General features: G+C 65.2%; 38 protein-coding genes, 2 tRNA genes and 1 riboswitch (1 of these 41 running past the window's edge). Of the genes, 25 read left to right on the forward strand and 15 right to left on the reverse strand.

Annotated elements, in window-relative coordinates:
- Positions 1-15 carry the 5' end (the start) of a pyridoxal phosphate-dependent aminotransferase gene (locus tag I7X43_RS15260; protein WP_198101815.1) on the reverse strand. Its footprint begins 1,221 nt before the window's first position, so 15 of the gene's 1,236 nt are visible here — the first part of the coding sequence; the start codon lies at positions 13-15; its stop codon lies beyond the left edge, outside the window.
- 125 nt (positions 16-140) lie between these two features.
- On the opposite strand from I7X43_RS15260, the gene I7X43_RS15265 reads away from it, so the two are divergent.
- The 3 genes from I7X43_RS15265 to I7X43_RS15275 all read left to right on the forward strand — a co-directional run bounded on the left by I7X43_RS15265 (position 141) and on the right by I7X43_RS15275 (position 2,947).
- On the forward strand, positions 141-512 hold the full coding sequence (locus tag I7X43_RS15265) for an Mth938-like domain-containing protein (protein WP_198101816.1): 372 nt from the start codon (positions 141-143) through the stop codon (positions 510-512).
- A 152-nt stretch (positions 513-664) separates the two neighbouring features.
- The gene (locus I7X43_RS15270; RefSeq protein ID WP_198101817.1) at positions 665-1,153 is read left to right on the forward strand and encodes a peroxiredoxin; all 489 of its coding nucleotides are present in this window, start codon (positions 665-667) and stop codon (positions 1,151-1,153) included.
- Between the two features lie 135 nt (positions 1,154-1,288).
- Positions 1,289-2,947, forward strand: a complete 1,659-nt coding sequence (locus I7X43_RS15275) for a PhoH family protein (RefSeq protein ID WP_198101818.1) — start codon at positions 1,289-1,291, stop codon at positions 2,945-2,947.
- A gap of 37 nt (positions 2,948-2,984) precedes the next feature.
- Here the strand turns inward: I7X43_RS15275 and I7X43_RS15280 are convergent, their stop codons facing one another.
- A complete protein-coding gene (locus I7X43_RS15280) occupies positions 2,985-4,886 on the reverse strand; it encodes a propionate--CoA ligase (protein ID WP_198101819.1) in 1,902 nt (633 codons plus the stop codon).
- A 178-nt stretch (positions 4,887-5,064) separates the two neighbouring features.
- On the opposite strand from I7X43_RS15280, the gene I7X43_RS15285 reads away from it, so the two are divergent.
- The 3 genes from I7X43_RS15285 (at position 5,065) to mobA (ending at position 7,470) form a co-directional block, all read left to right on the forward strand.
- Positions 5,065-5,709 (forward strand): C40 family peptidase, encoded by a 645-nt coding sequence (locus I7X43_RS15285; protein ID WP_198101820.1) that lies wholly within the window; start codon positions 5,065-5,067, stop codon positions 5,707-5,709.
- A gap of 65 nt (positions 5,710-5,774) precedes the next feature.
- The gene (moaA, locus tag I7X43_RS15290; RefSeq protein WP_198101821.1) at positions 5,775-6,866 is read left to right on the forward strand and encodes a GTP 3',8-cyclase MoaA; all 1,092 of its coding nucleotides are present in this window, start codon (positions 5,775-5,777) and stop codon (positions 6,864-6,866) included.
- A complete protein-coding gene (gene mobA / locus I7X43_RS15295; protein WP_310737585.1) occupies positions 6,859-7,470 on the forward strand; it encodes a molybdenum cofactor guanylyltransferase MobA in 612 nt (203 codons plus the stop codon). The genes moaA and mobA overlap by 8 nt, the downstream gene beginning before the upstream one ends.
- A gap of 9 nt (positions 7,471-7,479) precedes the next feature.
- Here mobA and I7X43_RS15300 read toward each other — a convergent pair whose 3' ends face one another.
- The gene (locus I7X43_RS15300) at positions 7,480-8,397 is read right to left on the reverse strand and encodes a patatin-like phospholipase family protein (RefSeq protein ID WP_198101822.1); all 918 of its coding nucleotides are present in this window, start codon (positions 8,395-8,397) and stop codon (positions 7,480-7,482) included.
- Positions 8,398-8,526: 129 nt separating this feature from the next.
- On the opposite strand from I7X43_RS15300, the gene I7X43_RS15305 reads away from it, so the two are divergent.
- The 13 genes from I7X43_RS15305 (at position 8,527) to I7X43_RS15365 (ending at position 19,408) form a co-directional block, all read left to right on the forward strand.
- Complete coding sequence (locus I7X43_RS15305) at positions 8,527-10,260, forward strand: nitrite/sulfite reductase (protein ID WP_198101823.1); 1,734 nt, start codon at positions 8,527-8,529, stop codon at positions 10,258-10,260.
- Positions 10,257-10,742 carry a DUF934 domain-containing protein gene (locus tag I7X43_RS15310; RefSeq protein WP_198101824.1) on the forward strand — a complete coding sequence of 162 codons (486 nt, stop codon included), beginning with the start codon at positions 10,257-10,259 and terminating at the stop codon, positions 10,740-10,742. Before I7X43_RS15305 ends, I7X43_RS15310 begins: the two co-directional genes overlap by 4 nt.
- Before the next feature lie 29 nt (positions 10,743-10,771).
- A complete protein-coding gene (locus I7X43_RS15315) occupies positions 10,772-11,140 on the forward strand; it encodes a nuclear transport factor 2 family protein (protein WP_198101825.1) in 369 nt (122 codons plus the stop codon).
- 10 nt (positions 11,141-11,150) lie between these two features.
- The gene (locus I7X43_RS15320) at positions 11,151-11,900 is read left to right on the forward strand and encodes a phosphoadenylyl-sulfate reductase (RefSeq protein ID WP_198101826.1); all 750 of its coding nucleotides are present in this window, start codon (positions 11,151-11,153) and stop codon (positions 11,898-11,900) included.
- Positions 11,897-12,862 (forward strand): sulfate adenylyltransferase subunit CysD, encoded by a 966-nt coding sequence (cysD, locus tag I7X43_RS15325; RefSeq protein WP_198101827.1) that lies wholly within the window; start codon positions 11,897-11,899, stop codon positions 12,860-12,862. The genes I7X43_RS15320 and cysD overlap by 4 nt, the downstream gene beginning before the upstream one ends.
- 2 nt (positions 12,863-12,864) lie before the next feature.
- Positions 12,865-14,154 (forward strand): sulfate adenylyltransferase subunit 1, encoded by a 1,290-nt coding sequence (locus I7X43_RS15330; protein WP_198101828.1) that lies wholly within the window; start codon positions 12,865-12,867, stop codon positions 14,152-14,154.
- Entirely contained in the window at positions 14,154-14,912 is a 759-nt protein-coding gene (gene cobA, locus I7X43_RS15335; RefSeq protein WP_198101829.1) for a uroporphyrinogen-III C-methyltransferase, read from the forward strand. The genes I7X43_RS15330 and cobA overlap by 1 nt, the downstream gene beginning before the upstream one ends.
- A gap of 40 nt (positions 14,913-14,952) precedes the next feature.
- A complete protein-coding gene (gene fdxA, locus I7X43_RS15340; protein WP_198101830.1) occupies positions 14,953-15,276 on the forward strand; it encodes a ferredoxin FdxA in 324 nt (107 codons plus the stop codon).
- Positions 15,276-16,364 (forward strand): NAD(P)/FAD-dependent oxidoreductase, encoded by a 1,089-nt coding sequence (locus tag I7X43_RS15345; RefSeq protein WP_198101831.1) that lies wholly within the window; start codon positions 15,276-15,278, stop codon positions 16,362-16,364. The genes fdxA and I7X43_RS15345 overlap by 1 nt, the downstream gene beginning before the upstream one ends.
- An 86-nt stretch (positions 16,365-16,450) precedes the next feature.
- Positions 16,451-16,557: riboswitch (TPP riboswitch) on the forward strand.
- Positions 16,558-16,611: 54 nt separating this feature from the next.
- Positions 16,612-18,717, forward strand: a complete 2,106-nt coding sequence (locus tag I7X43_RS15350) for a TonB-dependent siderophore receptor (RefSeq protein WP_198101832.1) — start codon at positions 16,612-16,614, stop codon at positions 18,715-18,717.
- A gap of 49 nt (positions 18,718-18,766) precedes the next feature.
- A tRNA-Asn gene (locus I7X43_RS15355) sits at positions 18,767-18,842 on the forward strand.
- A gap of 90 nt (positions 18,843-18,932) precedes the next feature.
- Positions 18,933-19,008 (forward strand) — tRNA-Asn (locus I7X43_RS15360).
- A 61-nt stretch (positions 19,009-19,069) separates the two neighbouring features.
- On the forward strand, positions 19,070-19,408 hold the full coding sequence (locus tag I7X43_RS15365) for a zinc ribbon domain-containing protein YjdM (RefSeq protein ID WP_198101833.1): 339 nt from the start codon (positions 19,070-19,072) through the stop codon (positions 19,406-19,408).
- A 12-nt stretch (positions 19,409-19,420) separates the two neighbouring features.
- On the opposite strand, the gene I7X43_RS15370 is transcribed toward I7X43_RS15365, so the two are convergent.
- Positions 19,421-20,392 (reverse strand): alpha/beta hydrolase family protein, encoded by a 972-nt coding sequence (locus tag I7X43_RS15370; protein ID WP_198101834.1) that lies wholly within the window; start codon positions 20,390-20,392, stop codon positions 19,421-19,423.
- Positions 20,393-20,476: 84 nt separating this feature from the next.
- Between I7X43_RS15370 and I7X43_RS15375 the strand changes: the two genes are divergently transcribed.
- Complete coding sequence (locus I7X43_RS15375; protein ID WP_198101835.1) at positions 20,477-21,466, forward strand: LysR family transcriptional regulator; 990 nt, start codon at positions 20,477-20,479, stop codon at positions 21,464-21,466.
- A gap of 454 nt (positions 21,467-21,920) precedes the next feature.
- Here the strand turns inward: I7X43_RS15375 and I7X43_RS15380 are convergent, their stop codons facing one another.
- The 4 genes from I7X43_RS15380 to minC form a co-directional block, all read right to left on the reverse strand.
- The gene (locus tag I7X43_RS15380) at positions 21,921-22,925 is read right to left on the reverse strand and encodes a tRNA dihydrouridine synthase (RefSeq protein WP_198101855.1); all 1,005 of its coding nucleotides are present in this window, start codon (positions 22,923-22,925) and stop codon (positions 21,921-21,923) included.
- Between the two features lie 159 nt (positions 22,926-23,084).
- Positions 23,085-23,345 carry a cell division topological specificity factor MinE gene (minE, locus tag I7X43_RS15385; protein WP_198101836.1) on the reverse strand — a complete coding sequence of 87 codons (261 nt, stop codon included), beginning with the start codon at positions 23,343-23,345 and terminating at the stop codon, positions 23,085-23,087.
- Positions 23,346-23,362: 17 nt separating this feature from the next.
- On the reverse strand, positions 23,363-24,175 hold the full coding sequence (gene minD, locus I7X43_RS15390; protein WP_198101837.1) for a septum site-determining protein MinD: 813 nt from the start codon (positions 24,173-24,175) through the stop codon (positions 23,363-23,365).
- Positions 24,176-24,219: 44 nt separating this feature from the next.
- Positions 24,220-24,954 carry a septum site-determining protein MinC gene (minC, locus tag I7X43_RS15395; protein ID WP_198101838.1) on the reverse strand — a complete coding sequence of 245 codons (735 nt, stop codon included), beginning with the start codon at positions 24,952-24,954 and terminating at the stop codon, positions 24,220-24,222.
- Positions 24,955-25,599: 645 nt separating this feature from the next.
- Between minC and I7X43_RS15400 the strand changes: the two genes are divergently transcribed.
- Positions 25,600-26,253, forward strand: coding sequence for a DUF2238 domain-containing protein (locus tag I7X43_RS15400; RefSeq protein WP_198101839.1), 654 nt, complete (start codon positions 25,600-25,602; stop codon positions 26,251-26,253).
- 7 nt (positions 26,254-26,260) lie between these two features.
- Here I7X43_RS15400 and I7X43_RS15405 read toward each other — a convergent pair whose 3' ends face one another.
- Together I7X43_RS15405 and ilvB are read right to left on the reverse strand one after the other, a co-directional pair.
- A complete protein-coding gene (locus tag I7X43_RS15405; protein ID WP_198101840.1) occupies positions 26,261-27,088 on the reverse strand; it encodes a M90 family metallopeptidase in 828 nt (275 codons plus the stop codon).
- A gap of 30 nt (positions 27,089-27,118) precedes the next feature.
- Positions 27,119-28,891: a biosynthetic-type acetolactate synthase large subunit gene (gene ilvB / locus I7X43_RS15410; RefSeq protein ID WP_198101841.1), complete on the reverse strand. Its 1,773-nt coding sequence runs from the start codon at positions 28,889-28,891 to the stop codon at positions 27,119-27,121.
- 100 nt (positions 28,892-28,991) lie between these two features.
- Here ilvB and I7X43_RS15415 point away from each other — a divergent pair, with 100 nt between their 5' ends.
- The 3 genes from I7X43_RS15415 to I7X43_RS15425 all read left to right on the forward strand — a co-directional run bounded on the left by I7X43_RS15415 (position 28,992) and on the right by I7X43_RS15425 (position 35,948).
- Positions 28,992-29,462, forward strand: a complete 471-nt coding sequence (locus I7X43_RS15415) for an Lrp/AsnC family transcriptional regulator (RefSeq protein WP_198101842.1) — start codon at positions 28,992-28,994, stop codon at positions 29,460-29,462.
- A gap of 86 nt (positions 29,463-29,548) precedes the next feature.
- Entirely contained in the window at positions 29,549-30,850 is a 1,302-nt protein-coding gene (locus tag I7X43_RS15420; protein WP_198101843.1) for a hypothetical protein, read from the forward strand.
- A gap of 106 nt (positions 30,851-30,956) precedes the next feature.
- Positions 30,957-35,948 carry a diguanylate cyclase gene (locus I7X43_RS15425; RefSeq protein WP_198101844.1) on the forward strand — a complete coding sequence of 1,664 codons (4,992 nt, stop codon included), beginning with the start codon at positions 30,957-30,959 and terminating at the stop codon, positions 35,946-35,948.
- A 10-nt stretch (positions 35,949-35,958) separates the two neighbouring features.
- Here the strand turns inward: I7X43_RS15425 and I7X43_RS15430 are convergent, their stop codons facing one another.
- From I7X43_RS15430 to I7X43_RS15445, 4 genes are all read right to left on the reverse strand, one after another.
- A complete protein-coding gene (locus tag I7X43_RS15430; protein WP_198101845.1) occupies positions 35,959-36,912 on the reverse strand; it encodes an NAD(P)H-dependent flavin oxidoreductase in 954 nt (317 codons plus the stop codon).
- 2 nt (positions 36,913-36,914) lie between these two features.
- Positions 36,915-38,690, reverse strand: coding sequence for an acyl-CoA dehydrogenase (locus I7X43_RS15435; RefSeq protein WP_198101846.1), 1,776 nt, complete (start codon positions 38,688-38,690; stop codon positions 36,915-36,917).
- Between the two features lie 69 nt (positions 38,691-38,759).
- Entirely contained in the window at positions 38,760-39,689 is a 930-nt protein-coding gene (locus I7X43_RS15440) for an electron transfer flavoprotein subunit alpha/FixB family protein (protein ID WP_198101847.1), read from the reverse strand.
- A complete protein-coding gene (locus tag I7X43_RS15445; RefSeq protein ID WP_198101848.1) occupies positions 39,690-40,439 on the reverse strand; it encodes an electron transfer flavoprotein subunit beta/FixA family protein in 750 nt (249 codons plus the stop codon).
- Positions 40,440-40,563: 124 nt separating this feature from the next.
- Between I7X43_RS15445 and murI the strand changes: the two genes are divergently transcribed.
- Positions 40,564-41,349 (forward strand): glutamate racemase, encoded by a 786-nt coding sequence (murI, locus tag I7X43_RS15450; protein WP_310737586.1) that lies wholly within the window; start codon positions 40,564-40,566, stop codon positions 41,347-41,349.
- On the opposite strand, the gene I7X43_RS15455 is transcribed toward murI, so the two are convergent.
- Positions 41,346-42,082, reverse strand: a 737-nt coding sequence (locus tag I7X43_RS15455) for a response regulator (RefSeq protein WP_198101850.1), incomplete at its 5' end; no start/stop codon positions are given. The two genes, murI and I7X43_RS15455, sit on opposite strands and share 4 nt — an antisense overlap.

A 42,082-nucleotide genomic window follows, 5' to 3' on the forward strand; every position in this document is an offset into this window, starting at 1 on the left:
CTTCAAAGGATTCAAGGCCAGGACTCCAGGTGCGCCACTTGATAATGCTGCGGCGCACACAAAACAACGGGGGTTGATTTCAACACAGCGCACCCCGTCAGCATTCGCGAACCACGCAGGCTTTCTCGATTCCAACGGCCATGAAGTTTCAACTCGATCAGCCTGAGGGCGTCAACAACATCACGCGAATGGAACCCGGCCGGGTGTGGGTCGGGCCTGAGGCCCATGAACGCGCCGTCCTGGTGCCTTGGCAAGGCGCTGCGCAGGCGTGGGCCCCTGCAACATTCGAGCAGCTGTCACGGGAACACTTTGCACCCATGCTCGCCCTACGCCCCGAGTTGGTTATCTTGGGGACCGGGCCTCGCCACCGGTTCGCCCACCCCGCGCTCTATCGGGACCTGATCGAAGCCGGCATTGGCCTCGAAGCCATGGAGTTGCACGCCGCCTGCCGCACCTTCAACGTCTTGGCAGGGGAAGGCCGAAAAGTTCTCGCCGCCCTTCTCTTTGGGTAGGCTGACTTTGGTTATGGGCTTGCCAAGCCCTTTATAATCTCAGGCTGTGCCCGTTTTGTGCTGATTACAAGCCCCCTATTGGCTTGTGATTGCCTTCAATGGGGCTGACCCAGGGCACGTGGGTTGGCCCTCAGCCGCGAGACCCCGACCTCATGACGCCTGCGCTCAACAAAGCCCTTCCCGACATCGAGGCCCAAGCCACCGGCGGGCTCAAGTTCACGCAGCATAGCTATGCTGGCCGTTTCCTGGTGCTGTATTTCTACCCGAAAGACAACACGCCGGGCTGTACCACCGAAGCGATGCAGTTCCGTGATCATTACAAAGAATTCACACAACTGGGTGCTGTGGTGGTCGGCGTGTCGCGCGACAACCTGATTTCGCACAACAAATTCAAAGAAACATTGGGCCTGCCCTTTGACTTGGTCGCTGACACCGAGGAAAAGCTCTGCCACATGTTCGGCGTGGTCAAGAACAAGATCATGTACGGCAAAAAGGTCAAGGGTATTGAGCGCTCCACCTTCCTGATCGACCCCCGTGGCGTGCTGCGCGCCGAGTGGCGCGGCCTGAAAGTTGCCGGGCATGTCGAGGAAGTTCTGGAAGCCATCAAGGCCCTGCAACCCGAGACGCAACAGGCCGCCTGATCAGGGGTTTTCCCTCCACAAAGCCCGGTCCTGCCGGGCTTTGTGCTTTCTGCATAATGGGCTCATGCACTGCCCCTGCGCCGTAGCCCCCAAAGCCGCCCCTGTGAGGGCGGCTTTTTGCTTTTTGGAGTTTTGATGCCCCTGCCCAAGCCGCCGACCAAGAAAGCTGATCGCGTGACCCCCACCGCCCTGGCGCAAGACCTGAAGCCGGGTGCAGTCCCCAAAGCCAAGCCGACGCGCAAGCGGGGGGTTGTCGAGCCGACATCCACCGCCATGGCCGCCGCCAGTTCGCCAGCAGTGCCCATGGCAAGCCCCCCGTCCCGCCTCAGCCCCGTCGTCGCCGCGACCCCCACTCAGGCCCCCAAACGACGCCGCGGCCCGGTGCGCACGGGGGAGCCTCCCAAGCTTTTTGTGCTGGACACCAACGTGCTGATGCACGACCCCATGTCGCTGTTCCGCTTCGACGAACACGACATCTTCTTGCCCATGATGACGCTGGAAGAGCTCGACGGTCACAAAAAGGGCATGAGCGAGGTGGCGCGCAACGTCCGTCAGGTCAGCCGGGAATTAGATGCCCTCGCGGCCTCCATGAAGACCCAGTCACTGGAGGAAATGGCCAAAGGCCTGCCCCTGGATCACAGCGGGCACAAAGAGGCCGCCGGCCGCCTGTACTTTCAAACCGAAACACTGCAACCCGCCTTGCCCATGGCGCTGCCAGCCGGCAAGGCCGACAACCAGATCCTGGGGGTGGTGCAGGCACTCAAAGAGAAAGACCCGGCGCGCGACGTGGTCTTGGTGTCCAAGGACATCAACATGCGCATCAAGGCCCGCGCCCTGGGCCTGCCCGCCGAAGACTACCGCAACGACAAAGCACTCGAAGACAGCGACCTGCTGTACACCGGCGTTCAGGCGCTACCGTCGGACTTTTGGGACCGTCACGGCAAGACCATGGAGAGCTGGTCCTCAGGCGGCCAGACTTTTTACCGAATCAGCGGCCCATTGGTGCCATCGTTGCTCGTCAACGAAATGGTCTACCTGGAAGCCCCGGGACAAGCGCCCCTGCACGCGCGCGTGAGTGAAATCACGGGCAAACAGGCGGTTTTGCGCACGCTGAAAGATTTCACCAACCCCAAGCACGGGGTGTGGGGCATCACCGCCCGCAATCGAGAACAGAACTTCGCCCTCAATTTGCTGATGGACCCCGAGGTTGACTTGGTCACCCTCACCGGCACAGCCGGTACGGGCAAGACCTTGCTGGCCCTCGCCGCGGGGCTCACTCAAGTGTTGGACGAGCGACGCTACAGCGAAATCATCGTCACGCGCGTCACCGTTCCCGTGGGTGAGGACATTGGTTTCTTGCCCGGCACGGAAGAGGAAAAGATGAGCCCCTGGATGGGGGCCCTGGATGACAACCTGGAAGTGTTGACCCGTGGCGACGGCGCCGCCGGGGAATGGGGGCGTGCCGCGACGGCAGATTTGATGCGTTCCAAGGTGCGCATCAAGAGCCTGAACTTCATGCGCGGACGGACTTTCCTGAACAAGTTCGTCATCATCGACGAGGCTCAAAACCTGACGCCCAAGCAAATGAAAACCTTGCTGACCCGTGCCGGCCCGGGCACCAAGATGATTTGCCTGGGCAACTTGGCCCAGATCGACACGCCCTACCTCACGGAAGGGAGTTCGGGGTTGACGTTTTGCGTGGATCGTTTCAAGGGCTGGTCGCACAGCGGCCACATCACGCTGGCCCGGGGCGAGCGCTCGCGTTTGGCAGACTTCGCTTCCGAGGTCCTTTGAGGGCAAAGGCCCCGTCCACTTGGCGGGGCCTTTGCCCTCAAACGGGTCTCAACTTTTGCGCCAGGGCTTGCAGCGTTGTCGCATCCTCCAGCGTCGAGAGGTCCCCCAGTTCCCTGCCCTCGCACAGTGCCTGCATGGCGCGCCGCAGCAACTTGCCCGACCGGGTCTTCGGTAAAGCGGCCACGGCGTGGACCCGGGCCGGTCGCGCCACGGCACCCAGTTGCTCATTCACCTGCTGCCCCACCTGACGCGCCAATTCGTCTTCGCTCAGGTCTGCCTGCTTCGGAACGACAAAAGCCACCGCCACTTGGCCCTTGAGTTCATCCGCCACCCCCACCACGGCAACTTCGGCCACCGATGCCAAGCCTGCGATGCATTCCTCAATCTCGCGCGTCCCCAAGCGGTGGCCCGCCACGTTGATAACGTCGTCGCTGCGCCCCAGAATGAAGGTGTAGCCCTCGCTGTCACGCGTGGCCACGTCGAACGTGGAATACAACTGGCGGCCCGGAATGCTGGACCAATAGGTTTTCACATACCGTGCATCGTCCCGCCACACGGTCTGCAAGCACCCCGGTGGCAGTGGGTAATCTAAAGCCAGCACGCCTTTCTGGTTGGGCCCTTCCAGGGTGGCGCCGGTTTCCGGGTCCACGAGCACCGCGTTGTAGCCATACATGGGAACCCCAGGGCTACCCAAGCGCTCATTCATGGGGGCCACACCGCGGGCCAGCGTCAGGATGGGCCAGCCGGTTTCCGTCTGCCAGTAGTTATCGACCACGGGCTTGCCCAGGGCATCGCGAATCCAGCGCGCCGTGGGCTCATCCAGCGGCTCACCGGCAAGGAAAAGGGAGCGCAGCGAGCTCAAATCGCTCTGTGACAGGTACGCGGGGTCGGCCTTGCGCAAAACCCGCACGGCGGTCGGAGCGCTAAACATAACGGTGACTTGGTACTCCTGGACCAAGCGCCACCAAATGCCAGGATCCGGCCGAATGGGCAAGCCCTCCACCATCAAAGTGGCCATCCCGGCGATCAACGGACCATAGACGATGTAGCTGTGCCCGACCACCCAACCAATATCGCTGGTGGAAAAGAACGTCTCGCCAGGTCGGCCATCAAAGATGTGGCGAATACTGGCGGCCAGCGCGACGGCGTAGCCCCCGACATCTCGCTGTACCCCCTTGGGTTTACCGGTGGTGCCGCTGGTGTAGAGCGTGTAGCTGACCTCGTTGGATTCAAGCCACTCGCAGGGCACGCGCTCCTGCGCTACCGCTTCGCGTTCGGCGGCGTAATCCAAGTCCCGCCCAGGCTGACGCTCAATCGGAACCAGGCCGCGGTCGATCCACAGCACCCGATCCACCTTGTGGGCACTTAGACGCAGCGCCTCCTCCAGCAGCGGTTGATAGCCCTGCACTTTGCCGCCGCGACTGCCCGCATCACAACTGACCACCAGCTTGGGCGTGCAGTCTTCAATCCGGCCGGCCAAGCTGTGGCTGGCAAAACCACCGAACACCACAGAGTGAATGGCGCCGATCCGAGCGCACGCGAGCATGGCAAACACCGCTTCCGGCACCATCGGGCAATAGATCAAGACCCGATCCCCAGGTCCCACGCCGTGCCGGCGCAGGATGGCCGCGGTGGCCTCCACTTCGCGCTGCAGGGCGGCAAATGTCCACTCACGTCGTTGATCCACCTCGGTGGACACCCAAATCAACGCGCGTCGGTCGGGGTGCGTTGCCGCATGCCGGTCCACCGCGTTGTGGCACAAATTGGTGCGGCCGCCGACGAACCACCGGGCAAAGGGCGGATGCGTCGTATCCACCACCTGATCGAAGGGCCGCTCCCAATCAATCAGATCAGCCTGTTCGGCCCAAAAGGCCGCGGGGTCCGCCAATGACCGCGCATGAAACTCGGCATATCGGCACGTCGGATCGGCAGCACTCATCGAAAGCTCCTTTTGGTGTCCCTCAGCATCAGAGGGCCTGCGGCTGACAGGATGCTGACCCTCCCCCCTCGGGAAAGCCCGTAGCGCTCGCGTTAGCACACTTGACGGCACCCCAAAGCCGCCGGCACACTCCGAGCTTTTCGGATTTCGCCAACTCGTTGCGATTAAACAACAGCCCATGAACGTTCGCCGGACCTTTCGTCACCCAGCCGCAGCCCTCATCCTGGGCCTTTGCGTGGCATGGGGGGCTCAGGCCAACCCAGCGAATGGCCCACCCCACCCCGATGCACCCTCGGCGAGTGCCAGCAGCCCCGCGCCAAGCGGAGCGCAAGGGGCGGCCCAGCGCGGCGCGATCGAGCGGTTTTTGGCGGACAAGGGCTGGATGGGGCCCCCAGGTGAGGCCGACACCCCGACCTTGCTGGGTCAGGTCCGCGATGGCGCCACAACCATGGTGCGGGCGGCGATGGGCTTCTTGGGCGTTCCCTACCAACGCGGCGGCAACACCGCCGCGCAGGGCTTTGACTGCAGTGGTTTCACCCGCTATGTTTTTGAACACAGTTTGGGTTTGGTGCTGCCGCGCCGCGCAGACGAACAAGCCCGGCTGACCGATTTGCTGCCCATTGCGCGCGAAGAACTCAAACCCGGAGACTTGGTGTTTTTCAACACCATGCGGCGGACCTTTTCGCACGTGGGCATTTATGTGGGTGAAAACAAGTTCATCCACGCGCCCCGGGCGGGTGCGGTCGTGCGGGTCGAAGACATGCGCGACAGCTATTGGGAGCGCCGTTTTACGGGGGCCCGGCGTGCACCCATTGCGAATTGAGATCTCGCAAGCTCTGCTCAGGCTGAGGTTTTTGCACGCGGGCAATCCGCCACAATCGCGACGTCATGCAAGAGACGCGCATCCCCGTCAGCTTTCTACGCCGCCCTGACCTGCTCCAGCCCGGCGAGCGTCCATTGGACCGTCTCGGCCGCCCGCTGCGGGATTTGCGCATCTCGGTGACCGACCGCTGCAACTTCCGCTGCAGCTATTGCATGCCCAAAGAGGTGTTTGGCCCGGGCTACAAGTTCCTGCCCCAGGCTGAGTTGCTGAGCTTCGAAGAGATCACCCGAGCTGCAGCGGCGTTTGTGCAGTTGGGGGTGGAAAAGATCCGGCTGACCGGGGGCGAACCGCTGATGCGCCGTGACCTGCACCGCCTCGTGGCCCAACTCGCAGCCCTGCGCACGCCGGACGGCAAGCCGCTGGACCTGACGTTGACCACCAATGGCGCCCTGCTCGGCCGCCAAGCACAGGCCCTGCGGGACGCCGGGTTGCAGCGCGTTACCGTGAGCCTAGACGCCCTGGACGACGCGCTGTTCCGCCGCATCAATGATGTGAACTTCCCCGTCGCGGACGTGTTGGCGAGCATTGCCACCGCGCAGCGGCTGGGCTTTGCCCCGATCAAGATCAACATGGTGGTGCAGCGCGGCGTCAACGAGCACGAGGTGCTGCGGCTGGCCGAGCACTTCCGGGGCAGCGGCTTGATCCTGCGCTTCATCGAATTCATGGACGTGGGCTGCACCAATGGCTGGCGCATGGACCAGGTCGTTCCCAGCGGTGAGTTGGTCGACCTCATCTCCGCGCGCTGGCCTCTGGTGCCCCTGGAGGCCTGCAAGCCCGGAGAAACCGCCGAGCGCTGGGCTTATGCCGACGGCGCGGGTGAACTGGGCTTCATCTCCAGCGTCACGCGTGCCTTTTGCGCCGACTGCAACCGCGCCCGACTCTCCACCGACGGACGGGTGTTTCACTGCCTGTTCGCCCACCAGGGCTACAGCCTGCGCCACCTGCTGCGCGATGGCCACAGCAGCGATGCCGTGCTGGCGGGGGTGATCGGCGCCCACTGGCAAGGTCGGCAGGACCGCTATTCTGAGCTGCGCGCCCTCGCCAGCGAAGACGCGCCGGCACGCCCGCGCGTGGAAATGCATTTCATCGGTGGCTGACACGGGCCGCCTTGCCGCAGTGGTGCTGGCCGGCGGCGAAGGCCGGCGCATGGGCGGCCAGGACAAAGGCCTGCTGCTGTGGCAAGGCCAGCCCCTGGTGGATGCGGTGCTGGCACGCATCCGCGCCCAAGAGGCGATCCGCTTCAGCGCACTGGCCCTCAGCGCCAACCGACATTTGGACGTTTACGCCACGCGGGGTTTGCCGGTGCTGCCGGACGCCCCAGCCCATGTCGGATGCGGCCCGCTGGCCGGCCTGCGCGAAGCCCTGCGCTTTGCTCAAGCGCAGGGCTGCGAAGCGGTGTGGGTACTGCCCTGCGACGCCCCGCGCATGCCCCTCGACCTTGCCCGTCGCCTCCGCGCTGCGCTGGGCCCGGGCGCCTCAGCGGCGGTGCCCGTGCTGGAAGGCGAAGCGGGTGAACCGCGCTGGCAGCCCGCCCATGCCCTGCTGACCGTGGACACCCTGGCCGCGCTGGACGCGGCGCTCGCGCAAGGCGAGCGGCGGGTGATGGGCTGGCTGCGCAGCTTGGATCCCGTGGCCGTGCCTTACCCGCCTACAGCCGCCCCGGCCTTTGCCAACCTGAACCGGCCCGAAGACTTGATCTGACGCCCGCCCTCAGCGCGGTGCCACGGCTTTTCGCAGGCGCTCCAGGCCCGCCAGAGCCGCCGCCCGACCGGCCGCGATGGCCTGTTTTCGCGCGGTGAAGTCACTGGATGCCACGCCATTCAGTTCGGGCCGCAGCACCACCTCGGCCTCGCGCAGCTCCAGCGCGTTGATGGAACGCCCCATGATGGCCACGGTTTGCATCAGCATGCTGAAGGGGTCCGTCTTGAGTTGAGGGTTGGGCGGGCTGCTGATGTCAATCGCGATCACCACCTCGGCCCCCATTTGACGGGCGAAGCGCACCGGCACGGGCGCCACCAGACCACCATCGACGAACGCCTTGCCGTTGATCTCGACGGGCTGGAAGACCGCGGGGACCGCACTGCTGGCCCGGACCGCCAGGCCGGTATCGCCGGTGCGGAACATCACGCCCTGCCCGTCCGCCAACTGCGTGGCGACGATGCCAAGCGGCATCGGCAATTGCTCCAGATTGCGTCCACCGGTCTGGGCCCGCACGTAGCGGGCCAGCGCCTCGCCCTTGATCAAGCCCTTGAGCGGGAAGGACCAATCCGTGATGGCGCCCTCGTCCATCGTCTCGGCCAGACGTGCCAGTTCTGCCCCGCTCTTGCCGCTGGCGTACAGCGCGGCCACCAGGCTGCCGGCCGAGGTGCCGACGACCAGGTCCGGGCGAATGCCCGCTTCCTCCAGCACCTGGATCACCCCAATGTGCGCAAAGCCCCGCGCGGCCCCGCCCCCCAGCGCCAGCGCCACTTTGGGCGCTTTCAACACCCGAGGGGGGGGCTCTGGCGTCGGGGGGGGCGCAGGCGGGGTGACGGGGGCGGTGGAACACCCCGCCAACAGCGTCACCCCCAAAACCCAGGCCAAGAGGCCCTGCCGAGCCGTCCAAAACGCATGCAAGTCTCGTCTCATGGACCCATTGTCGGAGACCCCCGTTCCAGCCCCGTCCACACGCCGACCACCAATTAAAACCAATAGATATATTTTTCGAACAAAAAAGTCGTTTTAGAAATATGAGGAACTCCCTAGAGTCGCGCTGCCATGTATCGCTACACCGCTTTCGACCGCCACTTCGTCCACCAGCGCGCCGCGCAGTACCGCGACCAGCTGGAGCGCCACCTGAACGGGCAACTCAGCACGGACGAGTTCCGCCCGTTGCGCCTACAAAACGGCTGGTACGTCCAGCGGCACGCGCCCATGCTGCGCGTCGCCATCCCCTACGGCGAGTTGAGCAGCGTGCAGCTGCGGCAACTGGCCAAGATTGCCCGCGAGTACGACGTCGTGACCAGCGGGCCCTTCCAGGCCCATGGCGGCTACGGCCACTTCACGACGCGCCAGAACCTTCAGTACAACTGGATTCCGCTCCATCGCAGCGCCGAGGTAATGGAATTGCTGGCCGCCGTGGACATGCACGGCATCCAAACCAGCGGCAACTGCATCCGCAACATCACCAGCGATGTGACCGCGGGCATTGCGCCGGACGAGATCGTCGACCCCCGCCCCTATTGCGAAATCCTGCGTCAGTGGTCCACGCTGCACCCGGAATTCGCGCACCTGCCGCGCAAGTTCAAGATTGCGGTCAGCGGCGCACTCGAAGACCGTGCCGCCATCCTCTGGCATGACATCGGCCTGCAGCTGAAAAAGGACGCGAGCGGCGCCGTCGGCTTCCAGGTTTTCGTGGGTGGCGGCATGGGCCGCACCCCCATCATCGCCACCGAGGTCGCTGCCTTTGTGCCTTGGCAGCAAATTCTGGTGTTCCTGGAAGCGATCGTTCGGGTCTACAACTTGGCGGGCCGCCGTGACAACCTCTACAAGGCCCGCATCAAGATCCTGGTCAAGGCCGACGGCCAGAAGTTCATCGACGCGGTGAACGCCGAGTTCCAGGCCATCCTGGCAGGAGACCTGGGCGGCCATGAGCAGCTGATCCCCGAGGCTGAGTTGGCGCGGGTCCAGGCATATTTCGTCGACCCGGCCGACGTGAGCCCCACCCCGCCGCTGGACCCCGCCACGCTCTCCAGCGACCCAGCCTACCAGCGTTGGTTGACCCGCAATGTCCAAGGCCATCGGGTCGCTGGATTCCGTGCCGTCACCCTCAGCCTCAAGCGAGTGGGCATTCCACCGGGCGATACCAGCGCCGACATGATGGAGGCGGCTGCAGAGCTCGCCGACCGATTCAGCCAGGGCGAGTTGCGGGTGAGCCATCGGCAAAACCTGCTGCTGCCTTGGGTACGGGAGTCCGACTTGTGGGCGCTCTTTCAGGCCGCCCGCGCCGCCGGGTTCGCCACCGCCAACGCAACGCTGCTGACCGACCAAATCGCCTGCCCCGGCGGTGACTACTGCGCCCTGGCCAACGCCCGTTCGCTGCCCATCGCCGCCGCCATTGCCGAGCGCTATCAAGACCTGGATGAACTCGAAGACTTGGGCGCCATTGACCTGCACATCAGCGGCTGCATCAACAGCTGTGGCCACCACCACAGCGGCCACATCGGCATTCTGGGAGTCGACAAGGACGGCACGGAGTGGTACCAGCTGACGCTGGGCGGCAGCGACGGCAGCACCCTGTCGGGCGCCGCGATGCCCGGCAAGGTGATTGGTCCGAGCTTTGCCGCGGATGAGATTGCTGACGCCGTGGAAGCGGTGCTCGAAACCTACAAACAGCAGCGCCAAGAGGCCGAACGCTTCGTCGAGACCGTCAAACGTCTGGGCCTGGAGCCGTTCAAGAGCGCGGCCAACGCCGTGCGGGTGGTCACTGCGCGCACGGGAGTCCCCGCATGAAATTCATCGACCCCCACCAAGACGTTTGGCAACACGCCGTGGGTGAAGACGGCCCGAAGCCGGATCCCGATCCGGCGCCGAACCGCTTGCTCAGTCTGGAGCAATGGCATGCCGTGCGGGCGCACTGGCCGACCGCGCACCCGATTGCGCTGGAGTTCCCCAACGATGCGGATGTTGCGCTGCTGGCGCCCGACCTGGATCGCATCGCCCTGGTGGTGCTGGAGTTCCCCAAGTGGACCGATGGCCGCGCCTACAGCCAAGCCCGCTTGCTGCGCGCCCGCTATCGCTTTGCCGGCGCCATTCGGGCCCGGGGTGAAGTGTTGGTTGACATGCTGCAGCTGCTGACCCGTACGGGGTTTGACCAAGCCCAACTGCGCGGGGATCAGTCCCAGGCTGCCGCGCGCCGCGCCCTGGAGTTTTTTGCGCAGGGCTTTTACCAAGGGGACGTGCACGAGCCCCGCCCACTTTTCGCCCGCGCCTGAGCGCCCGCGCCCGTTCAGAAAGCAAGACCATGAGCCGCACGCCCGTCCAAACCATTCAGGCCCAAGTCGACGCCTACAACCGCAAGGACTTGGAGGCCTTCTTGGCCACCTATGCCGAAGATGCGGAGCAATACACGCTGCACGGCGAGTTGCTGGCCAAAGGGCGCGAAACCTTGCGCGGCCGCTACCTGGAGCGCTTCACCGAACCCGACCTGCATGCGCAGATTCTGAGCCGCAGCACCATTGGGCATGTGGTGGTGGACACCGAACTCGTGACCCGCAACTTCCCGGGCGAGGGCAAGGGCACGATCGAGATGATCTGCATCTACGAGGTCGTGGACGGCTTGGTGCGCAAAGCCTCCTTCGTGCTGGGTCAGAAGCGTCTGTTCAAGGATTGAGAGCGCCCGCATGAGTGCCGCCCTGAGCCCCCTCGCTGCCGCCCCCACGTCGTCCGCCATTGCGCTGTACGCGCGCTGGTCGCGCGAGCTCGACGGCAAGATTGGCGCCGCCGTGGAGCGCCTGCAAGACGCCGCCGTGGCCCATGGCGCCGGCCTGGTGCAGAGCAGCAGCCTCGGGGTGGAAGACCTGGTCATCACCGACCTGATCGCCCGCCATCGGCTGCCCATTGACATCGCCACGCTGGACACCGGCAAGCTGCACGCCGAAACCTTAGGCCTGATCCCGCGCATCGCCGAGCGCTACGGCCGCGAGGTCGCGGTGTTCCAGCCGGTCAACGAGCAGGTCATCCAGTTCGTGCGCCGCGAGGGCGAAGAGGCGATGTTCAAGAGCATCGAGCTGCGCAAGGCCTGCTGCGGTGTGCGCAAGCTCGAACCGCTGGCGCGCATGCTGAAGGGCCGCAGTGCTTGGATCACCGGCCTGCGCCGCGAGCAGAGCGGCGCGCGTGCCGAGGTCGCCTTTGACGAGGACGATGGCCAGGGACGCCGCAAGCTCAGCCCGATCGCCGACTGGACCTGGGCCGAGGTCTGGGCCTATGTCGAACGCTTCGAGGTGCCCACCAATCCGCTGCACGACCAGTTCATGCCCAGCATCGGCTGCGCGCCCTGCACCCGCGCCATTGCGGTGGGCGAGGACTTTCGCGCCGGCCGCTGGTGGTGGGAGGACAGTTCCAAGGAGTGCGGTCTGCACGTCAAACCATGAATGCCGCTGTGAAACCCGAACACCTGATCGCCGAAGTCGACAACGCCCATCTGGACGCGCTGGAAGAAGAAGCCATCTTCATCCTGCGCGAGGTAGCCGCCAGCTTCGAGCGCCCCGCCCTGCTGTTCAGCGGCGGCAAGGATTCCTGCGTGGTGCTGCGCCTGGCCGAGAAGGCCTTCAAGCTGAAGGACAAGACGCATCCCAGCGGCTTCAAGGGCAGCCTGCCTTTCCCGCTGGTGCACATCGACACCGGGCACAACTTCCCCGAGGTCATCCAGTTTCGCGACCAGCGCGTGGCCGACATGGGCGAGCGCCTGTTGGTGGGGCATCTGGAGGACAGCATCGCCAAGGGCACCATCCGCTTGGCCCACCCGCTTGAAAGCCGCAACGGCCACCAGACGGTGACCCTGCTGGAGACCATCGAGGAGCACCGTTTCGACGCCTTGATTGGCGGTGCGCGGCGCGACGAAGAGAAGGCGCGCGCCAAGGAACGCATTTTCAGCCACCGCGATTCCTTCGGCCAATGGCAGCCCAAGGAGCAGCGCCCTGAACTGTGGACGCTCTTTAACACTCGCATCCGCCCCGGCGAGCACTTCCGCTGCTTCCCCATCAGCAACTGGACCGAGCTGGATGTGTGGCTCTACATCGCCCGCGAGGGCATCCCGCTGCCACCGATGTACTACGCGCACGAGCGTCAGGTCATCCGCCGCAAGGGCCTGCTGGTGCCGCTGACGGGCGTGACCCCGCCCGAACCGGGTGAGACGGTCGAGACCGCCGAGGTGCGCTTCCGCACCGTGGGCGACATGACCTGCACCTGCCCGGTCGAGAGCCCGGCGCGCAACGCCAGCGAGGTGGTGGCCGAGACGCTGACCGTCACCATCAGCGAGCGCGGCGCTACGCGCATGGACGATCGCACCAGCGACGCTTCGATGGAGCGCCGCAAGAAGGAAGGGTATTTCTGATCATGCAAGCGCTTCGTTTTCTCACCGCCGGCTCGGTGGACGACGGCAAGTCCACGCTGATCGGCCGCCTGCTGTTCGACAGCAAGGCCATCCTGGCCGACCAGCTCGACACCCTGGAGCGCCGCGCGGCGGGTAGCCCCATTGATCTCAGCCTGCTAACCGACGGCCTGGAGGCTGAGCGCGAGCAGGGCATCACCATCGATGTGGCCTACCGCTACTTCGCCACCAAGCAGCGCAAGTTCATCATTGCCGACGCCCCCGGCCACGAGCAATACACCCGCAACATGGTGACGGCCGCGGCCGGCAGCGACGCGGCCGTGGTGCTGGTGGACATCACCAAGCTGGACCTGAGTCAGCCCGAGGTGACGCTGCTGGCGCAGACGCGCCGCCACTCCCTGCTGGCTCAGTTGCTGCGCGTGCCCAGCCTCGTGTTTGCCATCAACAAGATCGATGCCATCGAGCAGCCCGGCCCCGGCTTCGACAAGGTCAAGCGCGCGCTCGACGCCTTTGCTCAGGCCGCCGGCCTGAACGTGGTGGCCACGGTGCCGGTGAGCGCCCTGCGCGGCGACAACGTCACCCAGCCGCTGGATGCCCCCTGGTGGAACGGCCCCTCTCTGCTCCAAGTGCTGGAGGGCCTGCCCTGCGTGCAGGAGCGCGTGGACGCGCCCTTGAGCCTGCCGGTCCAGTACGTGCAGAAGGATGCCTATCAAAGCGAGGGTGCGGGCTTCCAGCCCCGCGTGCTCTGGGGCCGCATCGCCCACGGGGCCGTGAAGGTGGGCGACGAAATCGAGGTGCTGCCCAGCCGCCAGAAGGCCGTAGTGGCGGGCCTGCGCCGCGCGGCCGAGGACGTGCAGCGCGGCCAAGCGGGCGAGTCGGTCGGCGTGATCCTGGACCGTCAGCTCGATGTGAGCCGGGGCGACTGGTTGGCCGAACCGGCCAAGGCGCAGCTGCAGAACCGCTTCCCCGCCACCCTGGCCTGGCTGGACACTGAGCCCGCCAAGCCCGGCCGCAAGTACTGGGTGCGCCATGGCAACCGCTGGGTGCAGGCGCGCATCGCCGCCATCGACTCGGTGCTGGACATCCACAGCCTGGAAGCCCGCGACGCGCACGAGCTCGGCGTCAACGCCATCGGTCGCGTGCAGATGGAAGTGCAGCACGAGCTGCCGGTCGAGCCCTTCGAAACCAACCGCGTGGGCGGCGCCTTGATCGTCGTGGACCCCGCCAGCCACCGCACCAGCGGTGCTCTGCTGGTCGATCGGCCCACGGCTGAAGCAACCGAGGAGGCCTGGTGATGGGCAAGGTGGTGTTTGTGAGTGCCGGCCCCGGCGCGGCCGACCTGATCACCCTGCGAGGGGTGCAGCGCCTCGCCCAAGCCGAAGTCGTGCTGTTCGATGCCTTGACCGACCCGGAATTGCGCGCGTTTGCGCCCCATGCTCGCTGGATTGACGTCGGCAAGCGGGGCTTCGCCCACGCCGTCAAGCAAACCGAAATCAATGCCCTCCTCGTCCAGTGCGGGCGTGAGTTTGACCGGGTCGTGCGCCTCAAAGGCGGCGACGCCTCGGTGTTCGGTCGCTTGGAAGAGGAACTGGAGGCCCTGGCTGCCGCGGGCCTTGAATCCGAAGTGGTCCCGGGGGTGACGGCCGCGCTCGCGGCCGCGGCGCAAGCCCAGCGACCCCTGACCCGGCGCGGCGCGGGGCGTAGCGTTTCCCTCTCCACCGCCATGACGCAAACCGGGGAATTGATTGCCAGCAAGACCGCCGACACCGAGGTCTTCTACATGGCCGGCAAGCAGCTTGCGGCCCTGCAGCGCCGACTCTTGAGTGCCGGCTGGGGGCCCGAGACACCCGCCCTGGTGGTCAGCCGCGCAGGGTGTTCGGACGCCCTCACCAGCACCCACCGGCTACAGGATTTGGCCGCCGCAACCGTGCTCCACCGAGGCCGCCCAACGGTGGTCACCGTGGGGGTCGGAGCCGCCCCGCTATCAACCCATGTCGAGAAAACATGTGCCGCATCAAGCACGTTCCCCAGGAAAACCCCCGTACCGATCTAAAATCCAAAGCTTTGCCTCAACCGCGAAGCGCCTACCCATCATGACCCACGTTGTGACCGAAGCCTGCATCCGCTGCAAATACACCGACTGCGTTGATGTCTGCCCCGTTGATTGCTTCCGCGAAGGCCCCAATTTCCTCACCATTGACCCGGACGAATGCATCGACTGCGCGGTCTGCATTCCCGAGTGCCCGGTGAACGCCATCGTCCCTGAAGAGGACGTCCCCGGTGATCAGCAGCACATGATCAAGCTCAATGCCGATCTGGCCAAGAAGTGGCCCTCGATCACCAAGCGCAAGAGCCCGCTGCCTGACGCCGACGACTGGAAAGACAAGACCGGCAAACTGCCCGAGTTGATCAAGTGATGGACAAAGCCACTCCCCACGCCGGTGTCATCGAGACCGACGCCGTCATCGTCGGCGCCGGCCCGGTCGGCCTCTTTCAAATCTTTGAACTGGGCCTGCTCGAAGTCAAAGCCCACATCATTGACTCGCTCGCCTACCCGGGCGGCCAGTGCATCGAGCTCTATCCCGACAAGCCGATCTACGACATCCCGGCCCTGCCCGTCGTCACCGGCAAGGAATTGACCGACAACCTGCTCAAGCAGGTCGAACCCTTTGGGGCGACTTTCCACCTGGGTCAGGAAGTGACCACCGTCGAAAAGCAAGAAGACGGCCGCTTCTTTGTCGCCACGAGCAAGGGCACGCAGTTCCTGACCAAGACCATCTTCATCGCCGGCGGTGTGGGCTCGTTCCAGCCGCGCACGCTGAAGGTCGACGGCATCGACAAGCACGAGGGCTCGCAAGTCCACTACCGCGTGCGCAACCCCAGCCAATTCGCCGGCAAGAACCTACTGATCGTCGGCGGCGGGGATTCAGCGCTGGACTGGGCGCTGAACTTCTGCGCCGGCAACGCCGATGGCAACCCGCACAAGGCCGAGAGCGTCATCTTGGTGCACCGCCGCGACGGCTTCCGGGCCGCCCCGGCATCGGTCGCCAAGATGCGCGAACTCTGCGAGCAGTACGAGATGCAGTTCATCGTCGGCCAGGTCACGGACCTGGACGAGGGTGACGACGGCCAACTCAAGGGCGTCAAGGTCACCGGCGGCGACGGCGTGACCCGCGTCGTGCCCTGTGACGAAGTGCTGGTCTTCTTCGGCCTCTCGCCCAAGCTCGGCCCGATTGCCGAATGGGGCCTGGCGCTGGAGCGCAAGCAAATCGTCGTGGACACCGAGAAGTTCTCGACCAGCGTGCCCGGCATCTTTGCCGTGGGCGATGTGAACACCTACCCGGGCAAGAAGAAGCTGATCCTCTCGGGCTTCCACGAAGCCGCACTGGCCGCCTTCGGCGCCATGCCCTTCATCAACCCCGAGAAGCGTGTGCACCTGCAGTACACGACGACCAGCCCCAAGCTGCACAAGGTGCTGGGCGTCGAGACTCCGGTGTTCGACTGAGCGGCTCCGCGCCCCCCATCAAGGCCACCCTTCGCGGTGGCCTTTTTTATGGGAGGCCCCGTCTCCCCGATGCCCATCCGGGCATCGCTCCACGCTAGGGGTGCTGGCCGCAGTTTCACCGCGTCCGGCTGAGAAAAACCCTTGGAACCTGAATCGAGGTAATCCTCGCGCAGGGAAGCGTGGTCAAGGCTCCGCACGCCTCGTGCTGGGCCCTGCCCGCCGACCTGCCATCTCCTCACCGATGGCAATGAAACAGAAGTTCGCTTTTCCCCTCACCCTGCTCGCCCTGGCTGCCGCAGCCACCGCGCAAGAGCAACTCCCCACCGTCTCGCTGACCAGCCGCAACGCCCAAGCCCCCGTGGCCAGCAGTGGCTTTGGGGACACCCCCAATGCCCGGCTGCCCTTGCAGGCGCTGCGCATCGACGCCGAGCGCCTGAGCGAGTTGGGCCTGCAGGGCCTCACCGCCCTGCCGCTGCTCGACGCCTCCATCAGCGACAGCTACAACGCGGTGGGCTACATCCCGCAGTTCAAGGTGCGGGGCTTCGACCTGGACACCCGCTTCAACCTGCGCCGCGACGGCCTGCCCATCAACGGCGAGACCGTGCTGCCGTTGTTCAACAAAGCAGCGCTGGAGGTGCTCAAGGGCGCCAGCGGCCTGCAGGCCGGCACCAGCGCACCGGCGGGGCTCTTGAACCTGATCGTCAAGCGGCCGGATGCCCAGCGCCTGGATCTGAGCCTGGGGTGGGAGAGCGCCAACAACCGCTTCGCCGGCCTGGACTGGGCCCAGCGTTTTGGTGCCGACCAAGCTTTTGGTGTGCGCATGAATGCGCAGGCCGCGCAGTTGGACCCCTGGGTGCACGACAGCACCGGCCGCAGCCGGGGCGCTGCCCTGGCGGCGGATTGGCGCCTGAGTCGCGACACGCTGCTGGAAGCCGAAGTCGAAACCCACGCCCAGCGCCAGCCCACGCAGCCGGGCTTCAGTCTGTTGGGCTCGCGCCTGCCCGACCCCAAGTCGGTGGACCTGCGCCGCAACCTGGGGCACACGGACTGGAGTCTGCCCAGCCGCTTCGAAGGCGACTACGGCTCGTTGCGCCTGCAGCATCGCCTGACGGCCGACTGGGGTCTGACCCTGCAGGCCGGCGCGCAGCGCGCACGCACCGATGACCGCGTGGCCTTCCCCTTTGGCTGCTACGCCGAAGACGACTACAGCCGCTACTGCAGCGATGGCAGCTTCGACCTCTACGACTTCCGCAGCGAGAACGAGCGCCGCCGCAGCGACGCCACGCGCGCCGCGCTGGACGGCAAGCTGAACCTGGCCGGCCTACAGCACCGGCTGCGGGCCGAGTGGGTGCACAGCCGCTACGAAGCCCGCCCGCAGCGCCAGGCTTACAACTGGGCCGGCAGCGGCTCGGTGTTCGGCGGGGGCAGCAGCAGCGCCGACCCCACGCTCAGTGACGAGAACACGGTTCGCGACGAGCGCAGCCATGAATTCGGATTGACCGACCAAGTGCAGTTCGGCGCTTTTGAAGTTTTCGCCGGCCTGCGCCACACCCAGCTCAAGCGCGCCGCCGTGCGCACCGACGGCAGCCGCGCCACAGCCTACTCGCAATCCTTCACCACCCCCTGGTTGGGGGCGACCTGGGAGTTGGCGCGCAACCTGCGCGTCTACGCCAGCAGTGGCCAAGGCATCGAGAGCGAAGTCATCCCCAACCGCAGCCGCTACGTCAACGCCGGCGCCCCGCTGCCCGCCCTGCGCAGCCGCCAAACCGAGCTCGGTCTCAAGGCCGGCAGCCAGACGGTGGACTGGAGCGTGGCGGCCTTTGACGTCACCCGCCCGCGCTGGCGCGACCTGGGCGCCTGCGACAGCAGCGCCGGCAGTTGCACGCGCAAGGCCGATGGCGAGCAGCAGCACCGCGGCCTGGAGGCGCAAGCCGACCTCAAGTGGCCAGGCGGCGGCCTGCTGGCCTCGGCGATGTGGCTGCGCGCGCGGCTGAACGGCAGTGCCGATGCGAGTTTGAACCGCAAGCGCCCCGAGAACGTGCCCTCCCGCAGCCTCAAGCTCAGCGTGCGCCAGGACGTGGCAACGGGCCTGGACCTTCAGGCTGGCCTAGTGCACGAAGGCGCACGGGCCGTGCTGCCGGACAACAGCCTGCTCCTGCCCAGTTGGACCCGCGTCGATGCCAGCGCGCGCTTCAGCCACACGGTGGGGGCCCACACGCTGCGCTGGCGCCTGGGCGTGGACAACCTGCTGAACCACAAGGCTTGGAAGGAGTCCCCCTACAGCTTTGGCCACACCTACCTCTACCCGCTGGCCCCCCGCACGGTGAGCCTGAGTCTCAACATTTTTCATTGAGACCTAGCGGCCAGCCCAAAAGCTGGTCTATACTCTTGGTCTTCGCTGTTCCCCGATAGCTCAGTCGGTAGAGCGCCGGACTGTTAATCCGTAGGTCCCTGGTTCGAGCCCAGGTCGGGGAGCCAAGAACAGCAACAAGCGCACCTGCTTCAGGTGCGTTTGTGTTTGAAGGACCGTCGCAACCGAATGGCGGCCTGAACAAAATTTGAATCTTTTCCCCGATAGCTCAGTCGGTAGAGCGCCGGACTGTTAATCCGTAGGTCCCTGGTTCGAGCCCAGGTCGGGGAGCCAAATCTGAACCCTCAGCATTGCAAAGTGCTGGGGGTTTTCTCTTTGCCTTCAAGGATCGCCCATGAGCACCCTGCCCGCCTGCCCCCAATGCCAATCCACCTACACCTATGAAGACGGCAGTCAGCTGGTGTGCCCGGAGTGCGGGCACGAGTGGTCGGCTCAGGCTGAGGCCAACGTCGAGGCCGCGCGCGTGGTGCGCGATGCCGTGGGCAATGTGCTGCAGGACGGCGACACCGTCACCCTGGTCAAAGACCTCAAGGTCAAGGGCAGTTCGCTGGTTGTCAAGGTCGGCACCAAGGTCAAGAACATCCGCCTGGTCGAAGCCGACCACGACATCGATTGCAAGATCGACGGCATTGGGGCCATGGGGCTCAAGTCGGAATTCGTGAAGAAGGTCTGACGGCGATTCCTCTCACGCCGCGGCCCCGCTCAGTTGCGGGACCCGGGCTTCCAGGCGTTCAAGCAGCAAGGGCCACAGGCGCTCGGCCGCCGTGCGCCGGAAGGGCCCAAAGTGGCCCAGCGACGGGAGCCCCACCTCTTCGGGGCGCAGGTGAAAGCGCTCCACCTTCGCCCCTACGCGCTGGAAGCAGTCCGCCAGCGCGTTCACCGCTTCCGGCGGCCCGTAGGTCAGGTCGTCGCTGAGGCTCCAGAGTTGCAGCTGACCGCGAAAGTCCTCCGGGCGGTACCAAGATTGGCACTCGGGGTCGTCCAAAAAATACCCCGGCGACACACCCCAGCGCGCCCAGTCCAGGGCGGCCGCAGCCGGCAAGGCCTCGCCACCCCCCAAGGCCCAGCCGGGCAATCGACCGGTGCTCCGCACCCAGGCGGGAATCCAGGTCGAGAAGAAGAACCGCGTGAGCTGGCGCCGCCAGCCGGACGGCCACAGGCCCCAGTAACCGAACTGAGAGCCCAAGGTCACCGCCGCATCCAGGTGAACCAGGCCTTCGATCAGCGGCAGCCCGTTGCCCCCCAGCGAGTGCCCCACCCACACCAGCGGCAAGCGGTTGACCCCTTGGCCCGCCCGCTGTCGTGCCGCCGCCAAGGCGGCTGACAGGTCCAGCCGCACCCAGTTTCGCAGGCTGGGCCCTGGGGCCGCCCGGGAGTGGCCCATGCCGCGGTAGTCAAACGTCAGCACGGCATAGCCTCGACTCGCCAACCACAGGGCAAAAGCCCGGTAGTAGCCCTGCGGCACCCCGGTGGCGGGCGCCACCACCGCCACGGCTCGCGCCGTTTGGCGAGGCTCGAACACACAGCCCCGCAGGGCCGCACCGTCAGCCGCCTCAAAAACGAGCGGGCGTCCCCCGAATTCTTCCGACCAACCGGCCTGCAAGTGGGCCAGATCGGGGGAGCCCATCTGGGCCGGCCATTGCGCGCTGAAGTGCATGTGCGTCTCCAAGTTTTCAGGAGGGGCATCGTAAAAATGCGCGAATAAGTTGACTAGATAGCACTATGTCAACAAACTGGTTACATGAAATCAACAATTGACCGCCGGCCGCCGTTGTCTGCCACCGAATTGCGGCGGCAGCGAGAACGTATTGATTTGGATGCGAACGCCCTGGAGCTCTACGCCCGTGTGGTGGCCGCCGGCAGCTTCGCCCATGCGGCCCGCCAATTGGGTCTGACCCGAGCCGCGGTCAGCCGCCGAGTGGCCGCCATCGAAGACCGCGTGGGGCAAGCCCTGTTCGCCCGCACCACCCGAAGCTTGGGCCTGACCGACGCAGGTCGCCAACTGGCTCGGCGCGCCCAAGCAGTCCGTGAAGCCGCCGACGCCGCCCGTCAAGGGTGGCGCCGGGGCGCTGAGTCCCTGGAAGGGCTCTTGCGTATCACCTCGGTGCCCAGTTTCGGCGTTCACGTGCTGATGCCCTTGCTGCGAGGGTTTCAACAGCAGCACCCTGGGGTGCAGTTCGAGTGCCTGTTCACGGACCGCCGGCTGGATTTGCTGCGCGAGAGTGTTGATGTGGCCTTTCGCATCACCCAAATGCCGCCCTTGGATTGGGTCGCCCAGCCCGTGATGAGATTTCGTATTGGCGCCTATGGGACGCCGGGGCCCGCGTTGCCCGATCCTCAGGCGCTCGCGCAGCAACCGCTGCTGCTGTTGGGGGGCGCCACTGAGGCCCTCAACCTCAATTGGCTCCACGACAACGGGGGTCGCCAGAGTGTGACCGTCTCTCCCGCGCTGTGCGCCGACTCCTTGGACGCCCTGTTGACCGTCGCGCGCCTGGGGGGCGGCGTGGCCCTGGCCCCCGATTTCTGCGCGCAGGCGGACGTCGAAGCGGGCCGACTGGCGGACCGACTGCCCGGCTGGCAGTTGCCGATCGCAGAAGGGAACGAAATTCAGGCACTTACCTTGCCGGCCGCCGCTGCCGGGGTCAAAGCGCGGGCCTTGGTACATTGGGTCAGCGATGCCCTGACGGCATCACACACTGCCCAATTCAAGCCCGGCGTGCCCGACGCCTAAGACCCAGCACGTCCTTACTCAATTAGCCCCGCGTGCAAACACAAGGGTTTGCAAACTCGTAGCCGACCGCCCCCCGCGCAAATAGGTAGTTTTCTCTGGCGTGTTCACTGAGTGAGTCAAGGTCCACGTTGCCTTTGGCATCACACGGGAAACAAAAGCCCCGCCCCACATGAAACAGCGACTGAAAACGCAACTCGAAAGCCATAACCGGGCAAGCGGACAGACTGGAGAGGGGGGCCATGATGTACTCCTTCAGGCGCCACAACAGGGGTTTCGGCAAACCCTGCGCTCAAGTTAGGCCCCATGGCCCCTGCTGACGAGGGATGAACGTCGCTCCCGGGGGTCAGCGTTGACCGCCGGCGGGTGTCAGAAACGCACTGACAGGCCCCCATACGATCGAGGTCTATCCCCGTTCGCTGTGGACAAGTTCGTGGATGACGTCTGGGGCAAGAGGCTAAGTGCTTGTCGCGACTGACAAAGCCTCGCCTTGCTGCATTTTTTGGCAGGGCGAAATCGCCCCCACGGCAGGCGGTGGCAATGCCGCTCGAAGCGCCTGTTCAAAGGCCGCGGGTGCTTGCACCGCGCGCACCGCCTGGTAAACCGTTTCAGCCTCCGTGTGGGTGCGCCGCAAGTAGTGCAACCATTGCTTCAAACGCCCGGCTTGGTGCTTGGAGGCCACGCGCCCTTGAACGCGCGCCCAGTAGGACCAGAGCGAGGGCACCAGGTCCGCCCACGGGGCCAAGCGAGACATCAACCCCACATCATGGGCACGCAGCGCCAGCGGCAGGCTGGGGTCCGCCACAGCCCCCCGACCGAGCATCAAGTCGGCGCACCCGCTTTCCGCCCGGGCCTGCAGCGCATCGCGAACCGTCCAGATTTCTCCGTTGGCAATCAAGGGAATCGAGACTGCAGCCCGAATGGTGCCGATCTCCGCCCAGTACGCCGGCGGCTTGTACCCCTGGCGTTTGGTGCGCGCATGCACGACCAACTCGGCTGCACCGCCCGAGGCCAGCGCCCGGGCACAGTCCAGCATGCGCGCCGAGTCTTCATTCCCCAAGCGCATCTTGGCGCTCACTGGAATGCGCGAAGGCACCGCCCTGCGCACCTTCTGGACGATGACATGTAGCAAGTCCGGCTCATCGAGCAAGACGGCCCCGCCCCGGTGACGATTCACACATTTGGCCGGGCAGCCAAAATTGAGGTCAATTCCCGGCGGGTTCAATTCCGCCAGTCGGGCGGCGTTCTCAGCCAGGCAAACCGGGTCAGATCCCAGCAGCTGGGGGCGCACCGGCGTACCGGCTTCGGTCTGCCCGCCGCGCAGCAATTCGGGCACGATGCGCGTGAACACCCGGCGGGGCATCAATTGATCGGTGATGCGGATGAACTCGCTCACCGCGCCGTCGACCCCGCCCAGTGCGGTCAATTCTTCGCGCAGCAAATGATCGAGCAGGCCCTCCATGGGCGCCAGCAGGATGCGGGGCGGGGATGCGGGAGGCGCACTGTCCACGCCAGCTGTGGACAAGTCCGTGCATGACGGCTGAGCCATGGCGCTAAGTGCTTGATAAATAACAGGATTACCCACCCTGCTCTGTTTTTAAGCAGGGTGGACTCCGCACCCTCAACGGGCGTCGGGGAGCTCGATCTTGACGGCGAGCACTTCCAGGTTGTCCTGCTGCTCCCGCTCCACCAAGACCGCCGAGGGATCGACCTTGACGTACTTGCTAATCACCGCGATCAGCTCGGCCTTGAGCTGCGGCAGGTAGTCGGGCGTACCGGCGTTGCGACCGCTGCGCTCGTGGGCCAGGATCAATTGCAGGCGCTCTTTGGCGACGGAAGCCGTCTGCTTCTTCTCGCCCAGGAAAAAAGACATGAAGCCCATGGACCGCTCCTTGTGCTTCAACGGCCAAACAGGCGCTTGAAGAAGCCCTGCTTTTCGGCTTCGATGAACCGCATGGGCTTGCTCTCGCCGAGGAAGCGGTCGATCACATCCAGGTAGGCGTCCGCAACATGGGTGTTTTTCATCAAAATGGCCGGCACCCCTTGGTTGGACGCCTGCAACACCGCCTCGCTCTCCGGAATCACACCAATCAACGGGGTGCGCAGGATTTCGTGGATGTCGTCCAAGCTCAGCATCTGCCCGCCTTCCACCCGGCTCGGGTTGTAGCGCGTGATCAGCAGATGCTCCTTGATGGGCTCGCGGCCGTCGATGGCACGCTGGGTTTTGCTACTGAGCATGCCCAGGATGCGGTCCGAGTCGCGCACCGAGCTGACCTCGGGGTTGGTGACGATCAAGGCCTCATCGGCGTAGTGCATGGCCATCAGCGCCCCAGTCTCGATGCCGGCGGGCGAATCGCAAACGATGTAATCAAAGCCCATCTCGGCCAGTTCGTCGAGCACGCGCTTGACGCCGTCCTGCGTCAAGGCGTCCTTGTCGCGCGTCTGGCTGGCGGCCAGGATGAACAGGTTCTCGTGCTGCTTGTCCTTGATCAGCGCCTGGCTGAGCTTGACGCCGTCCTGGATGACATTGATGAAGTCATACACCACGCGACGTTCAACACCCAGGATCAAGTCCAGGTTGCGCAGGCCGACGTCAAAGTCAATGACGGCGGTCTTCTTGCCGCGCAGGGCCAGGCCGGTGGCAAAGCTGGCGCTGGTCGTGGTCTTGCCCACGCCGCCTTTGCCAGAGGTCACGACAACGATCTTGGTCATGCAGTTGGTCTCTCGAAAATCGGGGTCAGAAATCAGGAAATGCGTCAAAAGCGCAGCGGCTCCATCAGCAACTTATCCCCCTCCAACCGGACTTGTGCTGGCTTGGCCAGCACCTCCGGCGGCAAGGGCTTTTCAGCGGTCCGAAACGTGCCTGCAATGGCCAGCAACTCGGCCTCCAGACAGTGAGCAAAGATGCGGGCTTCGGTAAACCCCCGCGCACCTGCGATGGCCCGCCCGCGCAGAGCGCCATACACATGAATGTGCCCGTCCGCCAGCACCTCCGCACCATGGCTGACCAACCCCAGAACGATGAGATCGGCATCACGGGCGTAGACCTGCTGCCCACTGCGAAGCGGGCGGTCCACGATCAGCGCCGGCTTGCCCGCCGGGCTGGGAGCGGGCGCGGCGAGAGGCGGCGCTGCCGGAGCGGGCGCCGGAATCGCGGCCTCGCTCGACGCGGTCAGGGCACCGTCACTCAAGGCCAAGCCCAATGCGGACAACCGGGCCACCTCATCGGGCGCCAAATGCTGAAACCCACTGACGGCGACAGGGCGGAGTTGCCACTGGCGCAGCGCCTCCACCAGCCCAGACCAGTCCATGCCGGCCCCCGGGGGCAACTCGCTCACATCGAGGCAGAGGGCCTCGCCGTCAAACGCGCCCGCAACTGCCGCCCACTGCTCGCGCATTTGGGCCACCAACTCGGCCACCGAACGGCTGCGCACAGCCAACTGAAGGGCCGACAGCTGGGTGGATTTGAGTTCAAGGCGGGCTGCGGTCATGGGGCGCGCAAAAAGGCGGCATTTTAGGCGCGCGATGACCGCGTCTCGTCCGGGGACACCCCAGGAGCGAACAAAGTTCGCGCACCTGAGCCCGCCACCCTCGGACTTACCCCCAGTTCTGGCCCGAGCCCGGCTCGCACCCGGTAGCCGACTGTCACCCTGCTTGCGACCCCATGGACAACCAGAAAAAAGATATAAGTTATTGATTTATAAGGAATCATTTTTGCTGCCTAAATTTTGTGCAGGTCAAGCAAACCCGCATGAAATCAGGTGCTTTGGCGCCCCCGGGCAGAGTTACTCACACAGTTATCCACAGAATCGGTGAATACTTGTGAAAACCGAGTCAATTCAAAGACTTAGAAGGGCAGGTTGAAGAAAAACATCTTGCCGACAGCGAGGCCAAACGCTCCCCCCTGGGCCACGGGGGGACAAATACGGGGTTAAGGGGCTTGACTTGTCCCCAAAAATCTGGGGGCGGTATTTTGCTGGCGCGCCCATCACCCGGGCTGTCGAGACAACTTGTAACCCATTGATTCAAAAAGATTATTTTGACTACATGGGCTTTCTGAGATGATTCATGCTGACGATCAATCAAGCACTTAGCGCATTTTTCGGCAGGTTGCTCACAAAGTTATCCACACCATCATGCTCACCCCCCTCGGTTCACCACGCCATACCTTGTCGCCGGCCCAGTTCTTCGTCGGCGCCTTGGGCGTGACCCTGGCCCTGTTGGCCTCGGGTTGGGCCCCCTTTGACCGCGCAACGTGGTGGATGGAGGTGGCGCCGGTGATCGTGGCGCTACCGCTCTTGGCCCTGACCCAGCGCCGCTACCCCCTGACCACCCTGCTTTACGGTGCCATTGCGCTGCACGCGCTGGTCCTGATTCTGGGCGGCGCCTACACCTATGCCCGGGTGCCCCTGGGCTTCACGGTGCAGGAGTGGTTCGGTCTCTCGCGCAACCCGTATGACAAGTTCGGCCACTTCCTGCAGGGCCTTGTGCCGGCGCTGGCCACCCGTGAAATCCTGGTTCGCGGTCACCACGTTCGCGGCCCGCGCATGCTGGCTTTTCTGGTGCTGTGTGTTGCCCTGGCGATCAGTGCGGTTTATGAGTTGATTGAATGGGCCGCCGCTTTGATGCTCGGGCAGGGTGCCGATGAATTTTTAGGCACCCAGGGCGACCCGTGGGATACGCAGTCCGACATGGCCATGGCCGGGCTGGGCGCCCTGGTCACCTTGGCCGTTCTGTCCCCCTGGCACGACCGCCACTTGGGCGATCGGCCCGGCCCACGCACCCGCTGATGCGCGTTCAGCCGCCCGCCCACGCGGCGGGGTTCAGCCGATAAAACCGGGCCAGCTCCCGGTACACGGCCGGCCACTCGGCCCGCAGGGCCGCCGGACGCTCAAAAAAACACTCACTGGCCACTGCGAAGAACTCGGCCGGCGCTGTGGCCGCGTAGTCGCCCAAGAGCGAGGGCTCCCCTTGTGCCAAGCAGGCCCGCAACTCGTCAAAGGCTTGCTGCATCACCGCACTCCATCGGGCATGGTCGGCGGCCGAGGCCAGCGGCGGCGCCCCGTTGGCCCCTCCGTTGACTTGGTCCAGTTGATGGGCGAACTCATGAATCACCACGTTTTGCCCATCATCGGGATCTGCTGCGCCTGCCCGCACGTCTTCCCACGACAGCAACACCTGGCCTTGAACCCAACTCTCGCCCGCCAGCGCGCGGCGCTGGTCTTGCACCACGCCCCCCGGTTCATTCACGGGGCGCTCAACCCAGAACGCGCCCGGGTAGAGCAGCACCTGTCGCAGCTCGGGGTAATAGCCCCGGGTCGCCCCCAGCAAGGGCAGGCAGGCCTGGGCGGCCACGGTGACTCGCATCTCGTCTGTCACGGTCAGACCCGCGCAACCGATGATGGGTTTTTCGGCCAAAAAAACTTGGATCAGGCCTTTCAACCGCAACTGCAGGGGCGCCGGCAATCGTGCCACCGCCGGCACCCGGCGCCGCAGAATGCGCCGCCATGCCGCGGGAAAAGGTTGCGCGCGCAGCCGGGCCCGCCGCAGGGACCGCCACCACGGTTCGGCCAGCCACCACGCCATCAGCCCCAAGGCCAACGCCAGCACAACAAGTAAAGCCATGCCCGTCATGTGGCGGCCGGCGCGTCAAATTCAAGCGGGTCTGAGCACCATCTCGTGGTGACCGGCACCGGCAGGAATCATGGGATAGCAGTTCTCTTCCGCCCGCACCTGAACATCCAGAAAGTACGGCTGGTCACTGAGCAAGCATTCGGCGAGCGCGCCCTCGAGTTCGCCCCGGGCGCTGACTTGCCGCGCCTGCCACCCAAACCCCCGCGCCACTTGAACAAAGTCCGGCAGCGCCTCGGTGTATGAGTGGCTGTAACGCCGGTCGTAATGCAGCTCTTGCCACTGGCGCACCATGCCCATGCGACCGTTGTTCACCAAGACGAGCTTGACCGCCGCGCGGTGCTGAACGGCTGTGGCCAGTTCCTGCAGGTTCATCAGCACGGAGGCATCGCCGCTCACACAGACCACTGTTCGGTCCGGGTGCGCGATTTGCGCGCCAATCGCCGCCGGTAGGCCGTACCCCATGGTGCCGGCCCCGCCGCTGGTCAGAAAGCGCCGAGGCTGCTCAAAGCCGAGGTGCTGGGCCGCCCACATCTGGTGCTGGCCCACATCCGTGCTCACGATGGCGTCTCGCGCCCGAACCCAGGGAGCCAGGGCACGCAACAGCGCCTGCGGCACGATGTGCACCGGGTCATCCTGAAAATCCAGGCAGCGGCGCGCACGCCAGGCCTCAATCTGCGCCCACCAGGCCTGCAAATCGGGTTGCGCCCGCGCGCCCCAGGCCTGCAGCAAGAAGTTCAAACTGTCCTCGCAATCCCCCACCAGGGCCAAGCGCGGTGCCACCACGCGCCCGATCTGCGCCGGGTCAATGTCCAAGTGGATAAAGCTGGCCTGAGGGCAAAAGTCCTGCAGCCGACTGGTGACCCGATCATCAAATCGCGCCCCCACTGCGACGATCAAGTCCGCCTCGTGCATCGCCAAGTTGGCCTCTACCGTGCCGTGCATGCCCAGCATCCCCAACCACTGCGGGGCACTGGCGGGGAAGGCCCCCAACCCCATCAGCGTCAGCGTGCACGGGGCACCGACGCGCTGCACCAGTTGCGTGAAAGCCCGGCAGGCGCCCTCGCCGGCACTGATCAACCCCCCACCTCCATAGAACACAGGGCGACGCGACGCGCTCAGGGCCACTGCGGCCAACTCGGCCCGGGCCCGCAGCGCTGCCGTGGCGTTGGAGTCCAGCACGGGGGGCGGGCCTGCGGGGGTGGAGGCCGCCGGTGGGCCAACCTCACAGCCCGACGCCAGCGTCTGCGCCTGCACATCTTTCGGCACATCGAGCAACACCGGCCCGGGCCGCCCTTGCTGCGCCAGCGCGAACGCGCGGCGCACGGTGGGCTCGATGGCGTCAGCCGACTGCACCTGATGGTTCCACTTGGTGACCGTCCGCGTGATGCCCAGCGCATCGCACTCCTGAAAGGCTTGCGTCCCAATCGCATCCCGCCGCACCTGCCCACTGATCACGAGCAGGGGAATGGAGTCCGAATGGGCATCCAACAAGCCCGACACGGTATTGGCCACGCCGGGGCCAGACGTCACGAACACCACCCCCACCCGACCGGTGCTGCGGGCGTAGCCCTCAGCCGCGTGCACGGCGGCTTGCTCGTGGCGCACCAGCACGTGGTGCAGGCGGGGTTCCCCGTGCAGGGCGTCGTAAAGCGGCAACACGGCACCGCCGGGGTAGCCGAACACCGTGTCCACCCCCAGCTCCAACAGGACCCGGATCAGCCGCTCGGCCCCCGTTTCAGCGCGAGGCGGGGCGACGAGGTTCTGCAACGCGGCAGCGCAAAGGGGAGCATTCATGCCCACAACTTTGCCGAATTTGATCCGGAAAAGGCTGCTGATTTGCCTGTGAAAATGCATTCAATCAGCAAAGTATTCTTTGATAATAAATATCTACAGCATGAATACCTTTGACAAGTTTGACCGCGCCATTCTGGCCGCCTTGCAGCGTGACGCGCGCATGAGCCTGAACGAGCTCAGCAAAACCGTCGGCCTGACCAGCTCGCCCTGCTGGGCCCGCATCAAGCGGCTCGAAGAAGCGGGCGTAATTGAGGGCTACACCGTGCGCCTGAATGCCGAAAAGCTGGGGCTGGGCGACACGGTCATCGTGCAGGTCACCCTGGACAGCCACTCCGACGAAGCGCTGTTCGCTTTCGGCCGTGCGCTGGCGGACATCCCCGAAGTGCTGGACGCCTACTTGGTGTCAGGCGACTACGACTACATCATTCGCATCGCCGTCGAAAACACCCGCGATTACGAACGCCTGCTGCGCGAACGGCTCTACAAGATCCCCGGCATCCGCCACAGCAAGAGCAGTTTCGTACTGCGCTGCCTGAAAAACAGCCCGCTGCCCCTGCTGCCCCGCTCCTGAAGCCCGTGGGCCAACCCGCAGCGCAGCATCCATTTGCCGCCCAGATACTCGCGGGCCTTCAGGGAGACGACCGTTAGAGACCTCCGATGACTTGGAAAAAACGAAGGATCGCCACCTTCACGTTTTTGGCCTTCGCGCTCCTGTTGGGGCTGTGGCTAGCCGCACGGCACCAAGTCCAATTGGAGCAAGCCGACGGCGCGCCCAACACGGCCGCCGCGCAGGCCTCGCGGCCTTCAGCGTCGCTGGCGCTCAACCCGACAGCTTTGCCGACTGCCCCGAGCACGCGCCCAACTCCCCCATCTGCGCCTCTCACCGAGCGCGAACGACGCTGGCAGGAGCGGGATCGGGCGTGGTGTGATCAAGGCACCCAGGTCACCGCCGGGGCCTCGCGCAAAGGACCCTCGAGTGAATCAGCCGAGCGCATTTCCGAGGCCCTAGAGAAAGAGCAGCGCGTCGCCTGGGCCGACCTGACTCGCGAATGGGAGCAGACCCTGCGCGCCCAAGCCGACCCCGCCTCACAGGCCACGGCGGAGACCCTCTGGATGGTGCGCAACCGAGGGGCCGACACCGCTGCGGTTGTAGACCGACTGACCGACCTGGCCCAACGCACCCGCCTGCCCTACGTGGTCGGGCTGGCCGCGCAGAGCGCCTGCTGGTCTTCACACACGGACCCCAAGTGTCAAGCCGCGCTCAAAATTTGGTTGGAGGTCGAGCCCCACAACCTTCAGGCGCTTCAATATTCACCCCCCGAACGCAACGCTGAACCGGCCGCCGTGCACCTCTACATGGATCGGCTGATGACGGCCCGCGAAAGTCGCAACCCCCAGGTGGAGTTCATCCAAAGACTCTGGAATTTGGAAGGGGACCTGCCGCCCGGCTTGCGCCGGACCACCCGAAGTGTGGGTTTGATCGGCCTGTGGGCCGCCACGCAGGCCGGTCGTTGGTCCGCATTGACCGGTCTGTGCAAAAGTCTGAGCGCAAGGGGCGGGGACCCCCATCGCTGCGGCGAAGTGGCGGACCACCTGTGGCCTCTGCTGCGCCGCAATGCCTTTGACGAAACCCTCTTACTGGCGCTGGCGCGGACGGCGCCGAGTCGGTCGACAGACTGGGCGGCCCGGGCAGAGGAGACGGAAGCGCGTACTCAGTGGGCAACGCACGAATTCATCGAGCAGAGTCAGCCCTGGATTGAACAGGACTTGGCCTGTCACTCGGCCAGCCCGATGCAAGACTACGCACGGGACCTGTTCATGCAGGGCGAGATCGCAGCGCTCAACGCCCGAATGCCCCGCGACCCCGCCGCCCGCGCCGCGCTGGCGAAGCGTTTTCGTGACAAACGCGGACGGGGATTGCTGGAGAACCCGGCGTCCGGAGGGGGTGCCGGGCGCTGAGCCCCGCCTTAATCACGGGGCTCCGCTGGCAAAACCCTGGGGTGCCGCACCCGCCCCAAAAGCGTATGCTGGCCCTCCGCCCCAAGCCCCCTTTCAGACGTCCTCCATGCAAATCGCTGGTTTCACGCTGCAGGAAGTGATTTACGCCCACGGCGAAACGGTGGTTTGCTTGGCGCAGGCGGCTACGGGCGAGTGGCGGGTGCTGAAGGTGCTCGACACCCAGCAACCCGCCCCCGACCTGCTGGCGCGGTGGCGACACGAGCACAGCCTGCTGCGCACCTTGGATTCCGAATGGATTCTGAAAGCGCTGGACTTGAAGCCCCACGGCCGCAGCGTGGTCTTGGTGTTGGAGCACTTTGCGTCCACAAGCTTGGCGCAACTCATCGAACGCAATGCCCTGGATTTGGGCGAGCGCCTTCAACTGGCGATTCAGCTGTGCCAAGCCCTGGGGGCGGTCCATGCCCAGCACTTGATTCACGGCGACATCGCGCCCAAGAACGTGCTGGTGGATTTGGCGACGTTCCGCTTGAAGCTGTGTGATTTTGGCCTGGCGACCCGGCTGGACCGCGAAACCCGGCGCAGCGGAGAAGGTGCCCCCCGGGGAACACTGGAGTACTTGTCGCCCGAACAAACGGGGCGCACGAATTTGGCGGTGGACTACCGCAGTGACTTCTATGCGCTGGGGGTGACGCTGTACGAATTGTTGGGCGGGCAGCGGCCGTTCCAGTCGGGTGACTCCATGGCCCTGCTGCATGCCCACATCGCCCTGCCCCCGCCGCCCCTGCACCAATTGAACCCGCAGGTGCCGGAGCCCCTCTGTGCCGTGGTGCACAAGCTGCTGGCCAAAAACCCCGACGAGCGCTACCAAAGCAGCCATGGGCTCAAGGCGGATTTGGACCACTGCGCGGAACAACTGCGCGTTCAGGGGCGCATCGAACCCTTCGCGCTGGCCCAGCAGGACGTTCCCGAACGGTTCAGTGTCTCGCAGCGTCTGATCGGACGGGAGGCACAGATCCACAACATCCTGGCCGCGTTCGAGCACGCGCGCAGCGGCCAGGCTCAGCTGCTGCTGGTGGCGGGGCCTTCGGGTGTGGGGAAGTCGGCGCTGGTGGCCGAATTGCACCGCCCGGTGTTGGCGCAGCGCGGCTACTTCTTGCGCGGCAAGTGCGACCAGTTCAACCACGAGCAGCCTTACGCGGCGCTGGTGCAGGCGTTTCATCCCTTGATGGAGCAACTGGCAGTCGAGGACCCGGTTCGACGCGCCTATTGGCGCGAACAGCTGGGCCAAGCGCTGGGGGAACACGCGGCGGCCATCACGGAGATCGTTCCGCAACTGCGCCTGCTGCTCGGCGACGTGCCCCCGCTGCCCGTGCTGCCTCCCGTCGAAAACGAGCAGCGCTTTCACATCGCCTTTGGGCGCTTTGTGCGCATCGTGGCCGCGCAGGCCCACCCGGTCTTGCTGTTCCTGGACGACCTGCAGTGGGCCGATCGCCCCACCCTGCGCCTCATGGAGCAGTTGCTGACCGGTGACGAACGCGCCTGCTTGCTGATCGTCGGCGCTTACCGCGACAACGAGGTGGACGCCACCCACCCCATGCAAGAACTCTTGCACCTGGTGCAGCGCCACCGCCCTGTTGAGCAGTTGCTCTTGCCCCCCTTAGATTTGAGTCAGGTCGCACAGTGGCTGGGGGAGTCCCTGCACCGCCCGCCTGGCTCGGTAACCCCACTGGCCACGCTCTGCCATGCCAAGACCGGCGGCAACCCGTTCTACCTGAGCCAATTCCTGCGCCATCTGCATGAAGTGGGCGATCTGCAGTACGACCGCCCCACCGGCGCCTGGGTCTGGGACTTGGAGCGCATTCGCGGCCGCGACGAGACCGCCAACGTCGTGGAGCTGATGCTCACCCGGCTGCGCAGCCTGCCCCAGGACACGCGGGATTTGCTGGCCCGAGTCGCCCACCTGGGCGAGGGCTTTCGCTTGGGCGAGTTGATGCTCTTGTGTGGCCAGGACGCTCGCACCACTGCTGCCCGGCTGTGGCCGGCCCTGGCCGCGGGTCTGGTGCTGCCGCTGGGCGAGCGCTACAAATTCGAAGAGAGCCCCGATCTCTTGGAGCGCGCGCGCTACCGTTTCCTGCACGACCGGGTTCAGCAGGCCGCCCATGCGCTCACCCTTGCGGACGACCGCAGCGCACTGCAACTCGACTGCGGGCGCCGCCTGCAGCGAGGGCTTCAGGCCGCGGAACTCGAGGACCGCCTCTTCGTGGTGCTGGAGTGCATGAACCAAGGACTAAACCTCCTGGTGGAGCCAACCGAGCGCGAAGCCCTGGGCCGACTGAACCTGCAGGCCGGTTTGCGCGCCAAAGCCTCGTCCGCCTACGCGGCGGCGGCCCAGCACCTGAAGCTGGCCCAGAAGCTCCTCCCCGCCGAGGCCTGGGCGCAGGACCCCGTCGGCACCCAGCGGGTCTACAAGGCACTGGCGGAGGCCCTTTATCTGGCTGGGCAGTTTGAGGCCGCCCTGGCGGTCTACCCCCAGGTGCATGCCCAGTGTGCCGACCCCGTGTTGCGCGCCGAAATCTGCTTGGTGCAAGCCGAACAGCTGTGCATTCAGGGGCACTTCCTGACCGCCCTGCCCGTTCTGCGCCAGGGTTTGGCCTTGGTCGGGCGCCCCTTCCCGGAGGAGGATGCGCAGGCGATGGCCGCCTTCCCGGAAGAATTCGCCCAGACGCAAGCCTTGCTGGCGGCCCACGCCCACACGGACTGGCTGGCACTCCCAGAAATGAAAGACCCGGCGCGCCTGATGGAGATGCGCCTTTACCTGGGCTTGACCCACGCCAGCTACCAGTGCGCCTGCTTTGGCACCTTCTTGCTGGACGCCAGCCGCATGGTGCGCACCAGCTTGCAATACGGGCTTTGCGACTTAACGGCGGTGGCCTGCGTGGCCTACACCACGGCCATGGCCGCCATGAAACTGCCGTACACCGAGGTGCACCGCATGGGGCGCATGGCGGTGCGCATTGCCGAGGCGAGGCCCGATCGCCATTACCGCATCACGGTCTATCAATACTTCGGGCCGTTCTACCAACACTGGGGTGAGCCCTTGCAGGACAGCCTGCCCCTGCTCGACCGCGCGATTGAATTGGGGCTGAGCGGGATGAACCCGCTCTCCACCGGCTACTGCGTGCTGCTGCGGGCCGTCAACCGCTTCATCTACGGCGCGCCGCTGGAAGAAGTGGAACCCGAAGCCGAACGTGCCCAGCGCGTATTGCAACGCACCCTGCAGCCCAGCACCGAAGCCATGCTGCTCACCGGCGTGCTGCAGCCGCTCCGGGCGCTGCGCGGCCACACGCAGGGCCCGCTGAGTTTTGAGAGCGCCGAGTTCAGCCCCAGCGCCTTCTTCAAGGGCGATGAGCGCTCGCCTGGCATTCAGTTGGCCTTTTACAGCGCCGCTTGGTTGCGACATGCCTACCTGCTGGGGGCCGCAGAGCTGTGGCGCCACCATGTGCCGAACGTGCCGATGATCGGCTTGGTGCTACCCGACAGCCCCACGTACGTCGAGGCCTGTTTCTATGAAGCCCTGGGCCTGCTGCGCGAAGGGTTTGGGGAGGCCCCCGATGGGTTGGCGCGCGCCCAAGCGCACCTGCAAAGCTTTGAGACCTGGGCCCACGGCTGCCGCACCAACTTCCACCACCGGGCGCTCCTGATCGCCGCCGAGCTCGCCCGGGTCCAGGGCGATGAGCGCCACGCGATGGACCTGTTCGCCCAGGCCATTGATGCCGCCGCCCAAGCCGAGTTCACCGCGGACGAGGCCCTGGCCAACGAGCGCTATGCCCGTTTTTGGCAGGGGATGGGGCAACAGCAGCTGGCGGCGAATTTCATTCGGGAGGCCCACTTCCACTACCGGCGCTGGGGTGCCTCGGTCAAGTGCCAGCAACTCGAAACCGAATGGCCGCAGCTGTCGTTCCGCGTGGTGCAGCGGCACAGCGCCACGACCGGTCATTCGTTGGGCAGCACCCAAAGCGAGAGCGCCAATGCCGTCGACCTGGCCTCCCTGCTGAAAGCCAACCAGGCGCTGGCCCAGCAAATCCACCTCGACACCCTGCTCGAAACCATGCTGAGCTTGCTGCTGCAAAACGCCGGGGCCGAGGCCGGCGCCATCATCAGCTGCAACGAGGGGGAGTTGGTACTGGAGGTTCAAGGCAGCTTGGGCGCCGGGCAGTTGCAAATTTCGCAGCGCTTGGCTCAAGCCTTGACTGCGGATGACACCTGGCTCCCCATGCCGCTGCTGGAGTACGTGCAACTCACCCGAAGCACCTTGGTGCTGAATCAACCCGCGCAAGACCCCCGATTTGCCCGCAGCGCCTATTGGCAGGCGCTGCAGCCGCAATCGGTGCTGTGCCTCCCGGTTCTGACCCAGGGGCGATTGGTGGCCCTGGTCTATTTGGAGAACCGGCTGCTCAGCGATGCCTTCACGCTACGACAGCAGCGCACCCTGGAGGCGCTGAGCGCCCAAGCCGCCATTTCCATGCTCAATGCCCGGTTTTACGAAAGTCTCGAAGAGAAAGTCGCTCAGCGCACCGAAGAGCTGCGGCAGATGAGCATGAAGGATGGCCTGACCGGGATTGCGAACCGTCGGGCCTTTGATGAGCGATTGGCACTGGAATGGCGGCGCAGCCAACGGCACGGCCGTCCACTCTCATTGCTGATGATCGACATCGACCACTTCAAGCTCTTCAACGACCACTATGGGCACGTGGACGGCGATCAGTGCATCCGGGCGGTGGCCCAGGCGCTGCAGGCCTCCATCACGCGGGCGACGGACTTGGTGGCCCGCTTCGGTGGGGAAGAATTTGCAATTCTTGTTCCGGATGCGGACACGACGGCCGCAGCCCAGATTGCCACCGTCTGTCACCACAGCATCCGAGCCTTGGGCCTCGATCACGCCCCCTCGCCCACGGCTGAGAGCGTCACGGTCAGCATCGGGCACGCCACCTGCGTGGCCCATGCGCTGGAAGGCCCTGAGGCCCTGATTCGGGCCGCCGATCAGGCGCTCTACCAGGCCAAGCGCACAGGGCGCAACCGCAGTTGCGCCGCCGAATGAGTGCCGGCCTTTAAAGCGCCAAGCGCTGGCGTGCGGCTTGGTACTCGCGGGCCAGCCGGTCCACGAGTTCGGACGTCGGCACCACCGCCTTGACCGGGTTGATGCCTTGGCCGCAGCCCCAGATGTCCTTCCAGGCTTTGGCTGCCGCACCGCCGCCGAAGTTCATTTTGCTGGGGTCGCTCGCTGGCAGGTTGTCCGGGTCCAGCCCTGCACGCGCAATGGAGCCTCGCAGGTAATTGCCATGCACCCCCGTGAAAAGGTTGGTGTAGACGATGTCGTCGCTCGTGCCGCCGACGATTTCAGACTTGTACTCCGCGGCAGCCCGCGCCTCTGTGGTCGCGATAAAGGCCGAGCCCATGTAGGCCAGGTCGGCGCCCATGGCTTGCGCGGCCAGGATGCCGTCGCCGGTACCAATGGCCCCACTGAGCAGCAGCGGCCCATCAAACCACTCACGGATTTCCTGGATCAAGGGGATCGGGTTCTTGACTCCGGCGTGACCGCCGGCGCCGTGGGCCACGGCGATCAGACCATCGGCGCCCTTCTCGATGGCCTTCTTGGCGAATTTGTTGTTGATGACATCGTGCAGCACGAGGCCCCCCCAGGCGTGCACGGCCTGGTTGACATCCTCCCGTGCGCCCAGGCTGGTGATGATGAGCGGGACCCTGTACTTGGCGCACACGGCCATGTCGTGCTCCAAGCGGTCGTTGCTCTTGTGCACGATTTGGTTGATCGCAAAAGGCGCCGCCGGGCTTTCCGGGTGGGCCCGGTTGTGGGCCGCCAGGGCTTCGGTGATCTCGGCCAACCACTCGTCGAGCAGCTCAGCTGGGCGGGCGTTGAGCGCCGGCATGGAGCCGACGATGCCCGCCTTGCACTGGGCGATCACCAGCGCCGGCACCGAGACGATGAACATCGGCGAAGCCACCACCGGCAGCCGCAGGCCTTGCAGGATCTTGGGGAGCGCCATGATTAGAAGGCTTCCAACGGCAGGGCCAGGGCCGAGCCCGCGCCGTTCAGCACGGCGTCACGCAGTGCTGCCGTGCGCGGCAGGATGTGCTCGGCATAGAAGCGCGCGGTGGTGATCTTGGCCTGCATGAATGCGGTGTCGTTGCCGGCCGCCCATTCCTTCTCAGCCGCCAGCAGGGCGCGCGCCAGTTGCCAACCCGCCACCAAGTTCCCAGCCAGCATCAGGTAAGGCACGGAACCGGCAAAGACCGCGTTCGGGTTGCTGCGGCCGTTCTCGGCCATGAAATCCACCACGGCCAGATAGGCTTGACGGGCATGGCTGAGGTTGGCCCGCATCGCATGTGCCGCTTCGCTCCCCTGAGCCAACTCCAACTCCGTGGCCTCCACCATCGCCGCCACGGTGCGCGCGTACTGGCCACCATCGCGCAGCGTCTTGCGTCCCACAAGGTCATTGGCCTGGATGGCCGTCGTGCCTTCGTAGATGGTCAGGATCTTGGCGTCGCGGTAATGCTGGGCAGCACCCGTTTCTTCGATGAAGCCCATGCCGCCGTGGACTTGTACGCCCAGGGACGTGACCTCGTGGCTGATCTCGGTGCTGTAGCCCTTGACCAACGGCACCAGGAATTCATAGAACGCCTGCGCCTCTTGATCACCCGCCGCATGCGTGCGGTCATAAGCGCCCGCCGCAGTGCTGGCCATGGCGCGGCAGCCTTCGGTGAGGGCCCGCATGGTCATGAGCATGCGGCGAATGTCAGGGTGATGAATGATGGTTGCCGCGGCCGCCTGCGAGCCATCAACCGGCCGACTCTGCACCCGATCGCGCGCATAGCCCACCGCCTGCTGATAGGCCCGTTCGGAAAGCGCCACGCCTTGGACGCCCACGCCATATCGGGCGGCGTTCATCATGATGAACATGTATTCGAGGCCACGGTTTTCCTCGCCGACCAGATAGCCGATGGCACCCCCGTGGTCGCCAAACTGCAGCACCGCCGTGGGGCTGGCCTTGATGCCCAGCTTGTGCTCGATGGACACACAGTGCGCATCGTTGCGTGCGCCCAGGGAGCCATCGTCATTGACCAAGAACTTGGGCACAACGAAAAGGCTGATGCCCTTCACCCCGGCCGGCGCGCCCGGCACGCGCGCGAGCACCAAATGGACGATGTTCTCGGCCATGTCGTGTTCGCCGTAGGTGATGAAGATCTTGGTCCCAAAGACTTTGTAAGTGCCGTCACCCTGCGGCTCGGCCTTGGTACGGACCAGGGCCAGGTCCGACCCCGCCTGCGGCTCGGTCAAATTCATCGACCCCGTCCAGCTGCCATCGATCATCTTGGGGATGTATCGGCGCTTGAGCTCGTCACTGCCCGCCGTCAGCAGCGCCTCGATGGCGCCATCGGTCAGCAGCGGACACAGGGCGAAACTCATGTTCGCGCTGTTGACCATCTCTTGGCAGGCAGCCGCAATGACCTTGGGCAGGCCCTGACCGTCAAATTCGGTGGGGTGCACCAGGCCTTGCCAACCGCCCTCCACATATTGACGGAAGGCCTCCTTGAATCCCGGCGTGGTCGTGACTTTGCCGTCCGCCCAGCTGCTGGGGTTCTTGTCCCCGTCGTGGTTCAGGGGCGCGATCACATCCTGGCAAAGCTTGGCGCATTCGTCCAGAACAGCCTGGGCGGTGTCCAGACCGGCATCGGCAAACGCGGGGATTTGGGTCAGGCTGTCGAGGTCGGCCAGATGGGCCATGTTGAACAGCAGATCCTTGACGGGGGCGGTGTAGCTCATGATGACTCCAGAAAAATGAAAGGCGCCGGCACCCGGGGGTGGCGGCGCCCTGGGATCGGGTGCAGTGAATTACAGGCTGTTGACCAGTTCGGGCACTGCCGCGAACAGGTCCGCTTCCAGGCCGTAGTCCGCCACGCTGAAGATGGGCGCCTCGGGGTCCTTGTTGATCGCCACGATCACCTTGGAATCCTTCATACCCGCCAGGTGCTGAATCGCGCCGCTGATGCCGCAGGCGATGTAGAGCTGCGGGGCGACGATCTTGCCGGTCTGGCCCACCTGCCAATCGTTGGGTGCGTAGCCGGCGTCCACGGCGGCACGGCTGGCGCCGAGCGCCGCGTTCAACTTGTCGGCCAACGGGGTCAGCACGGCATTGAACTGGTCGCTGGAGCCCATGGCGCGACCGCCCGAGACGATGATCTTGGCACCCGTGAGTTCGGGACGGTCGCTCTTGGTGGTCTCACGGCCCACAAAGCTGCTCTTGCCCGAATCGCCGACCGCAGCAATGGCTTCCACTGCCGCGCTGCCCCCGGCAGCCGCCGCGTCAAAGCCGGTGCTGCGCACGGTAATGACCTTGATGCCATCGACCGACTGCACGGTGGCGAGGGCATTGCCCGCGTAGATCGGGCGCTCAAACGTGTCGGCGCTTAGGACCTTGGTGATGTCGCTGATCTGGGCCACATCCAACAGGGCCGCCACGCGCGGTGCGGCGTTCTTGCCGCTGGCCGTGGCCGGAAACAGGATGTGGCTGTAGCTAGAGGCCAGGGCCACCACTTGAGCGGCGAGGTTTTCGGCCAAGCCTTCAGCCAGCGCAGCGCCATCAGCGTGCAGCACCTTGGCCACGCCAGCGATGGCGGCAGCGGCTTGGGCCGCACCCGCCGCGTTGTGACCGGCCACCAGCACGTGCACATCGCCACCGCAGGCCAGGGCAGCCGTCACGGTGTTGAGGGTGGCGCCCTTCAGGGTGCCATGGTCGTGTTCGGCAATGACGAGAACGGCCATTTAGATCACCTTCGCTTCGTTCTTGAGTTTGCTCACCAAGGTGGCCACGTCCGGCACCTTGATCCCCGCGCTGCGCTTGGCCGGTTCGGCGACCTTCAGCGTCTTGATGCGCGGCGTCACATCCACACCCAGATCGGCCGGTTTGACCGTATCCAGCGGTTTCTTCTTGGCCTTCATGATGTTGGGCAGCGTCACATAGCGCGGCTCGTTCAAGCGCAAGTCGGTCGTGATGACCGCCGGCAGGGCCAGCTTCACCGTTTCCAAGCCGCCATCCACCTCGCGGGTGACGTTCACGCCACCGTCCACGGCCTCGACCTTGGAGGCGAAGGTGCCTTGCGGCATGCCGGTCAGCGCGGCCAGCATTTGGCCAGTCTGGTTGCAGTCGTCGTCGATGGCTTGCTTGCCCAAGATGACCAACTGCGGCGCTTCCTTCTCGACCAAGGCCTTGAGGATCTTGGCCACCGCCAGGGGCTGCAACTCGGCATCGGTCTCCACCAGGATGGCGCGGTCAGCACCAATGGCCATGGCGGTGCGCAGGGTCTCCTGACACTGGCTCACACCGCACGAGACGGCGACGATTTCCGTCACAACGCCCTTTTCTTTCAGTCGAACGGCTTCTTCGACGGCAATTTCGTCGAAGGGGTTCATCGACATCTTGACGTTGGCAATGTCCACGCCCGAGCCATCGGCCTTGACGCGCACCTTCACGTTGTAGTCCACGACCCGCTTGACGGGCACCAGTACTTTCATCCCGGTCTCCAAGAAGGGAAAAACTGCCGGCATTCTAGGGGTCGACCCCAGGGGGTACAGGGGGTTTCGGGGCAAACCTGCAGTCAAAATAGAACGGTCGTTCTATTTTTTGCGTGAGGTCAAGGTGCAACCATCGGTGGGTGTATGGGATTCAGGCGTTGGCGGGCTCACGGTGCTCGCCGCCCTGCGTCGGGCTTTGCCCGGCGTACCGATGCACTACCTGGCCGACAGCGCCCATGCCCCCTACGGCGAGCGCGCTGACGCTTTCATTCTGGAACGCAGCCTGGCGCTGACCGACCATTTGATTGCCCGGGGAGCGCGACTCATCGTGATCGCCTGCAACACCGCCACGGCCGTAGCGGCCGACGCGCTACGGGTCCGCCATCCGGGAGTCCCCATCGTCGGCATCGAACCCGGCATCAAACCGGCGGTCGCCGCCAGTCGTACCGGTCGCGTGGGCGTACTGGCCACCACTGCGACGGTCAACAGCCCACGTTTTGCCCGCCTGCTTGCCCGGCATGCCGCCGACGCCCGAATCACATCGGTCGCGTGCTCGGGCGTGGTCAAGCACATCGAAGCGGGAGATGTCGACAGTGCGGCCTTGCGGGCCCTCATTCACCGCTATTGCGAGCCTCTGCGGCAAAACGCCGTGGATACCGCCCTGCTGGGCTGCACCCACTACCCCCTGATTCGACCACTGTGGGAGGCCGAACTGGGCCCCGGTGTGCAACTGATCCAGGTGGAGGCGGCCGTTGCCCAACAGGCCGCCCGACTTTGGGCCGGAACGATGCCCCCTGAAGAGGTCGGGGGGTTGCGGTTGAGTTCGACGGGCGACCCTGGCGTTCTCGCCCAAGTCGCCCGCCAGGGTTTGGGCTGGCTGGACGTGCAGCCCACCCATGAGCGGATCTAAGCCGGCACCTGAACCGCCAGCCGGGCGCGCTCAATACATGCGATCAGGTCGGCCTCGGCATACGGCTTACCCAGCAGGGTCGTCACGCCCGCCGCATCGGCAGCGGCTTTGCGGTCATCGGCCGAGGTGATCATGATGACGGGAATCGCCCCCAAAGTGGCGGAAGCACGCACGTATCGCGTGAGCTCAAACCCGTCCATTCCCGGCATTTCAACGTCGGTGATGACCACATGGGGCGTATGCAGCGCCATCTTGGCCACTGCCTCTTCGCCACTGTCCGCCAACACCACCTGATATCCCTGCGGAGCCAAAGCGCGTTGTGTTTTCACCCGCACCACCTTGGAGTCATCCACCACAAACACCACGGTTTCATCCGCACGCAGTTCACGTGAATTCAGCGACGGCAGGGGTGGCGCCACGGCCATCTGTGCTGGAGACTGGGCCGCCAGCCGCTCAGCCTCCCGTTGCTCGGCTTCCAGGCGCTCGGCTTCCCGTTGCTCGGCTTCCAGTCGCTCAGCTTCCCGTCGCTCAGCTTCCCCTCGCTCAGCTTCCCGTCGCTCAGCTTCTCGTCGCTCAGCTTCTCGTCGCTCAGCTTCCAGTCGCTCGGCTTCCAGTCGCTCGGCTTCCAGTCGCTCGGCTTCCAGTCGCTCGGCTTCCAGTCGCTCGGCTTCCAGTCGCTCGGCTTCCAGTCGCTCGGCTTCCAGTCGCTCGGCTTCCAGTCGCTCGGCTTCCA

Origin of the sequence: Inhella gelatinilytica, from assembly GCF_016093295.1 — a bacterium.
Classification (GTDB): domain Bacteria; phylum Pseudomonadota; class Gammaproteobacteria; order Burkholderiales; family Burkholderiaceae_C; genus Inhella; species Inhella gelatinilytica.

What these genes read in the sequence shown, in the direction of transcription:
- I7X43_RS15280 (WP_198101819.1), bottom strand. Translation starts at nt 4,886, where the DNA reads ATGAGTGCTGCCGATCCGACGTGCCGATATGCCGAGTTTCATGCGCGG.
- I7X43_RS15270 (WP_198101817.1), top strand. Translation starts at nt 665, where the DNA reads ATGACGCCTGCGCTCAACAAAGCCCTTCCCGACATCGAGGCCCAAGCC.
- I7X43_RS15315 (WP_198101825.1), top strand. Translation starts at nt 10,772, where the DNA reads ATGAGCCGCACGCCCGTCCAAACCATTCAGGCCCAAGTCGACGCCTAC.
- I7X43_RS15425 (WP_198101844.1), top strand. Translation starts at nt 30,957, where the DNA reads ATGCAAATCGCTGGTTTCACGCTGCAGGAAGTGATTTACGCCCACGGC.
- I7X43_RS15415 (WP_198101842.1), top strand. Translation starts at nt 28,992, where the DNA reads ATGAATACCTTTGACAAGTTTGACCGCGCCATTCTGGCCGCCTTGCAG.
- minC (WP_198101838.1), bottom strand. Translation starts at nt 24,954, where the DNA reads ATGACCGCAGCCCGCCTTGAACTCAAATCCACCCAGCTGTCGGCCCTT.
- I7X43_RS15375 (WP_198101835.1), top strand. Translation starts at nt 20,477, where the DNA reads ATGAAATCAACAATTGACCGCCGGCCGCCGTTGTCTGCCACCGAATTG.
- minE (WP_198101836.1), bottom strand. Translation starts at nt 23,345, where the DNA reads ATGGGCTTCATGTCTTTTTTCCTGGGCGAGAAGAAGCAGACGGCTTCC.
- I7X43_RS15445 (WP_198101848.1), bottom strand. Translation starts at nt 40,439, where the DNA reads ATGAAAGTACTGGTGCCCGTCAAGCGGGTCGTGGACTACAACGTGAAG.
- I7X43_RS15285 (WP_198101820.1), top strand. Translation starts at nt 5,065, where the DNA reads ATGAACGTTCGCCGGACCTTTCGTCACCCAGCCGCAGCCCTCATCCTG.
- I7X43_RS15435 (WP_198101846.1), bottom strand. Translation starts at nt 38,690, where the DNA reads ATGAGCTACACCGCCCCCGTCAAGGATCTGCTGTTCAACATGGCCCAT.
- I7X43_RS15430 (WP_198101845.1), bottom strand. Translation starts at nt 36,912, where the DNA reads ATGGCGCTCCCCAAGATCCTGCAAGGCCTGCGGCTGCCGGTGGTGGCT.
- I7X43_RS15440 (WP_198101847.1), bottom strand. Translation starts at nt 39,689, where the DNA reads ATGGCCGTTCTCGTCATTGCCGAACACGACCATGGCACCCTGAAGGGC.
- I7X43_RS15330 (WP_198101828.1), top strand. Translation starts at nt 12,865, where the DNA reads ATGCAAGCGCTTCGTTTTCTCACCGCCGGCTCGGTGGACGACGGCAAG.
- I7X43_RS15320 (WP_198101826.1), top strand. Translation starts at nt 11,151, where the DNA reads ATGAGTGCCGCCCTGAGCCCCCTCGCTGCCGCCCCCACGTCGTCCGCC.
- I7X43_RS15310 (WP_198101824.1), top strand. Translation starts at nt 10,257, where the DNA reads ATGAAATTCATCGACCCCCACCAAGACGTTTGGCAACACGCCGTGGGT.
- I7X43_RS15420 (WP_198101843.1), top strand. Translation starts at nt 29,549, where the DNA reads ATGACTTGGAAAAAACGAAGGATCGCCACCTTCACGTTTTTGGCCTTC.
- ilvB (WP_198101841.1), bottom strand. Translation starts at nt 28,891, where the DNA reads ATGAATGCTCCCCTTTGCGCTGCCGCGTTGCAGAACCTCGTCGCCCCG.
- I7X43_RS15345 (WP_198101831.1), top strand. Translation starts at nt 15,276, where the DNA reads ATGGACAAAGCCACTCCCCACGCCGGTGTCATCGAGACCGACGCCGTC.
- I7X43_RS15405 (WP_198101840.1), bottom strand. Translation starts at nt 27,088, where the DNA reads ATGGCTTTACTTGTTGTGCTGGCGTTGGCCTTGGGGCTGATGGCGTGG.
- I7X43_RS15380 (WP_198101855.1), bottom strand. Translation starts at nt 22,925, where the DNA reads ATGGAGGGCCTGCTCGATCATTTGCTGCGCGAAGAATTGACCGCACTG.
- I7X43_RS15350 (WP_198101832.1), top strand. Translation starts at nt 16,612, where the DNA reads ATGAAACAGAAGTTCGCTTTTCCCCTCACCCTGCTCGCCCTGGCTGCC.
- fdxA (WP_198101830.1), top strand. Translation starts at nt 14,953, where the DNA reads ATGACCCACGTTGTGACCGAAGCCTGCATCCGCTGCAAATACACCGAC.
- cysD (WP_198101827.1), top strand. Translation starts at nt 11,897, where the DNA reads ATGAATGCCGCTGTGAAACCCGAACACCTGATCGCCGAAGTCGACAAC.
- I7X43_RS15305 (WP_198101823.1), top strand. Translation starts at nt 8,527, where the DNA reads ATGTATCGCTACACCGCTTTCGACCGCCACTTCGTCCACCAGCGCGCC.
- I7X43_RS15400 (WP_198101839.1), top strand. Translation starts at nt 25,600, where the DNA reads ATGCTCACCCCCCTCGGTTCACCACGCCATACCTTGTCGCCGGCCCAG.
- I7X43_RS15275 (WP_198101818.1), top strand. Translation starts at nt 1,289, where the DNA reads ATGCCCCTGCCCAAGCCGCCGACCAAGAAAGCTGATCGCGTGACCCCC.
- I7X43_RS15300 (WP_198101822.1), bottom strand. Translation starts at nt 8,397, where the DNA reads ATGAGACGAGACTTGCATGCGTTTTGGACGGCTCGGCAGGGCCTCTTG.
- I7X43_RS15370 (WP_198101834.1), bottom strand. Translation starts at nt 20,392, where the DNA reads ATGCACTTCAGCGCGCAATGGCCGGCCCAGATGGGCTCCCCCGATCTG.
- I7X43_RS15265 (WP_198101816.1), top strand. Translation starts at nt 141, where the DNA reads ATGAAGTTTCAACTCGATCAGCCTGAGGGCGTCAACAACATCACGCGA.
- minD (WP_198101837.1), bottom strand. Translation starts at nt 24,175, where the DNA reads ATGACCAAGATCGTTGTCGTGACCTCTGGCAAAGGCGGCGTGGGCAAG.
- cobA (WP_198101829.1), top strand. Translation starts at nt 14,154, where the DNA reads ATGGGCAAGGTGGTGTTTGTGAGTGCCGGCCCCGGCGCGGCCGACCTG.
- moaA (WP_198101821.1), top strand. Translation starts at nt 5,775, where the DNA reads ATGCAAGAGACGCGCATCCCCGTCAGCTTTCTACGCCGCCCTGACCTG.
- I7X43_RS15365 (WP_198101833.1), top strand. Translation starts at nt 19,070, where the DNA reads ATGAGCACCCTGCCCGCCTGCCCCCAATGCCAATCCACCTACACCTAT.